The sequence below is a fragment of the Novosphingobium sp. GW821-FHT09E05 genome (genome assembly GCF_059416165.1).
Genome location: NZ_JBWKOQ010000002.1, coordinates 440,218 through 497,230, shown reverse-complemented (window position 1 = coordinate 497,230; position 57,013 = coordinate 440,218). Strand labels below are relative to the sequence as shown.

Sequence of the window (57,013 nt, the reverse complement as noted above, 5' to 3'; positions counted from 1 at the left end):
CCGTCACCGGCTTCATCTGCTACGCGCAAGGCTGGGGCGGCCTCTACATCCGCGCCAACAAGCTGGCATACAAGATGCAGAAGGCCCACCCGGGCCTCGGCATCCGCAACCGCTTCAACGTGCCGGACTGCCCCGAGCGCGTGCACTGGGACGAAGCCTTCGCGCTCGAAGTCGGCGCGCCGGGCGCCTACGACTACGGCCCGGAGCGTTGCTCATGGCTGACCCACCACATGACCGACTGGATCGGCGACGACGGTTTCCTGCACAAGTCGAGCTGCCAGATCCGCCGCCACAATCCCGACGGCGACGCGATGATCCTCACCGGGGAAGTGACGCGCAAGTTCGTCGAGAACGGCAAGAGCTACGTCGAGGTCGCGCAGAAGGCGACCACGCATCGCGGCGAGCTGTCGGCGTTCGGCACCTCGGTCGCGGAACTGCCCACGAGGGGGTGACGTTGCTTTCCCTGCCGTCGAACATAGAGTGTGATTGAAACCTGTCCGTCATTCCCGCGAAGGCGGGAATGACGGGGCAAGGTAGGACGGTCACGCTCTAACTCGGCGACAGCGAATTCCGATGGCCTATGAAGGGCTGCGGCAGGCGGGAGAGAATGCATGGCAGACGGCGCCGACAGCAGGCCGACATTCCAGCCAGACGGGACCGTTTGTGTGCCCGGCTTCGATCTGCCTGTCTCCACCCTCGCCAGCCCGGAAGCCGCGGCGGCGCAGCGCGCGCGCGCCGACATTCCGACCTTCGACGCCGCTGGGCAGGAGCCCGACATCGCCGTGCGGCGCGAGCAGATCAACGCCTACGCGGCCCAGTCCCTACCCCGCCTTCGGACAAGTTTCCCGGTCGACATCGCCTCCACCACCATCGGCGGCGTCGAGGTTCTCGACGTCACTCCGGCGGACGGCAGCCATGACCGGGACCGCGTGCTCATCAACCTGCACGGCGGCGCCTTCACGGTCGGCTGGGACGGCATCGCGCTGATCGAGGCGATCCCGATGGCGGTGCTGGCCGGCTACCGGGTGATCAGCGTCAACTACCGCATGGCCCCCGAGCACCGGCACCCGGCCGGGGTCGAGGACGTCGCCGCCGTCTACAAGGCGCTACTGGCGGACTATGCGCCCGGCCGGATCGGCATCTACGGCGGCTCGGCGGGCGGCGCGCTGACGGCGCAGGCCGCCGCCTGGCTCCCCGCGCACGGACTGCCGCAGGCGGGTGCGGTCGGCGTGTTCGGAGCGGGCGGCGTACCGTTCGGCACGGGCGAATCCGCCTATCTTGCCGGCTACATCGACGCCTCGTTCCCGCCGCCGCCGTCTGACGGCAGCGCAGGCATGGATATCACGCGCGGCTATTTCGACGGGTGCGACGCGAAGGACCCCAGCGCCTGGCCCGCCTACGACCTCGCCGTCATGGCGACCTTCCCGCCGGCGCTGATCATCACCGGCACCCGCTCGATGGACCTCAGCCCTGCGATCTACACCAACTCGCAACTGCTCAAGGCCGGCGTGTCCTCGACGCTGATCGTCGGCGAGGGCATGGGCCACTGCTACTACTACAACCTCGGCCTTCCCGAGGCGCGCGACGCTTACGACCAGATCGTCGCTTTCTTCCGCCGGAATCTGGTATGAAACGATGAGCGAGGCCGCAGCTTCCACCTGGGCGGGGCCGCTCGCAGGGGTCCGCGTGATCGACTTCACGCGCGTCCTGGCCGGGCCGGCCGCCAGCCTTGCGCTGGCCGACATGGGCGCAGAAGTGTTCAAGATCGAGCCGCCGGGCACCGGCGACGAGACCCGGACGTTTCCACCCACGCGCGACGGCGAGAGCCACTATTACCTCGCCGTCAATCGCGGCAAGAAGTCGATCGTCGTCGACCTCAAGAGCGCGGAGGGACTGGCGCTGGTCAAGGACCTCGCCGCGCGCTGCGACGTGCTGGTGGAGAACTACCGCCCCGGCGTGATGGAGCGGCTGGGGCTCGGCTGGGAGGAACTCCACAAGCTCAACCCGCGCCTGATCTACTGCTCGATCTCGGGCTACGGGCAGACCGGGCCGCTCAAGGACCGGCCGAGCTTCGACATCGTGCTCCAGGCCATGTCCGGCGCGCTGTCGATGAACGGCGAGCCGGGCGGGCTGCCGACCAAACTGGGCCTGCCGATCGGTGACCTCGTGGGCGGCATCAACGGCCCGATCGGCATTATCTCCGCGCTTTACGAGCGCGAGCGCACCGGCGTGGGCCGCCACATCGACGTCAGCCTGATGGACGGCATGATGGGCATGCTGGGCTACATCGCGCAGCTCGCCTTCTTCAGCGGCACCGACCCGCAGCGCGTCGGATCGCAGCATCCCAACCTCGTGCCCTACGGCATCTTCCCGGCGCGCGAGGGCTCGATCGTCATCGCCTGCCTGACGCCGGGTTTCTGGAGCCGCGTCTGCCGTTCGATCGGCCGGGGCGAACTGTGCGACGACCCGCGCTACGACACACTGGAAAAGCGCCGCGACGCGCGCGAGGAGGTCAACGCGATCGTCTCGGCCTTCACCTCGCAGCACAGCGTCGACGAACTGGTCGCGATCTTCACCGAGCACGAAGTGCCGCACGCCCCGATCCTCGGCGTGACCGAGGCGCTGGCGCAGCCGCAGGCGGTCGCGCGCGGGATGGTGGTCGAGACGCAGCACGCGGCGCTCGGGCCGATTCCGATCGTCAACCGCCCGATCCGCTTCACCGACGCCGAGCAGCCGGTGCCCGAGGCGCCCCCGGTGCTCGGCCAGCACACCGATGCGATCCTCGCCGAGGTGCTAGATCTATCGCCCGAGCGGATCGCGGCGCTCAGGGCCTCGGGTATCGTTGCCTGAACGCGCGGTGGCGGTAAGGTCGCGCGCATAAGCCAGGCCAGCGGGAGAGCCAGCCATGTCAGACCTTCGTTTCGATGGCCGCGTTGCCGTGATTACCGGCGGCGGGCGGGGCCTCGGCCGCGCCCATGCATTGCTGCTCGCGAGCCGCGGCTGCAGGATCGTCGTAAACGACCCCGGCGTCTCGATGGCGGGCGACGTCACGGCGGAAGGCCCGGCCGAGGCGCTCGCCGCCGAGATCCGCGCCGCCGGGGGCGAGGCCGTCGCCAACACCGACAGCGTCGCCACGCCCGAGGGTGGCAAGGCAATCATCGACGCCGCGATCGGCGCCTTTGGGCGGATCGACATCCTCATCCACTCGGCCGGCAACGTGCGGCGGGGTTCGCTCAGCGAGCTGGCTTACGAGGACTTCACGGCGGTGCTCGATGTGCACCTCAAGGGTGCCTACCACGTCGTGCGCGAGGCGTTCCCGCACATGATGGCGCAGGGTTACGGCCGGATCGTGCTGACCAGCTCGATCAACGGGCTCTACGGCAAGTCGGATAACGTCACCTACTCGATGTGCAAGGCCGGGTTCATGGGCCTGTCGAACACCGCCGCGATCGAGGGCCAGCACCATAACGTGCGCTCGAATTTGATCGTCCCGGCCGCCGTCACCCGCATGTCGGAAGGCATCGACACCAGCAAATTCCCGCCGATGGAGCCTGAGCAAGTCGCGCCGATGGTCGCGTACCTGTGCCACGAGGACTGCGAGGCGACGGGCGAGATGTACGTGGCGATGGGCGGGCGTCTCGCGCGCGCCTGGGTCGCCGAGAATACCGGGCTCTACCGCCCCGAATGGTCACTGGAAGATGTCGCCGCCGAGATCGGTGCCATTCGCGAGGGCGGCGCTGGTCTCGCCTTCCCGCCGGTCCCCGATGGCCAGCTTGAACACCTGCTCCACGGCTTCGGCATGATCCGCGCAGGCGCGCAAGCCTGAGGTCAGACGGCGATTGCGGTAGCCGGCGGGCGGTCGCGCTTGGCCTGGTAGAGCTTGGCGTCGGCGGCACGCAGGAGGGTCTCGAGGTCGGTTCCGCTCTCGTTCGAAAGGACCGTTCCGACACAGGCCGAGATTTCGATGACGTCGCTTCCCAGCTGGAAGGGCTGGGCGATGGCGGCGATGATGCGGCGGGCCAGCAGGTCCGCTTCCTCGTTGCGGTTGAGGCCGAACTGGACGATGCCGAATTCGTCGCCGCCGAGCCGCGCGACGGTGTCGCCGCTGCGCACCGCGCCGCGCAGCCGCTCGGCAACGGCGGCGAGCAGTTCGTCGCCCACCGCGTGGCCGTAGCGGTCGTTCACCGGCTTGAAGCCGTCGAGATCAAGGTAGTGGACCGCCACCACGCTGCCAGCGCCAAGCAGCTGGGCATTTTCGTCGAAGTATTCGCGCAGGGCGAGGCGGTTGGGCAGCGCGGTCAGGCCGTCACGCCGGGCCAGCGAAACCGATGTCAGCCGCTTGCCGATCTCGGTCTTCACCAGCCGGTGCTGCGCGAGAACGGATTGCGATCCGCCCGCGAGGAAGGCCAGCGCGATCAGGGTCATGCCAGCATGGATCGGTTCCAGCTGCAACGCGGAGGCGGTAACGGCGGGGCAGAGCGCCATCACCATGCTGGGAATGGCGACCAGCGGCCTGAGGCCGGTGCCGGTGGCGACGCCCGCGCAATAGCCTACCAATACGCAGATCGTCAGCATCTGCGCCGGTTGGGCACCTTTTGCGAAGACATAGCCACCAAGCACACCCAGCAGCACGGAAAAGAGGTAATAAGGGGCGGCGAAAGTCAGTTCCAGCCGACGGGCAGTCGGGCGGTCGAGCGCGGCGGTCATGGCCTTCCTGCGGACGACCGTGGTGATGCTGACTCGCAGCAGGCATGCGGCGAAAGCGGCGATGCCTATGCCCCAGAGCATTCCGTCGTGCGCGCTGCGGCCGATCAGCACGACATAAAGCCCGGTGATCCCGAGCATGATCTTGGACGGGAGCACGTTCGCATAGAGACTGCGAACCAGCTCGACATAGACTTTTTCTGCAAGGGCGTCGGTCGGTGTCATGTCCTAGGGCGTCTTAGGTAGTAAACCCGCATCAATACACGAATATTCGGCGTGCGCGAGCAGTCGCGGAAGGTATGTCCTGCAATGCTACGATTTTGGGGAAGGAGATGCAGGTCTGCATCACAGAGTTCGCCGGAACTTCATGCGTGATACGCCGTTGTATTGCACGAGAGGTTGCCAAAAGCGACGCAGACAAAAAGGTGCGCCATGCTGAACGCCAGCGAAGTCGTCATCGAAGTGCCCAGGTTCGACGTGCTCCTGATACTCGCGTTCAATGCCGCGTTGTGGGTGCTCGTCATCGGTATGATCTTCGCGGTGATGTGATCCCGGATTTTCGATTTCTAAAGAACCGTCATGCATTTCGGATGGTGGGCGGTGAGGGGCTCGAACCCCCGACCCTCTCGGTGTAAACGAGATGCTCTACCAACTGAGCTAACCGCCCCATCGTGCGACGGCGCTCATGCTGGGTTTTGACCGCCTCGTCAATGGTCGAGGTTCCGCGTGTGATTCGTCTCTCTATTCCCGATCACTTCCTGCAGAATGAGCGCTCGGCTAGCCGCGTCAATTTCCTTGGTGCTACGGCCCCCCTAGAGTGCCGTAGCGGCCCGCCCCTGCGGGGGGCGACAGCGTATCACGGCTGCATCAGCCATGCGAGTTGGCGACTGCACTCTTGAACAGGCTCCCTTCCGCCTCCCAGTCGAGCCGGACGCGGCGGTGGGCGATCAGCCATTCGCCCTCGACCCTGAGGAAGCTGTCGAGATAGTAGCCGGCGTGGTCGGGGCCGATGTCGGTCCAGGCCACCCAGTACGTGCGCCCGCTCGCGGTATCGGGATCAACGAGGTCGATCTTCGAGGTCGAGAGGTGGTGGCGCACGAAAGTGGCGCCGTGGGTGCCGCCGTCACCGGCCAGCCAGCGTTCCTGCCAAGCCCGGATTTCCGCGCGCCCTTCGTAGCGGAACAGCCGTTCGGGTGCGACGCGCTCGCTTTCCATCACCGCGTCGTCGGTGAAGCAGGCGACGAATTCGTCCACGCGCAGCCGGTCGCCGGCGGTGGTGTACCGCGCGATCAGGTCGCGGATCGCCTCGCGGGCAAGCAGGTCTTCGAGGTTCACGACATCACCAGCCCGGCATCGACGTTCACCGACTGCCCGGTGATCGTGCGCGCGTCGTCCGAGGCGAGGAACAGCGCGAGGCGGGCCACGTCCTCGGGCGTGGAGAAGGTCTTGAGCGGAAGGGGCGCGACGATGCCGGCCTCGATCTCCTCCAGCGACTTGCCCTGCTCGGCGGCGACGCGCTTCATGTAGTTCACCATCAGGTCGGTGCCGATCGCGCCGGGGACCACGCAGTTGCAGCGGATGCCGTATGCGCCGACTTCGCGCGCGATGGTCTTGGTGAGGATGCGCAAGGCGCCCTTGGCGGCGGAATAGTGGCTCTTGCGGACCATGCCGTCCCATCCCGCGCTCGACGAGAAGTTGACGATCGATCCCGTGCGCCGGGCCATCATCGAGCGGTTGAGCACCTCGCGCGTGCACAGCATCGCGGCCATGCAGTCGACCTTGTAGGTGTCGAGGAAGTTGTCGACGGTCTGCTCCCAGATGAACCTGTCGACGCCGGGGACGGCGGCGTTGTTCAGCATCACGTCGACCCGGCCCCAGCGGCCCATCGCCGCCTCGACCATGGCGGCGACGTCGGCCTCGTCGGTGACGTCGGCGCGCACGGCGATGGCATTTGCGCCGATGCCTTGGGCGACTTCCTCCACCAGTTCGAGCCGCCGCGCCGCAAGCACGAGGTTGGCGCCTTCGTCCGCCAGCATCCGCGCCATGACCGGGCCGAGCCCGGTCGATGCGCCGGTGATGATCGCGACCTTGCCGGCAAAGCGGCTCATGCGGCGAGCACCTTGCGCATGATCGCGTGGCTGTCCTCGCTGCCGTCGAGCGCGCGGTTTAGGCGCTCGGCGATGCGCCAGCCGTCGGGCGTGCGCTTCAGGGTCCAGTGGTTGACCGCCGCGCGCCAGAGGAACCAGCGCTCCCCTTCGCGCAGGATCACTACCGAGTAGCCCGAGGCTTCGGCCGCGTCGCCGCGCACGGTGATCTTTGGCGTGGCGGTGAGGTGGGCACAGCCGGTGTTCACGAGATCGAGATGGCCGGGCCAGCCGTACATCCCGGCGATCTCGTCCGGTGCCTCGAGCCGCTTGGTGCCACCATCGGGCAGGGTGAAGCTGTAGCCGCCGCCCTCGACCCAGAGCGCCCCTGCCGGCTCGGCGGTGGCACTGTCGACCAGCGGGCCGTACGTCATCAGCAGGTTCTGGATTTCGAGCTGGTCTTCCGCGTCGCGCAGCCGGGTCTCCAGCGCGTCGAGGCGCGCCTCGAGGGTCGTATCAGACATGCCTTCTCCCGCCGATTTTGAACGCATGGTCAGCGTCGATCGGCGGGAGGTCAAGTTCCCCTTTGGGGAGTGGTGCTTACCAGTCGAAGAAGCGGTTACGGCGGCGCGCGACGGGGACCACGTCGCCGTTGACGTCGGTGACCACAGTGCGCGGCTCGTAGGCGGTGCCAGGGGCGACGGTGGTGCCCTGTGCCAGCGCATCGGCGCGGGCTTCGGCCTTGGCGGCGCGCAGTTCGGCGTCGCGCAGACGCTCTTCCGACGTACGGGCGGCAAGCTCACCGCGGCGTTCGCGCGAGATCGCGTAGTAGTGGCTCCACATCTGGCTATGCGCGAAGGCGAGCGCGAGACCGCCGATGATCGCGAGGTTCTTGAGCGCCATGATCCGCTGCATTGGATCGCCGATCTGCGAATGATAGAACAGCACGGTCAGCGCCACGAAGGCGGCGAGCAGTACCGAAACCAGTCGCACCATGAACCCGGCGGCAAGACACAGGCCGGCGAGCAGTTCGAACAGCGCGACGGGAATGGCAAGGCCGGAGGGCAGGCCGGCAGCGACGATTGCCGTCTCGGTCCCGCCGATGTCCATGAGCTTGCCCGCTCCGGAGAAGATGAAGATGAGGGCGATCAGAATGCGCCCTATGATGGCGGCGATCTTCGACACGGCACGTCTCCCGGCGAGGTTATCTCATGCGGGGAGAAGTGGGTGGAGAGCGGGTTTGTTCCCGCGCACAGTAACGTCGTCCCGGACTTGATCCGGGACCGCTGGCCGGGCCGCGGCCAACTTTCGGCGGGGCACGGGCTTGCGGCTGGCTGTCGGAAAGCTATCGCCTCAAGGGTACCTAGCGGTCCCCGCTTGCGCGGGGACGACGGCTGTCAGCGTGGTTACAGCTTCGGCAGCGTCACCCCAAGTTGGCCCATGTACTTGCCGGCGCGGTCGGCATAGCTGACTTCGCAGGGCTCGTTGCCTTGGAGGAACAGGAACTGGCAAGCGCCCTCGTTGGCGTAGATCTTGGCGGGCAGCGGCGTGGTGTTGGAGAATTCCAGCGTGACGTGGCCTTCCCAGCCCGGCTCCAGCGGGGTGACGTTCACGATGATCCCGCAGCGCGCATAGGTGCTCTTGCCCAAGCAGATCACCAGGACGTCCTTGGGCACGCGGAAGTACTCGACCGTGCGGGCCAGCGCGAAGGAGTTGGGCGGGATCACGCAGCAGTCGGTCTTGCGGTCGACGAAGGAGTTGCTGTCGAAGTTCTTGGGGTCGACCACCGCCGAATCGACGTTGGTGAAGATCTTGAACTCGTCCGCCACCCGCGCGTCGTAGCCGTAGGAGGAGAGGCCATAGGAGATGCACCCGTCCCGGCGCTGCGCCTCGACGAACGGCTCGATCATGCCGTTGGTCTGGGCCTGGGTGCGGATCCACTTGTCGCTCTGAATTGCCATGGTGAGTGCTTTGCCCAAGACACGGCATTTGTCCACCGCGCGCCCCAATTTCGTCGTCCCCGCGCAGGCGGGGACCGCTGGCAAGGCCGCGCGAGGTTCTGCAGGGGCGCTTCCCCGCAGTGGCCCACGGCAACCTATGGCCTCAAGAATGCCCAGCGGTCCCCTATCAAGTCGGGGACGACGGCGGTTATTCCTCGCTTAACCACCGCCTGCTATCCCGCCCGCCATGAACAGCCCCGCACGAATCCTCGTCGTCTTCGGCACCCGGCCCGAGGCGATCAAGATGTTTCCCGTCGTCCATGCGCTGAAGGCCGATCCGCGCTTCGAATGCGTGGTCTGCGTCTCGGCGCAGCACCGCCAGATGCTCGACCAGGTGCTCGAGATCGCCGGGATCGTGCCCGACCACGACCTCGACTTGATGCAGCCCGACCAGACGCTCGACGCGCTGACCGCGAACCTGCTCACCGGGCTGGGCAAGGTGATGGACGCGGTGAAGCCGGACCGGGTCATCGTGCAGGGCGACACCGCCACCGCCATGTCCGGCGCGCTGGCGGCCTACTATCGCAAGATCCCGGTCGACCATGTCGAGGCGGGGCTGCGCTCCTACAACATCTACCACCCCTGGCCCGAAGAGGTGAACCGCAAGATCATCGGCGCCATGGCGAGCCTGCACTTCGCGCCGACCACCACCAGCGAGGCGGCGCTGCTGCGCGAGAATGTGGCGCCGGAACGCGTCCACGTCACCGGCAACACCGTGATCGACGCGCTGCACTGGGTCACTGCCGCGATCGAGGCCAACCCCGCGCTCGCCTCGGGCCTCGCCGAACTGGAGGCGCGGTTCGCCGGCAAGCGCATCATCGGCGTCACCAGCCACCGCCGCGAGAACTTCGGTGAGGGCATGGCCGGCATCGCCCAGGCCATCCGCGCGATCGCGCAGCGGCCCGACGTCGCGGTGATCTTCCCGGTCCACCTCAACCCCAATGTCCGCAAGGTGATGAAAGAGGGCCTCGCCGGGCTCGACAACGTAGCGCTGATCGAGCCGCTGGACTATCCGCACTTCGCCCGCCTGCTCGCCATCGCCGAGATCATGCTGACCGACAGCGGCGGCGTGCAGGAGGAGGCGCCCGCGCTCGGCAAGCCGGTGCTCGTCATGCGCGAGACCACCGAGCGGCCCGAAGGCGTCGCGGCGGGGACCGCAAAGCTGGTCGGCACCGACGCTGGCCGGATCGTTACCGAATTATCAACCCTGCTCGACGATAAAACCGCGTACGAGGCCATGGCGCGCGCCCACAACCCGTTCGGGGATGGGCAGACCGCGCGCCGAATCGTGGAGCTGCTCGCGCATGAAATCTGATAACAAGCCCAGCGTCTGTGTCGTCGGCCTCGGCTACATCGGCCTGCCCACCGCCGCCGTGATCGCGCGCGCCGGCTGCAAGGTGCTCGGCCTCGACGTGTCGCAGCGGGTGGTGGACACCATCAACCGTGGCGAGATCCATATCGAGGAAGTCGATCTCGACGGCCTCGTCCAGGGCGTCGTCGCGCGCGGGCTGCTGTCGGCCTCGGTTGAGGTCGCGCCGGCGGACGTCTTCGTCATCGCCGTGCCCACGCCGTTCGAGAAAGACGATGCGGGCGACCACGCGCCCGACATTTCCTACGTGCTCGCCGCCGGGCGCACGATCGCGCCGGTGCTGAAGGCGGGCGACGTGGTGATCCTCGAATCGACCTCGCCGGTCGGCACCACCGAGAAGATGCGCGACATGATCGCGCAGATGCGCCCCGACCTGAAGATCCCCGGCCTGACCCGCGAGACGCCCGACATCTCGATCGCCTACTGCCCCGAGCGCGTGCTGCCCGGCCGCATCCTCGAGGAACTGACCAACAACGATCGCTCGATCGGCGGCATCACCCCGCGCTGCGCGCGCAAGGCGCTGGCCTTCTACAAGCGCTTCGTGCGCGGCGAATGCGTCACCACCGACGCCCGCTCGGCCGAGATGACCAAGCTGGTCGAGAACGCCTACCGCGACGTCAACATCGCCTTCGCCAACGAGTTGTCGATCGTCGCCGACCGCATGGGGCTCGACGTGTGGGAGGTGATCCGCCTCGCCAACCGCCACCCGCGCGTCAACATCCTCTCGCCGGGACCGGGCGTCGGCGGCCACTGCATCGCGGTGGACCCGTGGTTCATCGTCCACTCGGCGCCTGAGGAAACCCCGCTGATCCGCACCGCGCGCGGCGTCAACGACGGCAAGATGCACCACGTCATCGCCAAGGCCGAAGCACTGGTCGAGGCGCACCCCGACGCGCGGATCGCCTGCCTGGGCCTCGCCTTTAAGGCCAACATCGACGACTTCCGCGAGAGCCCGGCACGCTTCGTCGCCAGCCGTCTCGCCCGCAAGTTCGGCAGCCGCATGTCGGTGGTCGAGCCTTATGCCGCCGAGCTGCCGATAGAGTTCACCGACAGCGGCGTCACCCATATCGACATCGACGAGGCGCTGGAGACCTGCGACGTGCTCATTGTTCTAGTGGACCACGACGTGTTCCGCGTCGTCCCGCTGGCCGAGCGCGCCGACAAGCTGGTCTACGACACCCGTGGCATCTGGCCCGACCAGCCGCGCGTGGTGCGCGAGGACGCCGCCAAGCTCGCCCTGGCGGGTTGAGCGGCGGGAACGGCCCTCTCACCTGAACACTTCGTCGCCCCCGCGAAGGCGGGGGCCCCGCTTGCTCCGATCTTCGCGCATCGTTGCGTACAAGAAGCGGGATCCCCGCCTGCGCGGGGATGACGAGGGTAGGAGGCAAGGTCGTCGCACACGAGGTGGACGCGGCCTCGGGGTGATCGTCAAGGCGAGTGCAGAAAGATCCCGTCGTCCCGGACCTGATCCGGGACCGCCGGGTACCCTTGGGGCGATACCGTGCAGTGCGGCGGCTCGCGGCCCGGCCGTGCCTGAAGACGGCCAGCGGTCCCGGATCAGGTCCGGGACGACGTTGCGGATGAAATGCTGTCCGGCGCCAACACCTTGATTCGCAGGGCTATGGGCATTTCCTGCCGATCGTTTACATCGGGCTGCGCCGAAACGTTCCACCGCTGTCCATAGGCCGACGAATTGAGCGATGAACCGTGCGGCGAAGGCGACGGTCGCCCGGCCTGTTCGCTATCGCAGCAATCATTGGTCGCTATAACTCTGGTCCATGAAAATGGTTCCCGTGGTCGCAGCCCTCGCCATCTCCATCGCAGCTTCGCTGGCGACGCCCGCCGTGGCCAAGCCGCTGCAGTGCGTGCCTTATGCGCGGGCGCACTCGGGAATTGACCTCCACGGTAACGCGGCGACCTGGTGGGACCAGGCGGAAGGCACCTATGCCCGCGGCCAGAGCCCGCGCGCCGGATCGGTGCTGGTGTTCAAGGCCAGCGGCGCGATGCGCGTCGGCCATGTTGCGGTGGTCAGCAAGATCGTCGACGAGCGCCATGTCGTCCTCAACCACGCCAACTGGTCGCGCCCCGGCATGATCGAGCCCTCGGCCATGGCCGAGGACGTGTCGGAAAAGGGCGACTGGAGCAACGTGCGCGTCTGGTATTCGCCGACCCAGTCGCTGGGCCTGCGCGCCAGCCCGGCCTTCGGCTTCATCTACGCGCCGGGCACGCAGGCCGCCGAGCCGGCTGCTCCCACGCACACCCGCGAGCGTTTCGAGACGGCCTTCGCGGATATCGCCCCCAAGGGCTGATTTCCGGGGGCATCGGGTCCCGGACCGCCACGGCATCCCATTCCAAACTTCGTCTGAATACAAAACCCCGTCGCCCCCGCGCAGGCGGGGGCCCCGCTGCCTTGCGCGACGTGAGGAGAACAAGCGGGGTCCCCGCCTGCGCGGGGACGACGGGTTTTATGGGATTGAGTGAGCGCTCCAACTCCCGTTCGTGTCGAGCGTAGTCGAGACACCACGCACAGCGCTGCGGTGTCTCGACTACGCTCGACACGAACGGAGAGGGTAGGCCTTACGCCGCCTCCGCGCCCTTCGCGCCCGCCTTGGGCCGACGCTGGTATTCCGCGCCCTTGTAGCCCTCGCCCCGGTCGAGCGTGCCGAACATCCAGTCGTAGAGCAGGGTGATCGTCGCGAAGTTGCCGCCGGTGAAGCGGGCGTGGTGGTTGTGGTGCATCACCGACATGGTGTTGAGGTAGCGGAACGGGAAACGGTCCGATTCCCACAGGTCGTGGTTGTGCAGGTTGATCTGCGAGAATGCGACCCAGGTGACGACCACGGTGACGACCTGGAAGCCGCCCATCAGCAGCGACAGCCCGAAGATGCAGGCGGTGTAGAGCCCGAGGCCCATCGCCACTTCGAGCGGGTGGATGTAGCTGGAATCGTCGCGGCAGGGGTTGTGCTGGCGGTGATGGACGGCGTGGACCCACATCAGCGGGCCGCCGAGCAGGCCGCCGTCGTGGAACAGGAAGCGGTGCATCAGGTAGTAGAAGAAGTCGTAAACCATCAGGATCACAGCGCAGTCCACGACCACGCGCCACCACGGCTGGGCAGCGGACGTGAGGCAGAAGGGCAGGATCAGCGCGAAGATGACAAGCGTGAAGGCCGCGCCCCACTTGCGGTTCATCGACTGGTTGGCCGCGTAGCGCGGGTTTTCCATCTTCTTCGCATAGGCCGAGCCGTTCGCCCGGACGGCGCTGCGCAGCGTCGGCTCGAGCCGTGCCAGCAGTTTGCCGGCCAGCGTCAGCGCGACGATGCCGAACGCCGCATAGAGCGAAAGTTGCCATTGGTAAGCCGCCAGCAGGCTGTCGAGCCACACCTTGTCCATGTTCCTCTCCCGTCGATCTTCCCGCCGACTCACTGTCAGCCGAGAACACTGTTCTCAACGAGATATGAGGCAATCGGGATCATTAGTCCAGATGGAATTTCTGGGAGGCAGCCCGGAGGCCAGCCGGGTTTAGAAGCTGGGTTCGATCCGGGCGAGCTTGCGGGCGGACTTGACGGTCTGCACCACGAAGATTGCGATCAGCACGCAGCCGACGCCGCCGACGAACCAGTCGAACCCGGTCATGGCCTCCATGTCGCGCTGCTTGTCACCGGAAATCAGCATCGCGAAGGTCAGGCTGATAAGGATCAGGCGCAGTTCGGTGGGACCGGCCGACAGGTAGGACAGGCGCATCTCGCCCAGCACGCGCACGGCCAGGAAGGCGTGGATGCACAGCAGCAGGTAGCCGACGAGGGCGATGAGCGAGACTTCGAGCCTGACGTAAGGGCTCACCCCGATGCCGAGCAGGATCAGGAAGGTCGCCAGACCGTCGCAGCTGTGGTCGAGGAAATAGCCGTAGCGCGGGCGCTCGATATGGCGGAAGCGAGCGAGGCTGCCGTCCATCGAATCGCCGAACCAGTGCAGCAGGTAACCGGGCATGCAGAGCCACAGCCAGTCCTCGTCGAGCAGGCTGGTGGCGTATCCGGCGAAGATCAGGACCGCGCCGACCATGCCCAGCGCGGTTAGCTGGTCGGGCTTGACCCAGGCCGGCATGCGGGCACAGAGCCAGTTGAGCAACCTGCGCTCGCCGATCGCCAGGACATTGCGCTGGATACGGGCGGGGGGGCTGATGCGGTTGTCCTGCATGGGGCCTTATTGTGACAAGTCGATTACTTGGCAAGGCAAACCGGCGCCAGCCTCCCCCGTTTCGTCGCTTCGGGATGCCGCATTTTCCTACACGTCGCCGCTGTGCCATCCTCGCCGCGCGCTTCCCGCAGGTGCGCCGCGCCGAACCGGAGCGTTCCTTGAAAAATCCATCAAGTGCCGCCGGCGCATGGGTTTCATCAACTTGCGTTGTGTGCAACCGGCCGTGAGTGGGCCGGAAACCCGCGGCGTTCCTCAGATTCCGGCGTACCAGGCGTAGGCGCCGTTGTCCTCCCAGTACCCGCCCTTGCCGCCGTGGATACCCTCCAGCGACGCCACGGCCTCGATCCGGGCGACGAACTTGGCGTGTTTGTACCCCAGTTGCCGCTCCACCCGCAGCCGAAGCGGCGCACCATGCGCTTCCTCCAGCGGTTTTCCGTTCATCGCCCAGGCCAGGATCGTCTGCGGATGGAAGGCGTCGACGAGGTCGATCGATTCGTAATAGGGCTTGCCGTGGTAAAGGTCGGCGCAGTGGAACACGAGGTAGCGCGCCTCGGGCCGGAGCCGGGCCATGTCGAGCAGGAGGGCAAGGCGCGGGCCCTGCCAGCGGCCGATCGCGCTCCAGCCCTCGACGCAGTCATGGCGGGTGATCTGGGCGCGCTGGGGCAGGTCGCGCACCGCGTGGAGCGGGATGGCGAGCGGAAGCTCGACCAGGCCGTCGACCTTGAGCGACCAGTTGGCGAAGCCCTGCGCGAGGTGCTGGCGGTAGGCGGGGTCAGCCACCTCGCGGCTGCCATTGGCGCGGAACTGAGGTGACATGTCCGCCTCGGGGTACTCGCGCGCCAAGGCATCGCGGCCGAGCGTGCGCTGGGTGGCGCGGTGCAGGTCCTCGGCGCTTTCCAGTGTGCCGCGGAAGGTCTTGTTGTCGAACAGGCGCTCGCAGCCGGGGAGCAGCAGGCCGCCGGCGCTGGCGACACCCGCGCGGATCAGGCGGCGGCGGGAGAGGATCAGGCTCATTCGCCTCTCTCCTTCGGCAGACGGTACCAGCCGGTGACGATCGAGCGTAGCTCGTTCAGCGGACCGGCGAGCACGACCATGAGGATGTGGACGACAAAGAACGCCACCAGCCCGAAGGCGCAGAGAAAATGCACCGAGCGGGCCGACTGGCGGCCGCCGAATACCTCGCCGATCAGCGGCGCCCAGGCGTCGGTTCCCGGCGACATGGCCAGCCCGGTCAGGATCATGCCCGGCAGCAGGCCGAACAGCACGGCGGCATAGGCGAGCTTCTGGAGCACCGAGTAACGCAGCGCCGCGGCGCCGGTGGGGAAGCGCAGGCGAGCATGTTCGCGGATGTCGTGCCACAGGTGGGAGGGGCGCCACTCGGCGGGGCGGATGTGGATGTCGCGCTGCAGGTGGCGGCTGACGAGCGACCACGCGAGGTAGAACAGCAGCCCCAGCGCCAGCACCCAGGCGAAGGCGAGGTGCCAGATTCGCCCGATCGCGAGGCTGTAGTTCGAGGGGATCGTCGCCCAATACGGCACCGCGCGGCGTTGGACCCGGCCGTCCGCGTCGGTCCAGAGGCCGAGCACGCCGGTGGTATCCCAGCGCCGCCCGGCGAGCTCGAGGTAGCCCTGCTCGCCCGCCCCGGTCCGCGCCGAGCCGACCTTGAGCCAGGCGTGGTCGAAGTTGGCGCCGTAATCGCCCCAATAGAGGCGGGGATGGGCGTTGAAGATCATCAGCCCGCTCATCAGCATGACGAGCAGGGTCACCGCATTGATCCAGTGCCAGATGCGCGTCGGCAGGCGGTGGCGCTTCACCATGTCGCCGCCGACGGGAGCGGGGGAGGCGTCTGGCTCGCTCAAGCGTGGACCAGCCCGGGATTGCCGCCCTCGAGCGGGATGCGCAGGCTGTTCTGGACGTAGGCGGTGGCGACGTACTGGCCGACCATCATCGGGAATTCGATCAGCTGCGCCTCGTCCCAGGTTCGGGCGAGGGCGTCCCAGGTCGCGTCGGACAGCGCCTTGTCGTCGATCAGTTCCTCGACGCCGCGCAGGATCGCCGCCTCGTGTTCGTTCCAGCCGGGAGCGGCGGAGCCGATGCGCACGCGGGCGATCTCCTCAGGCCCCAGGCCGACGCGGTAGCCGATGGCGACGTGCTGGCCCCATTCGTAGGGCGCGCGGCACAGCCAGCCGACGCGCAGCACCGCCAGTTCGCGCTCACGCGGCGGGATGCGGCCACGGAACAGCGCCGCGCCCATCTCCATCTGGCAGCGGAAGATGTCGGGATGCTTGACCACGGTGCGCATGTATTCGGGCACCTCGACCATCGGCGGCGCGCCCGCCCCAGCCCTAACCGCGACGATCAGTGCGCGCGAGGCCTCGTCTATCTCCTCGCCGGACACGGCGGCGATGCGCGGGCCGCAGCCGACGACGTGGGCCTCTCGCTCGGCAATGTCGAATTCGTCCATCGTCCCTCTCTTATCCGCTTATTGGCCGATCAGGTGCACCGCGACCTGCCGACGGTGCGGCATGCGCCGGTGCTCGGCAAGGTAAATCCCCTGCCAGGTGCCGAGAGCCATGCGCCCGCCGATGACCGGGATCTGCAGGTTCACGCCGGTCAGCGTGGCCTTGAGGTGTGCGGGCATGTCGTCCGGCCCCTCGTCGTCGTGGGCGTAGTGTGGGCCTTCCGGGGCGAGGCGGTCGAGCCAGGCGGCAAGGTCGCTGCGCACCTCGCGCGCGGCGTTCTCCTGGATCAGCAGCGAGGCCGAGGTGTGGCGGCACAGCAGCGTCAGCAGGCCCTCGTCGATGCCACTCTCGTCCAGCCAGCGGGCCATCGCCGCCGTGATATCCGTGAAGCCGCGGCCGGGCGTATCAAAGGAAAGGATGGTCGATGCTTGTATCATGGCCCCACGATCCTGAAGGCAAGCGCGACCGCTTTCAACAGGGGCGATACGAAGGAGAGAGGAACCCGCCATGGAAACGCAGTTCTGCAAGGTCGCGATCGACGGACCCGTCATGACCGTGACGATCGACCGCCCGGACATGCGCAACGCCCTGCACGGCGAGGCCAACTTCGAACTGGGCGAGGTGTTCGACCGTTTCGAGGCCGACCCCTCGCTCTGGGTCGCGATCCTGACCGGCGCGGGCGAGCGTGCGTTCTCCGCCGGCGCTGATTTGCGCACGCCCTTCGACAAGGAGGACCCGCGTGCGTTCAAGGGCATGCCCGTCCCCGAAACCGGGTTTGCCGGCCTGGTCTGGCGCTTCGACAGGCGTAAGCCGGTGATCGCGGCGGTCAACGGTTTCGCGCTCGGCGGCGGGTTCGAGGCGGCGCTGGCCTGCGACGTGATCGTCGCCGCGACAAGCGCCAGCTTCGGGCTGACCGAGCCCAGGGTCGGTCTTGCGGCGCTGGGCGGCGGCATCCAGCGCATCGTGCAGGAACTCGGGCCCAAGCGCGCCCATGCCATGCTCCTGACCGCACGCAAGGTTCCCGCCGCGCAGGCGCTCGAGTGGGGCATGGTCGCCGAAGTCGTCCCCGATGGTGAACTGCTCGCCTGCGCGCGGCGCTGGGCGGACGAGATCGTCGCCTGCTCGCCCGCCTCGATCATCGCGACCAAGGCGGTGATGCAGTCCTACTATGACCTCGGCATGGAAGCGTCGAACCGCGAGATGTTCGGCCTTCCCGAAGTGCGGGCGATGTTCGCGGGGCCTGACGTGCGCGAAGGCGGCAAGGCCCTGTTCGAGAAGCGGTCGCCGGTCTGGGCCGACCCGCTGTGAGCGCGTCCCGACCGGTGCTGGTGGAACGGCTGGGCGCGATCACGCGCGTGACGCTCAACCGCCCCGGACGGCGCAACGGCGTGACGGTGGCGATGTGCGAGGACCTTCACGCCGCCGTCGACGAGATCGCCGCGAGCGATGCCCGTGTCCTCGTCCTGCGCGGCGCGGGAGACGACTTCTGCGTGGGCGCGGACATCGGCGGATCACCCGAGGAGAACGCCCGCCCGTCGCCGATGGAGCCCACCGCGATGTACCATGCCTCGAGCCTGCTCCACACGATGCCGCAGGTGACCATCGCCGCGATCGACGGCGGCTGCGCGGGCGCGGGCATGGGCTGGGCCATGGCCTGCGACTTGCGCTTCGGGACGGCGCGCGCGCGGTTCTCGACGGCGTTCCTGAACGTGGGCGTATCGGGCGACATGGGGCTGGCCTGGAGCCTCGGGCATATCATCGGCGGCGCAAGGGCGCGTGAACTGCTGTTCTTCCCCGATCGCTTCGGGGGCGAGGAGGCCCACCGGCTCGGCCTCATCACGAGGCTGTTCCCGCCGGAGTCTCTGCAGGAAGAGACCCTGGCCCTAGCGGAAAGCCTCGCCGCTCGCGATCCGCTGGCGCTGCGGCTGATGAAGGCGAACTTCGTCTCGGCCGAAGACCTGCCGATCGGCGCATACATCGAAGTCGAGACGGCGCGGCACCTGCAGACCACGAACCGCCCGGAACTGGCGCGCATGATGGCCGGGAAACGCACGCCGACCTGAAGGATGTGGTCGCGCGGCTCCGTCGAAAACGAGGAACCGCAATTAACTTTAACGCAATACGCCTGTGACAAACGATGATGGGACAGTGCCCTGCCCAAGGAAAGAATCATGCGGCACACTTCATCGACCGTCACTGCGGTGCTTCCGATCCTGTTCCTGGCGGCTCATGCCGGCACCGTGGCGATCGCGCGTGACCGGGCGATGGAAGTCTCCTTTGGATGGTTGATCATGGCGCCGATGGCTGCGGCGGGCGCCTGCCTCTATCGCGGGATGAAGCAGGGCGCCGAGGGGTGGCTCCCGATGGGCGCGGCGATGCTGTGCTGGGCCGGCGGCATGGCGACCACGATGGTCGCCACGCTGTTCCTCGCGATCAGCAGCGAAGACCGGCTGAGCATGCTGCTCTACGTCCTCTACGGCGTGCCGCTGATCTTCGCGCTCGCGAGCCCCGAGGACGAGCGGTGGCCGGTGCGGCTTCTCGATGCGGCCATGGCCGCCGCGCTCGGTTATCTGTTCTACGAATACGTCAACCACCTGAGCACGGCGTCGGGGACGCAGGCGAACAACCTCGCCGCGCTCAAGCTGATGTTCGACATCGAGAACGGCTACATCGCAGTGCTCGCCTGCCTGCGGTTCCTTGCGGACAGCGGCCGGCGGCAGGACTTCTTCCGCGCCGCGATGGGATACGCGCTCGCCTATCTGGCCAGCGCCGCCTACATCAACCACCTTCAGGCGGAGACCCAGTACGGCTATTGGCCCGACCTCGTGATCGACCTGCCGTTCCTGTTCCTTGTCTGGCTCGTGCTCACCGCGAACAGCGCCCAGGCAGGCGCGCCCAGGCTCCGGCATTTCGCCCGGGTGGTGCGGGCGGGAAGCCCCCTGGCGATACCCGCGACCCTGCTGACCGTTTCGGTCCTGCTTGCCTCTTTCGACACCAGGATGGCGATCACGGGCTGCATCGCGGCCTGCCTCGGCTATGGGCTCCGCACGGTGTTGATGCAGTTGCAGAGCTTCGCCGAACATGATGAACTGCAGCAGCTTTCGCATGTCGACGCCTTGACCGGCATCCCCAACCGGCGACGCTTCGACGAAGTGCTCCAGCGCGAGTGGGGCCGCCGCGAGGATGCGCCCGGCCGGCTGGCGCTGCTGATGATCGACATCGACCATTTCAAGCAGTTGAACGACCGGTTCGGTCATTCCGTCGGCGACGAACGGCTGCGCAGCGTCGCGCTTGCGCTGGCCGATTGCGTCCGCCGCGAAACCGACCTCATCGCCCGCCACGGCGGCGAGGAGTTCGCTGCGATCCTGACCGATGTCGATCCGCAGGGCGCCGCGGCGATTGCCGAGCGGATGCGCGCGTCGGTCGAGGCGCTGTCGCTACGCGCGGGCAACGAGGCGGGCGTCGTCACGGTCAGCATAGGTATCGCCTGTGCGCACACGGTCGTCGGCGACCAGCGGGATTTCGCCGCGTTGGCCGATGCTGCGCTCTACGACGCGAAGCGGAACGGGCGGAACCAGGTCGTGCAGAGCGCGCCTTGCCTGCGCGTGGTGAATTCGGCCGCTTCCGCTCGGGACGGCAAGGCGGCCTGACCGGCAGGAGCGGCGCAAACCAGACCGGTGACGCGCAATGGCGCCGGATCGGCGCCGATTTCGCCAGGCTGGATCTTTCTTGAGGGAGAAATGTCCGCGCTTTGGAGTCATGCTTTGAAAGCAGTGCCCAAAGGTGGAAACATGATCCTCACCTCTGAAAATGTCATCCCGATAGACCGCGGCCGGAAACTTCGGCCCGTCAAGCGTCGCACCCAGCTCGCCTGGATCCTGACATTCAACATGTCGGCATGGATGCTGATCCTGACGATCGCCTGGTTCGTCTTTCGATAGTCCAGCTGGAAGCGCGCCCCGGGCCCTTGCGCCAAATGGTCAAGGCAGTGGGCAAGATCGCAAAACACCGCGTTGACGACAGGGCCATCGTCGTGGCACTAGGCCGGCGCCTCAGTGGAAAACACACTGGAAAACGACAAGCCTGACAAGGCTAAGTTGTTGAAATGCGGGTGTAGCTCAATGGCAGAGCAGAAGCTTCCCAAGCTTACGACGAGGGTTCGATTCCCTTCACCCGCTCCATTCGCCCTTCAAAAATCACCCTGAAACTGGTATAAAACCCTCGGAAAACGGGGACTTTCGTGTCCCGGTTCGTCCGGATTTGACCATGCATATCCGCCCACAGCCACGCTGAGTGGGGGCCATTTGGGGACATGGTAACTTTCGGGCAATTCGGGTGGCCCCCATAAGGGGGCCACCCGGCGGGAAAAGGCATTAAGTCATGCCCTTAACGGACGTTGCGATTCGAAATGCGAAGCCTCGGGCCAAGCCCTACAAGATGGGGGATACCCTCGGCCTGTTCCTCCTCGTTCAACCCTCCGGCGGCAAGCTCTGGCGCTTCAAGTACCGGATACACGGCAAGGAGGGTAAACTCGCGATCGGGACCTACCCGAGCGTGGGTCTCGCCGATGCCCGACGAAAGCGGGACGAGGCCCGCGATCTCGTGTCGGCGGGGAAAGATCCTTCGATCGAGAAGCGGCGTGCCAAGGCACACGCCCGCTATCAGGTGGGAGTGACCTTCACTGCCGTCGCCGCCGAGTTCTGTGAAAAGCGGCGCAAAGATGGAGACAGAGCCTGGGCCCCAGCCACGACCACCCGCAGCGAGTACCTGCTGTCGCTGCTCAGGGGGTCAATCGGGAACATGCCCATCACCGACATCGAGCCCATCGACGTCCTTTCCGCCGTTCGGCGGATCGAGAGGCAGGGAAAGCTTGAGAGTGCGCGGCGGACTCTGCAGCTGGCAAGCTCTGTCTTTCGCTTCGCCGTTGCGACGGCCAGGCTCAAATCAGATCCGACACGCGATCTGCGCGGGGCTCTCTTGACGCCGACCGTGACCCACTACGGGGCCATCATCGAGCCGACGCAGGTAGGAAAGCTACTGCGTGCGATCGACGGCTATGATGGCCAACCGCTGACCAAGCTGGCGATGCAGTTGGCACCGCACGTCTTCGTTCGCCCCGGCGAGTTGCGTCATGCCGAATGGAACGAGTTCAACTTTGGTGGGGCACTGTGGACCATCCCGGCTCCGAAGACGAAGATGCGCAAGGATCACCGGGTGCCACTTTCTACCCAGGTCCTTGCCATCTTGGTGGAGGCCCGTGCGCTTACCGGCCCCGACGGATACGTATTTCCCTCGATCAGGGCCCGCTCGCGTCCCATGAGCGACAACACCATCAATGCCGGGCTCAGACGCCTCGGGTACGCCACCGACGAAATGACCGCGCATGGCTTTCGCGCAATGGCCTCCACGCTGCTGAACGAAAGCGGGAAGTGGCATCCGGATGCGATCGAGCGTGCCCTCGCGCATGGTGACGGCGACAAGGTTCGTGCCGCCTATCACCGGGGAGCACACTGGAATGAGCGGGTCGAGATGGCTCAGTGGTGGAGCGATCACCTCGATGCCCTGCGTGCCGGAGCGGACCGCGATGCGAAAAGCGGCGGGTTGAAGATCAAGATGCGGGAGAGAACATAGGTTGAACCTTGCAGCCCCGATTTTTGCGGTTAGGGTCCGCCTCCAGGTTCCATAGGAGATCGTCGGTGAAGGTAGCGGGACTGTTTGCGGGTATCGGAGGCTTCGAGCGAGGGCTCGAACTTTCCGGTCACGAGACGGCGCTGCTTTGCGAAATATGGACGCCCGCGAGGGCCGTGCTCGCCGCCCACATGCCCAACGTTCCCTGCGAAAACGACGTGCGAGACCTCGTCGCCTTGCCGGGCGACGTTGAACTTCTGGTCGGTGGATTTCCCTGCCAAGACCTCAGTCAGGCAGGCCGGACCGCCGGCATCGGCGGCGCTCGGTCGGGGCTCGTCGGCGAAGTGTTCAGACTGCTCGACGATCGCCGCGTGCCGTGGGTCGTGCTGGAGAACGTCTCCTTCATGCTTCAGTTGGATCGCGGAAGAGGCATGGCGACGTTGATCGAGGCGTTCGAAGAGCGGGGCTATCGCTGGGCTTATCGGGTGGTGAACACCATGGCCTTTCTTCCGCAACGCCGCGAGCGAGTGCTCTTCGTCGCCACCACGACCGGCGTCGATCCTGCTTCGGTAGTGCTGGTCGACGAAGTAGAACCCTCCATCCCCGATACCAACTTGGACGCTCGTGCTCACGGCTTCTATTGGACCGAAGGATTGCGAGGACTGGGATGGGCCCCGGATGCAGTTCCCACTCTCAAGAACGGATCGACGGTCGGCATCGCTTCCCCTCCCGCCATCCTGATGCCGGACGGGCACGTCGTGACGCCGGACATACGCGACGCCGAACGGCTTCAAGGCTTTCCCACAGACTGGACCCAGCCTGCCGAAACGGTCGGCCGCGCCTCCTTGCGGTGGTCACTGGTCGGCAATGCCGTTTCCGTGCCGGTCGCCGGCTGGTTGGGCGGGCGACTTGCGCGTCCCGGTGTTTACCAAAGGGCGCGTGACTTCGCGTTGCCTGAGAACGGGCGCTGGCCGAAAGCTGCGCGCTTCGACGGCGACACGCGCCATGCGGTAGCCATCGGCGCCTATCCCACCTGGCAGGAACGCCCGCCGTTGGTCGACTTCCTGAAGCACGGAGGCAAGCCGTTGTCGGCCCGGGCCACACGTGGTTTCCTATCGCGTACGGAGCGCGCTAGTCTGCGCTTCGCCGAAGGGTTTCAGGACCGGCTGCGCGAGCATCTCGCTCGCATGGAGTCTCCGCAAGAGTTTCGCGAACTAGAGTTGGCCGTCGCCGCAGAGTGATTCCCGTCAAGCCAGATCCTGCCGTCTCGAAACGGATGAGCGGCATTCGGCGAACCGGAACCAAAGCGGAGCTTCTGGTCGGCGCGATGCTCAGGGAGATGGGGCTAGCCTACCGGAAGAACGTCAAGGCGCTTCCCGGAAGCCCCGACTTCGCGAACCAGAAGCGGCGCTGGGCGGTCTTCGTCAACGGATGTTTCTGGCATCACCACACGGGTTGTCGTCGCGCGACGGTACCAAAATCGAACGTCGATTTCTGGACCGAAAAGTTTCGAGCCAATAGGAGCCGTGACGCCCGGGCCATCAGAAATCTGCGATCACGAGGCTTCACGGTCGTCGTTCTTTGGGAATGCGATGGCCAACGTGTGCGCCGCAAGCTTCAGAGATGCCTGAACCGCGTCGCATAGATGCTGGCCAACCGAGAAATCATCGTATCGTAGTGATAGATGTCGCCCGGTTGCGGCGCCGGCGGAGTCTGGACCAGACTTACTGGCGAACCGTCGTTCGCCATGTCGATGACGACGATGGACAGCGCATCGTAGCCCACGTCGCCGGTCTTCGATCGCCGGGGAAGCTGCTTGATCTTGTCGACGGCAAGCTGCGCGTCGCGCGGCTGCTTGTGCGTGCTCCATTCCGGATCGTCGGCCCGGTTCTTCTTGTTCAGGTCGGGACTGAGGTATCGTTTGGCTTGGTTTACCATCGTGAAGCCCACCGCGATCGCCTGATCGTCGGAACCATGAACCGTCATGTGGGACGAGTTGAGCTCGTCGTACAGACGAGGGAGCGCGCGTTGGTGCGCGGTCATGCACGCTTTCGCTTCGAGTGCCATCAAGACCGACCCGACGGGCGCGCGCACCAACCGAGGAAGCCTATCGAGTGTCGCCTGCTCGGCCTCCGTCAGTTCGATGCCGTAACCCGAGGCGACGGAAGCCATGGTCTGCCCCGAGGCGGGGCCTCCTGGGGTGCACAACACGAGATCCAGGTCCTTCTTCCGATCGTGGACGAAGTCGCGCATCTCGTGGTTGATGCCGAAGCACACCTTGCCCTCCTCGACGTGGCGTCGAAGGAGCGGCGTGTTGGCCAGCACGTCGAATATGACGCCCCAGCAGGCGACCTTGGAATGATGGTCGCTGCGCGAATGGTACTGCCACCGGTTGCCGAACTTGTCCGTCCGCGTGGGAATGGACAGCGTTCTAACGAGAATTTCGGGACCGTGCATCAGTAACTCGCATCGGAGGAATCGGGAGGCACGTGCGCAATGGGAAGTCACGGCCGCACGCCAGAGCCTTTCAGTCGACCCCGCGGCGCGAGTCAACGACGACCCATCAACTTTTCATTTCTTCGAGGACCGGACACGGCGCGCAGCGGCGTCGTTCAGCACCTTCAGGACTCCGGCCTCTTCAATCCTGCGACAATCCTCCGACGTTGCTGGATACAATGTCATATCTGTTGGAAAACGGTGTGGACACATTCGCCGAAGCCGTTGACCGTCTCTGGGAGATCGAGACAGGCAAGCTAGCTGCATGACTGGAGGGAGCGGCCCTGTTCCGCCCCTTCCATTTCGAGGTTCGGTCGAGCACTGTGGCGGCCCTAGTCTCAAGGCGAGCGTTACCGAATGAATCACCTTGAGAGCCTGGTCAGCGAATATCTCGAATGGCAGGGCTATCTTATCCGGCGAAACACGAAGGTCGGGCGTCTCGCTCATGGCGGGTGGGCGATGGAACTCGATGTCGTCGGCTATAATCCGCACACCAGCCATCTCGTCCATTACGAACCATCTACGGATGCGCATTCATGGGAAAAGCGTGAACTGCGCTTCCGCTCGAAGTTCGAAAACGGTCGAAAATTCATTCTGACCGAGATGTTCAACTGGCTGCCCTCGGACCTTTCCATCGAGCAGGTGGCGATCTGCCCCAATCGACCGAAAGATCGTGATGGACTTGGTGGAGGGCGGCTGCTTTCCATCGATGAATTCATGGCCGAGGTCCGCGCCAAAGTGCTTGGTTGCGGGCCGGCGCGGAGAAATGCGATCAGCGAAAACTATCCGATACTAAGGACACTGCAGCTTCTGCTCTGCGGCTACAACAGGCCGGCCGTCTAGCCGCGCATCGTGCCGCCCATGCAATCGCAGGCCCGTCATCGAGATCACAGGTCAACGGATGGTTGAAGACGAGCGGGGTCGACTGCCAAGCGTCACTCCGATACTGTACACCACATTACTCAAGACGCTTTGACCTGCTTAAGGCGGGCGTTTCGGCTGCAACTCAAGGCTATATATAACCGAGTTGACCAGGCCGAGAGCTACAGCCGCGATGTCACGCCGCACCGGGATGAAGATCCCCGGGAATGATCGAGGCCCGCGGCGAGATAGGCTGAGACGGCTTTCGCCAGATCTAGGGTCAAGGTTCTTCGTCCATGTCTGTTCCCACGTCGGTCATCGTGGCGGGGGCTATGACGAGACCCGGGGTTCGACATCATTCGATCAAGAGCAGGAAGGCGAGGCTGCCCCGCGCCGTTGGCGCGGCCGCGCTCTACCTCCGCCTGCGGCTCCGGCCGAGCCACCTGCGGCCTCTCGTCGGCATAGCCGTCACGATCACTGGCAGAGGCCGGCACGCTGCGCGTTCCGGATGCGGACAGCGCGGCTAGCCGCGCTGGCGTTGCTGATTGGCCTGCCGGCTGGCGGTGTGGGCGTCGCTCACCTCTAGGCCCGCCGCGGCGGCGCGCAACCTGGGCTGCGCCCAGGTCCTCCACTTCGTTCCGGCCCTTCGGGTGCGCCCCGCCTCGATCGGCGGGCCTGCCGGACCGCTCCTGTCGCCCACCCCGCCCTCCGGCCGGTCAATGCGCGCGATAGAAGAGGAGTGAAGGATCATGGAACTCAAGCACATCGACATCACCCGTCTGTCGGTCTCCAGCCTCAACATGCGGGGCACCAAGAAGACCTGCGACATCGCCAACATCCTGCCTTCGGTTCGAGCGCGGGGCGTGCTGGTGCCGCTGATCGTGCGCGCCATCGGCACCGAGATCATCGGTTCGGGCGAGGCCGAGGGAGCGGCGCAGGCCGGGGAGGCTGTGAGCCCAGCCTATGAAATCCTCGCAGGCAAGCGGCGCTATCATGCGGCGCTAGCCGTGGTGGACGAGGGAGGCGGCATCGAGGACCTGCCCTGCGCGGTGATCGAGCCCGGCGACGATGCGGCAGCATTGGAAGCCTCGCTGATCGAGAACATCGCCCGGCTCGATCCCGACGAAATGACCCGCTGCGAAACCTTCACCCGGCTGGTGCGCGAAGGGCGCGACGTGGACGGCATTGCCCTGACCTTCGGGCTGACCGCCTTGCAGGTGAAGCGCACCTTGGCGCTCGGCAATCTGTTGCCCCGGCTGCGCAACCTGTACCGAGTCGACGGCATCGATGCGGTGTCGCTGCGGCATCTGACCATGGCGTCAAAGGCGAAGCAGAAGGAATGGTTGGCGCTCCATGATGACGAGCGGGCGGCGACGCCCACCGGGGCATGGCTCAAGGCATGGCTGTTCGGGGGAGCCTCGATCCCGGTCGGCGCTGCGCTGTTCGATCCGGGCGATCACAAAATTGAAATCATCGCCGATCTGTTCGGAAACGAGGCCTATTTCGCCTGTTCGGACGCGTTTTGGCCGCTTCAGATGGCCGAAGTGGAGAATCGGGCCGAGGCGCTGCGGGACTCGGGATGGAGCGAGGTCGTCGTCATGGCGAGGGGCGAGACGTTCCATGCGTGGGAGCATTCCGCCTGCGCGAAGGCAAAGGGCGGCAGGGTCTATGTCGCCGTCGGTCATCGCGGCGACGTCACTTTCCACGAGGGCTACGTCACCTTGAAGGAAGCCCGGCGGCTCGAGCGGGGCGAGGCGCTGGAGAAGGTGGTGCGGCCTGAGGTATCGAGCACCGTGAACGCTTACATCGACCTGCATCGACATGCCGCCGTGCGCGCGAAGCTGGTGGAGGATACCGGCCTGTCTCTTCGGGTGATGGTCGCCCATGCCATCATGGGTTCAGGCCTGTGGAGCGTACGGGTCGAACCGCAGAAGGCCCCCAACGATGCGGTGGCCGAGAGCGTCGAGGGATGTCTGGCGGAAGCGCTGTTCGATGCGCGGCGCCGTGAAGTGCTGGCCCTGCTCAGGCTGGATGCCGAGGCGCCGACCGTAACCGGCAGCTACCCTGTTGGGGAGGGCATCGGTGGCCTGCTGACCCGGTTGATCGCACTGGACGATACCGATGTGATGCGGGTTCTGGCCGTCGTCATGGGCGAGACGCTGGACGTGGGCACTTGCCTGATCGAACTGCTGGGCCAGCACATGGCCGTGAGCATGGCCGAGGTCTGGCAGGCGGACGATGCCATGCTCGATGCCGTCCGGGACCGCGAGGTCATGGGCCATCTGCTCGCCGAGGTGGCGGGCGAGACGGTTGCAGCTGAGAACGCCAAGGCCACCACCAAGGTGCAGCGCGGCATCATCCGCGACTGCCTGACCGGGACCAACGGGCGGCTCAAGCGCGAGAGTTGGGTGCCGCGCTGGATGACCTTCCTCGCAAGCGCCTACACGGCGCGCGGCGGGGTCGGTAGCGCCGATCGAGCTGCGCGGATCGTGACGATCACGGAGGCCGACACCGCCGTGGAGGAACACCACGCCGAGGGCGACGAAGCCGAAGCGGACCCCGGCATCGACGCCAGCGACGCCTTGTCCAAGGCAGCGTGACTGAGGCAATGGCCGGTTCCGAATGGGACCGGCCAGCCACTTTATACTTGGCAACACAGGCAATAGCGGCGATTCTGGCCCCATGAAAACCGACCTCGATCATCTGCCTGCGAGCAAGCAGCGAGACCTGGACCGCGTGGTCCAGATCCTGTTCGAGGAGTTCGCCGCCGCGCACGAGAACGCGACCGCGCGCCGCCGCCGGGGCCGCATCCTCAAGGTCATCCTCTACGGCAGCCATGCGCGTGGCGGCTGGGTGGACGAGCCGCATACTGCCAAGGGTTACGTCTCCGACTTCGACCTGCTGGTGATCGTCAACCAGAAGGACTTGACCGACCGCGCCGCCCACTGGACTGCCGCCGACCAGCGCCTGATCGAGGAGAAACTGGCCGGGCGGCTGCGCACGCCCGCCAACTTCGTCGTCCATACGTGGCAGCAAGTCGGCGATGGCCTTGCCCATGGCCGCTACTTCTTCATGGACATCGCACGCGACGGCGTCGTGCTCTTCGAGGCCGACGACAGGCCGCTCCCGGAGCCCAAGCCGAAGACGCCCGAGCAGGCGCTCACCATGGCGCAGGAATACTTCGACGAGTGGTTTCCGTCGGCCATGAAGCGGTTCGAGGGGTCGTGCTTCTATGCTGAAAAGGGGTATCTACGAGATGCCGCATTCGATCTGCATCAAGCCGCAGAACGTCTCTATCACTGCGTCCTCTTGGTCTGCACCTTCTACACCCCGCATAACCACAATCTTGCCTTTCTGCGCACGCAGGCCGAGGGCCTCGACATGCGGCTGGTCGATGCATGGCCGCGCAATACCCGGCGCGAGCGGGCGCTGTTCGAGAAGCTGAAGGACGCCTACGTGAAGGCGCGCTACTCCAAGCATTACCGCATCTCGAAAGAGGACCTGAATTGGCTCGCCGAGCGCGTCGAAAAGCTCGGCCAGTTCGTGCAGGAAGTCTGCCAGGAGCGGCTGACACTGCTGGCCTCGGAAGTCCGCGAAGCAGGCTGACGCCCGTTCAACAGGGGGCGCATGGACCTTTGCCGCCCCTCGACTGGCCCAGCGACACCCCTCCAAGCCCAACTCTCAGGCGTCCTCGCGCACCTCGATGTCGAGCGTCAGTTGCAGCACGTCGTCGTCCTGTGCGCTGACTTCCGGCTGCAGCGTCTGCGCACCGCACGCCAGCGTGATCCAGTCGAAATTCCAATCCAGATCGAGCGCGTCACCAAGGCCGTGACGCGTGATCCGGGCCATCGCGGCGCCCTTGCTGGCGATGCCGAAACGGCAGGCATTCCCGCCCGGAATACAGCTGCCCTGGACCAGCGTTCCGTCCGAAAAGGCCAGAGAGAATCCCTCGGCAATCCCCCGCACCGGGAAATCGAGAATCGTCTCGACATCGCCTTTCAGTTGCAGGCGATGTCCCGCCCTGGCTTCGATCCGCACACCCATATGCCCGTCCTTCTTCGCGACTCACGTGATGGGGCACTCATAGAACATATAGCGAACATCATGAAGGGCGATGGTGATGGTGGCAGCGGATCAGGGGGAATTTGGGAGGAGAAGGAGCTATGGCAAGTTAAAGGTCCTGTCTCGCTAGCTTGACTAAGTGGTTGTCTGCACGTCGTTTTCTTTAGAGACAGGCAAGGCCGAAGCCGTGAGCACGCCTCCAGTTGCGAGATAGATCGGCGAGAAATCGTACCGTTACAGGCGCTTGGCACGAGACAGTGGTGGAGGCCCTTGCAGACTTGCGGGCGCGACCCCTGATTGCTGGTTTTGGCAAGGAGGTGGCGGCGATGGACGACGAGTTCGACGTGTGGCTGGGTCACATCGGCAAGGAGCGGCCCATGCGCCACGACCTGGGTCGGGCGGTCAACCAGGCGGGTGGCTCGCGCCTGTCGCGAGGAGCTGGCAAGCCGCGCTTCACCGGTGCTCGGACCGGGCGCGGCGTCGCTGCCGGAAGGATGCTCGGCGATGCATCGCGCCGTGGCAGTGCGGGGGCACGCCGGGTAATCGTGAAAGCCCGCTTCGTGAAGCTGGCCGGCAAGGGCGCCAAGGCGGCGGCCGCGCACTGCGCAGGATGACGGACTACCGGCGGGATGAGATCGTACTGAGGGATCACGCCGCAGGCTTCGGCCTGCCGGTCGGGTTTCTAGACTGGGCTGTTTGGATAGTAATGCGTGTCGCGAACCCCAGAGTGATCAAGGAGAAGGCAGAATGAGCGTCGTCACCCTCGTTTCTGGTGGTCTCGACTCCCTCCTCGTGGCATGCCTAGCCAAGGAAGAGGGGCTGACGCAGTATCCACTCTTCATCGACTACGGTCAGCGCGCCCGCGAACAGGAGTATGCAGCCTGTCTGAAAGGCATGGCGAGGCTGGGTCTTCCTCTACCAGTCACGGCGGGTCTTGGCGGATTCGGCCACCTGATCCGATCCGGTCTCACCGATACGGGCCAACGGGTGTACGAGGACGCCTATACGCCCGGTCGGAACCTTCTATTTTTGCTTACCGCTGCGGCCTATGCCGCGCAGGTCGGCGCGGACGCCGTCTCCATCGGCCTCCTGCATGAGGACACCAGCCTCTTTCCCGATCAGACCGGGAGCTTCCTCAGATCGGCCGAGGCGACACTCGCCATGGCGGTGGCGAGACCCGTCCGTGTACTCGCGCCCCTCGCGGCGTTCCACAAGCGCGACGTGGTGCGGCTGGCCGATGAGAAGGGACTCGCCGGCTCCTATTCGTGTCATCTGGGAGAGGTCGATCCTTGCGGCGTGTGCATTGCCTGTCGCGAGTTTGTTTTCGAGGGAGAAGACTGATGGGCGGCAGCGGCGGGGGCGGCTACAGCCGGCTGGGAGATGTGAAAGGACTGGAGCAGAAAGCGAAGGAGGCGCTGCAGGGCGGGCGCAAGAACGTATTTATCAGTTTTTCGATGAAGGACATAGCCGAAGTCAACCTCGTCCGCGCACATGCCAAGAACGAGAACAGCGACATTGAATTCAATGATCGTTCGGTGCGTGAGCCTTACGACAGCGAACGCGCGGAATACATCCGTTCGCGGCTGAAGGAGCGTATCAACCAATCCTCGACGACAGTGGTCTACGTCTCGGAGAATACCGCGAGTAGCAACTGGGTCGAATGGGAGGTTAAAACTAGCTTAGATCTCGGCAAGCGCGTTATCGCGATGTATAAAGGCGATGCTCCGCCATCGAACGCACCATCTTGGCTAAAGGACTCGAGTATTACGAAGGTCGCTTGGAAGGATCTCGCCGGGAAGCTTTAATAGTCTCGTAGCCGGAACTCGCTGATCTGCGCTTGATGTCCGGCTGACGGGCGTTGCTAATCTCGGATGGACTTGGATCCAAACGGAAGAGACATCTACCACATGTCGTCTACAACCACCGAATCCGCCGAAGAGTCTCTCTTCACATTCGCCTCGCCGGCGGATTTCGCGGGAAGCGGCCTTGATGCGTTTCTCGGTGAGCATGCAGACGCGGACGACCATCTGCTGCAGGATGTGTTGCGGATCGAGGGACGGGCCGCCCATGATGTGGGCAGCGAAGCGCGCGGGAGGGTCTTCGGTCTGATCGCGGGGCTGATGTCTCTCCATATGCGGGTCGAGGATCCGGCCGAGGTGTTCGGCCCCATGCTCGTGATGGGCACGCGACGCTCGATGATACCGTCGGATGTCCGGGGCGCGCAGACCGACGTCCTGGCCGAACAGGTGCCGCTGCTGCCGCATCCATCGGTCCGAGCGCGCGTCGGCGACGTGGCGTTCCTGAACTCCCGTCGACATCACGCTGCCGGACGGGCGGCGATCGACGCCTATTGCGAACTCGCCATGGGCCGGCTCGACGGTTCCTTCCCTTCGTCCATTCCGGGTGTGGAGTTCGACCTCCACAATGTCGTGGCCCCCATCAAGCGAGCGTTCCAGCTTGCCGGCCTCCTTTACAGCCGTGGCGAGGTGCCGGACTGCATCAGGGAAGCCTTCGCCCGGGCCCATGATCGGGTGATCGCAGAGGCGAGGTATGTTCAGTTCGTTGACCTCGCGCATGCAGGCGTGACGTTTGGGTTGTTGACGCGCGAGGATGCCGCGCAGGAAGCGGAAACGCTAGCCGCCGCAGCGCCGGGAGGAATGTATCCCGAAGCCGTGAAGCAGGTCTGGAGCTTCGCGGCGCAGCAGCTCGCACGGCTCGGCGACAAGGAGGGAGAGAAGCGCTGCGCTATCGCGGCGGCGGAGCAAACCCTCAAGATGCGTGATCAGTGCAGCGGAGCCCTTGCCCGCGCGGACTGGACCAAGGACACCATCGGGGAGCTTCGGCAAATTCCCGGGACAGCGGCCCGAGTAAAGGAGCTCATGGAGGAGATGCGCCAGCTGCAGCTCGCGGCGCAGGACGAGATGGCCACATTCGAGGTGCCGATGGATCTGTCAGAGGATCGGGCCGAGGCCATCCGGGTCTTTGGGGAACTGGCACTCCCGCAGGCCTTCATTGAATTCATGTTGCTGGTTGAGCCGCGAAAGGCCGACGAGCTAATGGATGCGGCCCGACAGGACGCGGATGGGTCCATCGTGGAAAGCATGTTCTCGTCCAGCTATCGGGACGACGAGGGCAAGGAAACCGCACGCATCTCCGCACCGGCCGTCGAGGGTGGGCCCAACGGGGACTGGCTGAAGGCGGCATGCGTCCGTCACATGTCCTTCATCCGTCACCAGATCGTGATGGGCTATCTCGAGCCTGGCCGCCGCAGGCTTTGCACTCGCTTCACGATTGAAGAGCGTCATTTCGGGCCGATCATCGCGAGGTCGCCTTTCGTGCCTCGGGGGCATGGCTCCCTGTTCGCCCTCGGCTTCGCCCGTATGTTTCAAGGCGACTTCGTCTCCGCAGCCCACATTCTGTTCCCGCAACTGGAGAACTCGCTGCGCCATCTGCTCGTCCTGTCGAACGCCGAGCCGTCGAAGCTGTCACCCGATCTCCTGCAGGGCGATCGGACCCTCAGCGCTCTTCTCACCGCGAACCGATCGGATCTCGAGGAGATGTGGGGGAAGGATTTTGTGTTCGAGATCGACATCCTGTTCAACTTCCGGCCCGGTCCCGCGCTCCGGAACGACCTGGCCCATGGCAAACTCAGCTGGGGATCGCTGCATTCGGTCGATGTCGTCTACGGGTGCTGGCTGATCTTCAACCTGGCGTGCCGGCCGGTGCTCCACGAATGGAAGGACCTGCTCGCGCCGGAAATCGATGCCACGCTCTGACGATCGGCCGCTTTCAGCGGAACCGGATGTTTACCATTCAACATGGGAACGACTGGCTCTGGTCGGAGCCGCCGCAATAGCAGACCGTCAGCACCTAGGGACAGAAATTTGATCGCTGAGCGGCCGATTAGGGTCGGCCATGATCTCGCGGTCTGCCCGAACTTGAACTCAGGGCGTGGTCGCTACGACCTCGCGGGGAAACCCTGCCGCGAGATGATCGATCAACGCCCGCACGGCTGGCGACAGGCCCCGGCGGGTGGTGAAAACGAGATGTACGATGCCCTGGAGCCCGCGCCAGTGGGGCAGCACGTGGGCCAGCTTGCCGGCGAGCAGCGCCTCGCGGCAAACGTGGTCGGGCAGTATCGCGATGCCGAGGCCGTCGATGGCGGCGTTGCGTACTGCTGCCATGTCGGTGCAGCCGATGCGCGGCGCGGTACGGACGGCATGTTTGCGGCCATCCTCGGTTTCCAGGTGCCATTCGAGATCGTCGGCGGCGTCATCGGTGGCGAGCGTCGGCAGGTTTGCGATCTGCTCCACCTGCTTGATCTGGCCTGCCAGTTCGGGGCAGGCGACGAGGATACGCGTCGATCTGCCTAGCGAGCGCATGGTGAGCGCGGCATCGCTGGTCAGCGCGGCGCGCACGCGCAAGGCAAGATCGATCCGCTCTTCGATCAGGTCCACCGCGCGGTCTGTCGCGACGAGTTGCAGGCGCACCTTGGGATAGCGGGCAAGGAACGTGGATATCAGACTCGAGATCGGCTCGATCATGCCGGTAGGACAACTGAAGCGGATCCGCCCGTGAGGCTCCGCCTGCGCCTGCAGGACCAGAGCTTCGGCCTGCTCGGCCTCGGCCAATATGGCTCGGCACCGCTCGTAGAATGCAAGACCGGTGTCCGTCACGCGGAAGCGCCGGCTCGAGCGCTCGATAAGACGCAGGCCGAGGCGCTCCTCCAGCCCGGCGATGCGGCGGCTCAGCTTGGACTTGGGTTCTCGGAGCGCGCGCCCCGCCGCAGCAAAGCCGCCGTGCGCCACCACTTCGGCAAAATAGGCATAGTCATTCAGGTCGATCCGCATCATCGTTCCTCCAGTGGAACGCTAAGTGCCATATCTGCTGTCTATACGCATCATCGTTCTGAAGGCATCTCGTTCAGGCAACGGCGGTTCGCCGGAACTCGAAGGAGAAAGACGATGACGAAGAAGTTCAATCACAAGGTGGTGGTGGTGACCGGTGGCACCAGCGGGATCGGTCTGGCGACGGCCAAAGCTTTCGCCGATGAGGGCGCATCGGTGTTCATCACCGGGCGGCGGCAGGACACGCTCGATGCTGCGGTGAAGGCGATCGGCGGGCGCGTCACCGGCGTCCAGGGCGACATGGCCAAGCTCGTTGACATCGACCGGCTCTATGACGCGGTCCAGCAGCAGCATGCGCAGATCGACGTGGTCTTCGCCAACGCCGGCGGCGGCGAAATGATGCCGCTCGGCGCGATCACCGAGGAGCACTACCAGAGCACCTTCGACACCAACGTGAAGGGCGTGCTGTTCACCGTCCAGAAGGCACTGCCGCTGCTCAAGGACGGAGCCTCGGTGATCCTCACGAGTTCGACCACGAGCATTTCGGGCACACCTGCCTTCAGCGTGTACTCGGCGACCAAGGCGGCGGTGCGCAACTTCGCGCGCAACTGGATACTCGACCTCAAGGATCGCCGCATCCGTGTCAACGCCGTCAGCCCCGGCGTGACCGAGACCGCCGGGCTCGACCATCTCTTTGGCGGCAGCGAGCAGGCGGCGGGCACCAAGGACTATCTCGCCAGCCTGATCCCCGCGGGCCGGATCGGTCAGCCCGAGGAAATCGCCAGGGCCGTGATGTTCCTCGCCTCCGACGACGCGAGCTTCGTCAACGGCGTCGAACTCTTCGTCGACGGCGGCCAAGTGCAGATCTGATCACCACGCTCGAAGGCCGGATGGCTTGTCACCTCGAGTGTCGAACCATCTGGCCGTCTGGCCTTTGCGGAGAGAAAACCGGACCGGCCGAAAACAGGAAAGCGAAATGGGCGGCTGGACGGCAACAATGGGTCGTCTTCGGCGCGCCAAAGGCATACTCCGGGTGCCAGAGACGATAGCCCCCAAAATCGGACAATAGCGTCCATGCTCGCAGCGGCGAGCAGTGAGCAGTGAGGATGTTTTCCGCGAACATCCTTCAAGTTCCATTTCCGCGATGGCTTTAGGAGGAAACCGCCCGTCGGGCGATTTCCTCCACAGTCATCAGTGAGCCTGCGGGGCGGCGTCAGGTCCTTCGGGCTGGTGCTGCGGCTCGTCGAGGTACCCGTCGAGCGGAACATCCTTGCGGCCGTACCGCGCATAGAGCGTAGGCAGCACGAACAGTGTCAGCAGGGTGGCCGAGATCAGCCCGCCAATGACTACCGTCGCCAAGGGCTTCTGCACTTCGGCGCCTGCACCCGTTCCCAACGCCATGGGCACGAAGCCAAGGCTGGCAACGAGCGCGGTCATCACCACCGGACGCAGACGCTGGATGGCCCCGGTTCGAGCGGCCTCCGCCCGGTCCATACCCTTGCGCATCAGATCCTGGATCGAGGAGACCATGACCAGCCCGTTGAGCACCGCGATGCCCGAAAGCGCGATGAAGCCGACCGCCGCCGCAATGGAGAAGTCCATCCCCCGCGCGAACAGCAGCAGCACACCGCCCACCAGAGCCAGGGGCACGCCGGTGAACACGATCGCCGCATCGCGTACCGATCCCAGCGCGCCGTAGAGCAGCAGAAGGATCAACGCGAAGCACGCGGGGATCACGAGCTGGAGACGCTCGCGTGCAGAAGCGAGGTTCTCGAACTGGCCACCCCATTCCAGATAGCTGCCGGATGGCAGGCGCAACTGGCTGGCAATGGCAGCCTGCGCATCGGCGACGACGCTGCCGACGTCCCGGCCACGCACGTTTGCCTGAACGACGACACGGCGCTTGCCGTTCTCCCGGCTGATCTGGTTGGGCCCATCGATGACGCTGATATCCGCGACGCTGGAGAGCGGCACGAACTGCAGACTGGCCCCGCTGGAGGAAACCGGAACCTGCACCTGCTGGAGCAGCCCGATGTCCGAACGCTGGGCTTCTGACAGACGGATCACCACCGGGAAGCGGCGGTCGCCTTCGAAGATCATGCCGGCCTCGCGTCCACCGAGCGTCGCGGCGACGATGTCCTGCACGTCCTGCGCGGTGACCCCGAGCCGTGACATGGCATCGCGGTTGACGCGAATGTCGAGCATGGGAAGACCCGTGGTCTGCTCCACCTTCACGTCGGCAGCGCCCGGCATGCGGCGAAGCACGCCTGCGATCTTCTCGGCGGTGGCGTTCATCGCGTTGAAGTCCTCGCCGAACACCTTCACCGCCACGTCACCGCGCACGCCGGCGATGAGCTCGTTGAAGCGCATCTGGATCGGCTGCGTGATCTCGTAGGCATTGCCAGGGAACCTGTTCAGTTCCTTTTCCATGCGCGCGATGAGGTCGTCCTTGGTCACGCTTTGATCCGGCCACTGGTCATGGGGCTTCAGGATCACGAACATGTCGGTGGCATTGGGCGGCATCGGGTCCGAGGCTAGTTCGGCTGTACCGGTCTTGGAAAAGACGAACTGCACTTCGGGCTGCTTCGAGACCATCTTCTCGATCGGGACCTGCATGGCCTGGCTCTGCTGGACCGAAGTTGCCGGAATGCGCAGGGCCTGGATCAGCAGATCGCCTTCGTCCAGCTGCGGCAGGAACACCTGGCCCAGTGTCATAAAGGCAGCGATGGCGACGACGAACCCGACGACACCCGAGCCCACGGTGAGCACCGGACGCTTCATGGCCTTGTCCAGACCCGGCTCATAGCGAGCCTTGAGCCAGGACATGATGCGGCCTTCCTTCTCCTCGACCCGGTTGGACAGCCAGATCGCAATCGCCGCCGGCACCGCCGTGAGCGAGAGCACGAAGGCAAAGGCCAGCGCCATGATGACGGTGAGCGCCATCGGCACGAAGGTCTTGCCCTCCACACCGGTCAACGTGAGCAGCGGCACATAGACGAGGATGATGATCGCCTGCCCGTAGACCGAGGGACGGATCATCTCACGCGCTGCGGTAGCGACGGTGGAGAGACGTTCCGATACCCTCAGGAGACGGCCCTTGAGATGCTGCTCCTCGGCGATACGCCGGAGCGCATTCTCGACGATGATGACGGCGCCATCGACGATCAGGCCGAAGTCGAGGGCACCAAGGCTCATGAGATTGGCAGACACCCCGGTGCGCAGCATGCCGAAGCTGGTCAGCAGCATGGTTACCGGAATGACCATCGCGGCAATCAGCGCGGCCCGGAAATTGCCGAGCAGCGCAAACAGCACGACGATGACCAACAGCGCGCCCTCGCTGAGGTTCTTGGCAATCGTCCTGATCGTCGAATTGACGAGTTCGGTACGGTTCAGCACCGGCTGCACGATCACGTCCGGCGGAAGCGAGGCGTTGATCTCCTTCAGGCGATCCGCAACCGCCGTCGACACGACCCGGCTGTTCTCGCCGATGCGCATGATCGCGGTGCCGACGACCACTTCGGTGCCGTTTTCCGACGCCGAGCCCATGCGGATTGCCTGGCCGGTCTTCACCGAAGCGACCTGGTTCAGCATGATCGGCACACCCTCGCGCGTGGCGACGACGACCTTGCCCAGTTCGCTGGCGTTCCTGACCAGCGCATCAGAGCGGACCGCAAGACCTTCACCATTACGGTTGACGAAGCCACCGCCGACACTGGTGTTGTTCTTCTCCAGAGCGGTCGCGAGATCGGTCAGCGTGACGTTAATCGCCGCGAGGCGCTGGATGTCGGGCCCGACCAGGAACTGCTTGGCATAGCCGCCGATGGAATCGACGCCTGCCAGGCCCTTGGTGTTCTTGAGCAGCGGCGAGACGATCCAGTCCTGCGCGGTGCGTAAGTACGTCGCCTTGTCAATGTCGTTGGTCAGGCGATCGCCTTCGGGCGTGATGTAGCTGCCGTCGGGCTGCATTCCGGGCTCGCCGGGAACGTGCTTGTCGTCCTTGCGATGTTCGAGGCGGACGGTCCACATGTAGACCTCGCCCAGACCCGTGGCGATCGGCCCCATCTCGGGGTTCACGCCATCGGGAAGGTTCTCCTTCACGCCGGTCAGACGCTCACCCACCTGCTGGCGGGCGAAGTAGATGTCCGTGCTCTCATCGAAAACCGCGGTGATCTGCGAGAACCCGTTGCGGCTGAGCGAGCGGGTGTAATCGAGGCCGGGAATCCCTGCGAGCGCCGTCTCGATCGGGAAGGAGACCTGCTTCTCGACCAGCTCCGGCGAAAGCGCTGGCGCCCGAACGTTGATCTGGACCTGGTTATTGGTGATGTCAGGCACTGCATCGATCGGCAGGCGGGACAGGGCGGCGGCGCCGATGACGGCGGCGATGGCGGTCAGCAGCAGGACGAGCCAGCGTTTGTGGACCGCCCAGTTGACGATAGGGGCGATCATGGCTCAGTCCTCGTGCGCCGCTTCGCCTTTGCCGAGTTCGGCCTTGAGGGTGAAGCTGTTGGTGGTGGCGATCTGCTCGGTGCCCTTGAGGCCTGAGCGCACGACGACGCTGCCGCCGGCCCCATCACGGGCATTATCGCCGAGGGTAACAGGCACGGCCTGGAAGCCGGTCTTCGTGCGAACGAAGACGACGCTCTTGCCCTCGACGGTCTGAACCGCCGTGCTTGGCACGCGCACGACACCAACGGCGCCGCCGCCTTCGCCCGAAAGCTGGACCGAGGCCGTCACGGCCTCGCCCACCCGCCACTGACCGGCGCGGTTGTCGAGGGTGGCGATGACCGGAACGAGCCGGGTCGCGGTATCGAGCGCGGGCGACACGAACGTCACCTTGGCTTCTGCTGAACGCCCGGCCGCGGTGACCGTCACGGTGTTGCCGGGCCGCACCCGCCCGGCATCTGCCGGTTGCAGACTGAGCGACAGCGAGACGCTCGACAGATTGGCGACGCGGTACAGTTCAGCGTTGGCGTCCACCGTCTGGCCAAGCACTACGCTGCGGGCGATCACCTGACCGGAGATCGGCGCGGTGATGCCAAGGCGGTTGAGGCCACCACCGCCGGCGCCTGCCGCCGATACCTGACCCTGAGCCTGCTGGAAAGCTATCCGTGCCTCTGTGGCGGCGGTGCGTGCGGCGATCAGGTCCTGCTTGGGCGAAACCCGCTGTGCGAACAGGCGCTGCTCGCGCGCGAGGTTTGAGTTGGCGAGAGCCAGTCGGGCGCGACTGGCCTCGACCTCACCTTTGAGCATTGCCGCTTCGCGGCTCTCGATTACGGCGAGCGTATCCCCGCGACCGACCGACTGGCCAAGGTTGCGGTTAAGCGCGACCACGCGCCCACCGATGGCGGCGGAGACGACCTGTGTGCCTTGCGGATCGCCGTCGATCGTCGCTGGCAGCTCGAGCGTTCCCGATCCACCGACCACGGGCCGGCCGATCTGGATACTGGCGGACGTGATCTGCTCCTGCGTCAGCGTGATCTTGCCTTCATCTGCATGAGCAGCTTCGCCCGCACCTTCGGCCTGTTCCTGCTTGGGCGCGGCATCTTCGCTGCCTTCGCCACCACAAGCGGCGAGTGCGAGCGCCAGAGTGAGCGGCAATGCAGCGTAGGCTATCGTGTTCATCTTCATGGTAATCAGTTCCCCCCTTCAGGCGCGACGGCGGGCGCGGTCAGGCGCTCCATCTGCGCGCGGGCATTCTGGTAGGCGGCAAGCGCATCGATCGCGGCGACCCGCGTGTCGGCGAGCGTGCGTTCGGCCTCGAGCAGGTCGAGCTGGCCGAACTTGCCCTCGCGATAACCGATGCGGGCGATCCGGGCAGCTTCCTGCGCGGCGGCCAGCGCAGGGCCGGACGCGGCACGCGCAGCCGTTGCGGCATTATCCGCTTCCGCCTGCGCATTGGTGATCGCCTGTTCGATGTCGAGCGCACTGACCCTGCGCAGGGCCTCGGCCTGGGTGCGTTGGGCACTGGCTTGCGCCAGGGCGGCGCGACCGTTGTTGAAGACCTGCAACGGGATCGAGACAGTGAAGACCGCTGCGATGTCGTTGGTCGCCTCGAGGCGCCGCACCGAAGGGCCGACATCGAGATCCGGCACGCGGTTCGCGTTGGCCAGTCTCACGTTTGCATCGGCCACGGCTAGGTCAGCATCGGCAGCAGCCAGAGCCAGAGTGCCTTGCGGAGTGATGGGAACACTGGGCCCGTAGGCCGCAGAGGGCAGCTGATCGAGCAGGCCCACATCCAGGGCGCCATCGATGCCGCGACCAATACGGCGTTCAAGGTTGATGCGGGCAGCGCGGGCAAGGCGTTCCTGCCGTTCCACATTCACCTCGGCGTTCACTCTCGCAACATCGGCGCGCTGCTGTTCGAGCGGCGATGCGCGGCCTGCCTGCACCCGGATACCGGCTGCTCGCAGCGCATCGCCGGCAATCCGCGACTGGTCCCTGGCCGTCATCAGCCGCCGTTCGGCAGCGACGGCACCGACATAGAGCTGCGAGACCTGCAGCCGCACGTCAGCCGCGATGATCGCCGCTTCCAGTTCGGCGCGGGAAAGCTGAGCAGAGGCAACGGCTACGCGCGCCTGCCGCTTGCCGCCCAGTTCCAGCGTCTGCATGAAGCCGACCGTCGTCTCGTTGCTGCGAAGACCGCGATAGGGGCCAGTGCCCACCACGTTCTCCACCTGCCCCTGAACAACAGGGTTCGGCCTGAGACCGGCAACCTTGCGGCCTGCCTCAGCGGCGGTGATGCCAGCCTGCGCCGCCTCAATGGCAGGCGCGCTGTCTCCGGCGGCCAGGACAGCATCGTTCAGCGTGAACGTTCCGGTTGTCGCTTGCACCGAGGTGGGCGCGGCGATGTCCTGCGCCTGCGCGACGGCAGTGCAAGACGTGGCGGCCAGCAAGGCCGCAATGATCCTGTACATGAAGGAAATCCTGATCGAATGACGACAGGCGTCACGCGCAGGCAAGCCCGCACGGTCCGCCGGTGGAATTCAATCAGGCGATGGGAGGGCGCTGTTCCGGGCCGGAAATCCAGCGGCCAAGAGCAGCCGAACGCGCAGCCGGAACAGGCGCATGCAGCAGCTGGTAAATGTCAGGAACCAGTTCACGCGACGGCAGGGCCGAAATCCCGCCCTGGCAGCCCGCGTGATGATGAGGCACGCCCTTGTCGGCATCGCCCTGAGACTCATCAGAGTCGCCTTCGCTGTGCACGTATCCAGAACATTCGATGGTCACCGGCCCCGCCATCTCGGCAGCGTGCAGCGCGGCGCTCGTCACGAAGGACGACACCAGCATCAGCAGCAGGAGATAGAGGCGCCGAAAGGACATCATTGCCGCGCTATGGGATTGGGGCGGCGGTGTCACCTGAAACTCTCTCCCGTCACATCGCGCGCAGTGCGCCAGGCAGGAACGGCCTCGGCCAGAACCTTCCTTGCCGAGCGCAGGAAGATCAGCGCGATGACGGCGCCAACGGCGATGTCGGGCCAGGCGGTTCCGGTGATACCGACCAGCCCAGCGGCGACAAGAACCCCGACGTTCGATGCCACGTCATTGCGCGAACACTCAAAGGTGCTCGACATGTTGACGTTGGCCTTGCGGAAACGCCACAGCAGCGCGAGGCAGGTCAGGTTGGCTGCCAGCGCCAGCCCTCCGAAACCGAGCATCAGCGATGACGAAGGCGGCACGCCATTGGCGATCTTGCTGGCGATCTCGACGATCACGGCGACGCCGAACGCAAGGATGATCGCGCCCTTGACGATCGCCGCCCCGGCTTCCCAGCGCGCGCCGCGATGTAGCGCGTAGAGACTGAGCGCATAGACGATCGTGTCGCCAAGCATATCGACGGAATCAGCCATGAGCGCTGAAGACCGCGCGACCAGCCCACCGCCGAACTCGGCTACGAACATCGCAAGATTGATGGCCATGACGATGATCAGAACCCGTCGCCGGTCCTTCTTCTCTGCCAGCAGGGCAAGGGTGTCACCCTTCTTCGAGCAGCAGTCGTGCGCCATGATTCGCGTCCGTCAGGTTGAATATGGCGTGGACCTATGCACCCTGAAGTCGCTATAGGGTCAAGCATGAAAATCGGCGATCTGGCGAAACTGACCGATACGCGCGTCGAGACGGTACGTTTCTACGAGAAGGAAGGCTTGATCCCGCCGCCGGCACGCAGCGCGGGAAACTACCGTCTGTATGAGGCCGAGCACCTCACCCGGCTTTCGTTCATCCGACGCTCGCGCGATCTGGGCTTTTCGCTGGCGCAGGTGCGTGCGCTGCTGGCGCTGGCCGATGACACCGATGCTCCCTGCGCCGAAGTCGATGCGATAACGGCAGCGAACATCGCCGAAATCGACCGCAAGCTGGCGGATTTGGCCAAATTGCGCGCAGAACTGGTTCTCAAGCTCGATTGCTGTTCAGGCAACACCATTGGAGATTGCAGGATCGTTGAGGCGCTGGCACCCGAAAAGTGATCTGTCTGTTGAATACAGACACTGAAGGCACCCTCAGCATCGTCAACACCTGCAATCACCGTTGGGTTTTTCTCATAACGAGTGTTGCTGCCCTAACGGGGGCTACGGCCGAACCTGGTCGGCTGCGCTCCGGATAGCGGAACGTCCGTACCTGGGTATCGAAATTTGGGCGTTGAGCGTCGTATAAGGGTCGGTTTCCCCGTGGACGAACGCCGGGTCGTGGGACGATGCTGCCGTTTACGGATGCGACGGCGAATGACAGGTTTCGGAGGAACCCGTCATTCGCAGGATCCAGATATCGACGGAGCATTACAAGGACTTGCGAATTGCCGTCGTAAATCGACCACTTTAGGGCGTTCACCCCTAGGTGCAGTTTGTTAGGTTGGCCTCGCCGACGCTTCGCATATCACTTGCGAAGGCGCTAGAAATACCGAATGATTTAAGTGCAGTTGCCTACTAAATCGGAGTGAACAGTAGTGATGGAGGATGTTGGCAGCCGCAGACCACGGACTTTATTGGTTTGGGTAATCGAGCTGTTCTCGATCGTTACGGCAGGTTCATTCCTGCTCGCAGCACTCGCTCATGCCCTTGTGTTTCGGCTCTGGAACCTCGATTTCTTCTCGTTAGCCAGTCCGTCCGACGTGATCATGAGCGGGCTCGCAATGCTCGGGAGGACACCTCCGCTCCTTGTGATCGGAACGCTCTATTTCAGAGTCGACTGGTTGCGACAGAGGCGGCAATTGCTCTGCGGCACAGGGCTTCTGATACTACTTTACCTAGGGCGGGACGGTCTGAATCGCGAGTACTTTCGGGTGTGGGATTCCGATGCCAGTTGGTATCATTCGACGATCTTCTACCTCAGGCTCTACATGCCAGACGCAATCTATATTGGTGCTCTCGCAGGTGCAGCGGCGGCCGGGTTTTGGCTCCGCCAGCGAGCAAGTGGTAATCCCACTATGATCTCATTAGCGATAACAATTGTAAGTCTGGCCGCTACCTTTTTTCTCTTCACTGCACAGCTTGTGCAACGGGGCTTCGAGCCGGCAGGAATGCGGGTTGTGGGCGGGGTCTTTCATTGTGGGGATCAGCGTCTTCTCTGGTTGGGAGAGCGCTCGCTCATCGCGCGCTGTGCAGGTGAAATCCGCGTCCTTCACCAATTCGAGAATGTGCGGATAGCATCATCTGTGCCGGGGCCGCATATACGTCGGCGCCATCATCCATCCGAAGACTATATCAGGGGTGAACCGTCCTTAGAGAATATAGAAAAATATGAATATCGAAGAGAGCGACGGGACGAAGAGTCGCGTCTTGAACGCCTACGCTGGCGGCGTGCGGAAGAGGCACGCCTAAACAAAGAGACCGGCGTTAACGTCAATATTGCCGACAAGGTCGATGCTGAGCCGCCCTTAGATCGCACATGGGTAGAATGATCGCGCTGAAGATTCTGTAGCGATACCACTGGGCAGCAGCGATGCCACGCTTTGCCGCGCCAGATCAAATATTTAAGTCCGTTTCCACTGAGCGAAAGCTGCGGTCTTAATTGCTTAATCGGCTACTGAAAGAAAGTGCGTAGGTTTTTACCCAGTAGACAGCGGCAAACGGCAGGAATTGAAATGATAGGTCGTTTATCCGCGAATCGAAAAATGTCTTAATGTGGTCGCGACCTGCCGGTTAGCGGACGGACCGCACCTAGGAACGAAAAATGGGTGGCTGAATGGCGACAAGGGGTCGGCCTCTCCTGAAGCGTTCTACCTATGGCCGTTACGGCCACAGGAGATGTGTCATGGGATTGTCAGAGTTTGATCCCGCCGCTCGCGAGCGGGTATCTTGGAACGCTGGGCGTAAGGTTGGAGCAAAGCGAGCGCTCAAGCCCCGTCAGATATGGGCGATCCGCTTCTTTCTCGACCAGCACGGGCGGGTCCGCGACCGGGCCCTCTTTGACTTAGCGATCGACAGCAAGCTTCGCGGATGCGACCTGGTGAAGATCAGGATCAGCGATCTCGTTTGTGATCGGAAAATTCGAACACGGGCTACGGTCGTACAGCAAAAGACCGGCAGACCGGTTCAGTTTGAACTGATGACTGATGCCCGCGCCAGCCTGCTCAAGTGGCTGGAACTGAGAGGTGGATCCTTGGAGGATTTTGCATTTCCTAGCCGTACCGATCACGCGGCCCACATAAGCACTAGGCAATATGCTCGCCTTGTCGACGAATGGGTCACGGGGATCGGACTTCCTGGCGAAGATTATGGCACCCACTCTCTTCGCCGAACCAAGGCGTCGATCATCTACAAGGCGACTGGAAATCTCCGCGCCGTCCAGATTTTGCTTGGGCACACGAAGATCGAAAGCACGGTCAGATACCTCGGCGTGGACGTGGAGGACGCTTTGACCCTCGCAGAGGGCACTGAAATCTGAAACTGCCTTGGGTCCTTGCCGTTGCAAGGACCCAAGGCTTACAGCGTGGCGGCAGCTCTGCGCCCATTGTCGCCGCACAGCGGCTCAATTCCAACGCTCGAAAGCGGTCGTTCGTTCAGATTGGTCCGACGCATCCGATGCGAGAAAAGCTGCTGGTCGTCAGACAAGGCGATGAATGAAGGGCCGGAATCGGGAGCCTGATTTGGGTCCTGAACGTCCGGGATCAGGGCGGTCTCCTCCCAAACCGGATCGTCTAGTTCCCTGCGATCGAATGGAGTTGGCCGTTCCGCTCGCGCACTAGAAGCGGATAATTCGGCCCAAAGGCTACCGGCAGTTCGCGTGCTCTTTCAGGGTAAACCCCAATGGGCCGCTAGTGCGCCGTGGCTGCATGGTCATCGCACACCATGCGAAAGGTAGCACGATGGCAGACCTGCGTCCCGGAACGACCTTGCCGATTCCCGATCAGACATACGCGGGACCGGTTCAGTTCGACGCCAAGGCGGGCGGCAGCGAGGACTTTCCTCCCATCGCGCCGGCAAGGCCGCCCAAGGGCGCACCCAACGTGCTGCTCATCATGCTGGACGATGTCGGCTTCGGCGCATCCAGCGCGTTCGGAGGGCCCTGTGTCACGCCCACCGCCGAACGACTCGCCCGCGATGGGCTGCGCTACAGCCGGTTCCACACCACCGCGCTCTGCTCGCCGACGCGGGCGGCCTTGCTGACCGGGCGGAACCACCATGCCGTCGGCATGGGCCATATCACCGAGACGGCGACGCCTGCGCCCGGCTATCGCTCGCAGCGGCCCAATTCCTGCACGCCGCTTGCCGAAATCCTGCGCCAGAACGGCTACAATACCGGCCAGTTCGGCAAGTGCCACGAAGTGCCGGTATGGGAGGCCGGTCCGACCGGACCGTTCGACCACTGGCCCGCGTTCAGCGGGTTCGAGCGGTTCTACGGCTTCATCGGTGGGGAGACCAACCAGTGGACGCCGGCTCTTGTCGATGGGGTGACCGCGATCGAGCCGCCGGACGATCCCGACTATCACCTGATGCCGGACCTGGCCGACAAGGCCATCGAATACGTCCGCCAACAGAAGAGCCTGACGCCGGACAAGCCCTTCTTCGTTTATTTCGCCCCAGGCGCGACCCATACGCCGCACCACGTGCCGAAGGACTGGATCGCCAAGTACAAGGGTAAGTTCGACCAGGGCTGGGACGCGGTCCGCGAGGCCACCTTCAACAAACAGAAGGAACTCGGCGTGCTCCCTGCCGATGCGGTACTGACCCCGCGCCCCGCCGACATTCCCGGCTGGGCGGAAACCGACGACGAAATGAAGCCGATCCTGGCCCATCAGATGGAAGTCTATGCAGCCTTCCTTAGCTATGCCGATCACCACGTCGGGCGCGTAGTGGATGCGCTGGAGGAACTGGGCATCCTCGAGGAGACGCTGGTCTACTACATCATCGGCGACAACGGGGCTTCGGCCGAAGGCGGACTCAACGGCGCCTTCATGATCACCACCGCCTCCAACGGCGGCGCGGAAATCGAGAACATCGACTTCTGGAAAGCTCATGTGGATGAGATCGGCGGGCCAACCGCCTACAATCATTATGCCGTGGCCTGGGCGCACGCGATGTGCACGCCCTACCAGTGGACCAAGCAGGTGGCGTCGCATTACGGCGGCACCCGGAACGGCACGATCGTCCATTGGCCTTCCGGCATCACCGGCAAGGGCGAGGTGCGCGAGCAGTGGCACCACGTCATCGACGTGGCACCGACGATCCTCGATCTTGCCGGGCTGGCGCAGCCGCACACCGTGAACGGCGTTACCCAGGTGCCCATGCATGGCGTCTCGATGGCCTACAGCTTCAACGAGGCGGGCGCGGCCGAACGGCACAAGACCCAGTATTTCGAGATCATGGGCAATCGCGGGATCTACCATGACGGGTGGACCGCGCAGACCAAGCACCGCACGCCCTGGGTCCTGACCGGCGTGTCGCCCGCGTTCTCAGACGATGCATGGGAGCTCTACGACACGACGGTAGACTGGACCCAGTCGAACAACCTGGCGAAGTCGCAGCCGGAAAAGCTTGCGGAAATGCAGCAGTTGTTCCTGATCGAGGCGGCGCGCCACAATGTCCTGCCGCTGGACGACCGTGCGGCCGAGCGGATGAACCCGGTGCTCGCGCATCGCCCCACGCTGGTGCAGGGCGAGACGCTCCGGCTCTATCCGGGCATGACGAGGCTGAACGAGAACGTGACGATCAGCGTCAAGAACCGCTCCTTCACCGTCTCCGCCGCAATCGTCGCGCCCGATGCGGGCCTCGACGGCGTCATCGTGACGCAAGGCGGGCGTACCGGAGGCTGGGTGGTATTTGTCGAGGATGGCCGGCTCGGCTTCCACTATAACTTCTGCGGCCTGCAGCGGACGACGGTGCTGGTCGACACGCCGCTGGCCCCGGGCGACCATGAGGTTCGTGCAGAGTTTGCATACGAGGGCGGCGGGCTCGCCAAGGGCGGCACGTTGACCCTCTATGTCGACGGCGCGTCTGCCGGGGCAGGTCAAATCCCCCGCACGCATCCGCTCTACTTCTCGTTCGACGAAGGGATGGACCTGGGCGTCGATACCGGAATGCCGGTCTACGAAGGCTACAAGACCCCGCACGGGCGCTTCACTGGCACCATCAAGTGGGCCGAAATCAGCTTGGGGAATGACGATCACAGCCACTTGATCGACCCTGATGAACACCTCGCGGCGGCCATGAAGCATCAGTAATACGCTACCGAATTCGTGTCCGCTTCCACCCTTCAGACGTGAACTTCCGACAGGCGACCGCGCGCAAAGCTGCCCTTCAGCAGCAAATGGTCGCCTCGCAGCGCGATGTCGGGGAAATCACCTACGCCGGCTGGGGGTATTCCTGATGTCGTGACGTCCGTGCCAATCGATAATGTCTCGCCATTGCATCGCATTCCAACTCGGCTTGCCGCTTGCACAAGATCTGGAGCCAATCATGACATCGAACCCCAGCACCGACCATGCTCTGCCCCTGTCGGCACCGGTTTTCGAAGGCGTCATCAGGAAGACCTACAAGGACTCGACGTCGAACTTTCCGCAGCCGATCCGGCCGCCGGAAGGCGCACCCAACATCCTGCTCGTTCTGGTGGACGACCTTGGCTTCGGTGGCACGTCCACCTATGGCGGGCTGATACCGACGCCCAATATCGACCGGCTGGCCGCCGGGGGCCTTCGCTACAACGCCTTCCACAACACGGCGCTATGCTCGCCCACGCGGGCGGCATTCCTGTCGGGGCGCAACCATCATCAATGCGGCATGGGCGGCATCACCGAGGGCGCGACCGGCTTTCCGGGCTACAACAGCATCTGGGGCCAGGACCTCGCCGCGATCCCGGAGGTGCTGCGCTATCACGGCTACAACACGGCGGCGTTCGGCAAGTGGCACGACACGCCCGACTGGCAGACCAGCGCGGCGGGATCGTTCGAGCAGTGGCCGACCGGCAAGGGCTTCAACACGTTCTACGGCTTCCAGGGCGGCGAGACCAACCAGTGGTATCCCCAGCTCTACCGCAACATCGAGCCGGTCGAGCCGCCGAGGACTCCCGACGAGGGCTACCACTTCACCGACGACATTGCCAACGAGGCTGTCGCGTGGATTCACCGCCAGCAATCGATCGCCCCGGACAATCCCTGGTTCGCCTATTGGGCGCCGGGCGCGATGCATGCCCCCCATCACGCCCCCAAGGAATATATCGATCGGTTCCGAGGCCAGTTCGACATGGGCTGGGACCGCCACCGCGCGGCTGTGTACGCCAACCAGAAGAAACTCGGCATCATTCCCCCTGACGCCCTTCTCAGCGAGCGTCCCGAAGGGATACCGGCATGGGATAGCCTCAGTGCGGACGAGCAGCGCCTGTTCGCCCGGCAGATGGAGGTATTCGCCGGGTTCCTCGCGCATCTCGACGAACATCTCGGCCGCGTCATCGATGCGGCAACCAGTGGTCCGAACGGCGACAACACGCTGGTCGTCCTTTCGCTGGGAGACAACGGGTGCAGCGCCGAGGGGGGACTGCACGGCACGATCAACAACATGGCGACCCAGAATGGGTTTCCCGACGATGTGCCGACGATGCTGGCGCATATCGACCAACTCGGCGGCCCGGAGCATGAAAACCACTTCTCGGTCGGATGGGCCTGGTCAGTCGACTGCCCGTTCCAATGGACCAAGCAGGTGGCCAGCCATTTCGGCGGCACACGGACCGGGCTGATCGTTCACTGGCCCGCGAAGATCACCGACCACGGCGGGGTACGCTGCCAGTTTCATCATGTCGTCGACATCGCGCCGACCCTTTACGACGCCGTGGGCATTGCCATGCCGGAAAGCGTGAACGGCGTGGTGCAGGTTCCGCTCGCCGGCGTCAGCATGACCTATACCTTCGGCGACGCGAGCGCTCCGACCCGGCACGAGACGCAATATTTCGAGATCATGGGCAATCGCGCGATCTACCATCAGGGGTGGATCGCCTCGGCCCGCCACGGCGTCCCGTGGGTGCTGATCGGCAAGAAGGGCGACTTCGAGAACGACCACTGGGAGCTCTACGACCTCACCACCGATTTCAGCCAGTCGGTCGACGTGTCAGGCGAGCATCCAGAGAAAGTGGCGGAACTTCAGGCGCTCTTCGATAGCGAAGCGGAGAAGTACGGCGTTTTCCCGCTCGACGATCGGTTCGCCGAGCGCGGCAACGTGCCCGATCGACCGACGGTATCGGCAGGCAGGACCCACTTCACCTACTATCCCGGGACGGTACGTGTGCCCGAGGGAAGCGCCCCGAACCTGAAGGGCAAATCCCACCGCATCACGGCCGAGTTCGATGTGCCCGAAGCCGGGGTGGAAGGGGTGATCGTCTGCTGCGGCGGCGGCTCGGGCGGCTACTCGCTGTTCGTCAAGGATGGCAAGCTGGCCTACGAGAACAACTTCTTCTCGCGCGAGCGGGACCTGATCGTCGCCGGCGATCCTCTGCCGGCCGGCAAGGTCGAGGCAGTGTTCGAATATACCCAGGAGGGCACAGGCTGGGGCGACGGCGGCACCGGGCGTCTATTCGTCAATGGCCAAGCGGTCGGCGAAGCGAAGTTCGCCCATGTCGTGCCGGCCCGCTTCAGCGCCACGGAGACGTTCGATATAGGCGAGGATACGGGGGCGCCGGCATCCAGCCAATACCAGGGACCATTCCGGTTTACCGGTGATCTCAGGCAGGTGGTCATCGAAATCGGGGCTGCCGATGATCTTCACGCGAAGCGCCGCGCTGAAACCGAGCACCAGATCAGGGTCGCGATCGAGTAGCGGCCGGATGTCCGCGGCCCACACTTGAAAGTGGCCCCTCCCTGTTCGAAACCGTCCACCCAGAACTGCGCGTTCGGTTAGCCCGCATCGGCCGATGAATGAACGGCAAGGATTGGGGAGGTGAATTTGCCCTGGGAACGGCCGGAACCAGGGCGGCTCACGCGAGGCGGCCGGTGGGCTTCAGGATGACCGGTCGTTCGCGTCCCGACCGCTGAAGGACTTAAGTTGGTCGTGAGGGCCGGAATAGCGGACCGTCCGCAGCTAGTGATCGTGAGCCAGGCGCTGAAGGTCTTGTATGGGTCGGCAGATGCCTCGGTCTCCAACGCCGTGTGGTGGGACATTCCCGACGTTTCGGCGCGGCAACCCGAGCGTCAGCTGTTGCCGGAACTCGACGTTCGAGCTCGGAATTTTCTGTCATCCTGACCGGGAAAGTCTGGCCGATCGATGGCAGGCAGTTTTCGCGAACTTGACCGGGGATAGCGCGTGCCCTCGGTGGCGGCGCGCTAACGAAGTTGATGTGGCGATTTTCGCTTCCCTTGAATACGCCGTCACGCGTTTCCATCGACAGAACTCAAGTACGAGCGAACAATTCCAGATTGGTGTCTTGAAACCAATCTGGAATTGTTTAATTTGGTGTCGCAACACCAAATTGAGTGAGTTATGGATCGCCCTTACGTTACCACCGCGCGCGCCGCCGAGATCGTCGGGATCGGCTATGAAGGGCTGCGATCGCAGTTGAAGCGCGGTCTGCTAAAGAATGTCGGCACGCTGCCGCCCTTCTACGGCGCGGATGCCCCGGCCGAGGAATATTACGCCAAGCGCTGGCGCTGGTCGAAGTTTGGCATCTCGGACCTCTGCTTGATGCGCGTCGCCAAGATACTGATGGACGCCGGCTGCGCGTTCGAAATGGCGAACGATATCGCCTCAAGCGAGGAACTCTGGCGCTGGTTCAGCCATGCCGATCGTGACAGCGAGCTCTACTTGACGGTGTTGCCCTCCGCGCACAGCTACTGCCTGTACGGCCCTCGCGATTATGACCTGATCACCCAGGATCATGTCGGCTATGATCAGGGTATCCTCCTCCTGAGCCTCGGCGGCATCTATGGTGAGGTGGCGAAAGCGGCGGAGGAATCGGACGCTGTTGCCCAGGACGGCCCCGTGGATCGCGCAACAATCGAAGCGCTGTGCAATTGGCTGACGGCCGATGACGGCGTAGAGATCAGCGAGCTCATCCAGCGGGTCGATGCCCTGTTCGATCGACCGCGCGACGAGCAGATGTCCGCCCTCCTGGCCGAGCGGCGCCCGCCCTGGAAGGTGCTGGCCGACGAGGTCCTGCCGATCCTCGCCTTCCTGCGCGCCAAGAAGCAGACATCGGGCTGGATCCGCTTTCCGCAGGACGATACCGCCTATGATGCCTGGGTCCGGACGGACGGTGATGAGTGGCGGGGAATCGAGGCGACCGGCGCGCTAAGCCGCGCCGAGATCGCGCTCGCCGGCGCGGAGCGGGGCAAGGGGGTGAAGGCCGGATTTCTTGGCCTCCCCGACGATGCCAAGCCGGATCGCTACGCCGCCGCGCTCAAGCGGCCGCGGGTCATGCATTCGCGCCGCGGTGTCGAGATGCAGGTAGAGGCGGGGCTGCAGGCCAGTCTGGCCAAGAAGAACAAGCCCGGCAAATATGACGGCGGTACGCTGCTCATCACCATACCGCTGATGCGGCTGCCCGACGACAATTGGGACGTGATGGCCGAAAAGCTGGGGGCCATCGCTGAAGCGCTGCCATTCGACGAGATCCATGCGATCGACCACCGCAAGATACCGCCCCGGATCCTTACGCTCAAATGATGCTCAATGCCCCAGGTTACGGCATCGCGCAGGTAGGCCTGGCGCAGCGGCTGGGCTCGTATCGGCGCGCCCTCCTGCGATCGACCCATCATATGAGCGCAAGGGGCATCGCGATGCAGGTCTTCCAACGCGCGGACGAGGAGAGGTTTGGCACCTCGTCCGCGATCGCCTCGCGCTATCGGTTCGTTCAACCGAGCGAGCTTCGGGCGGCGCTGGTGCAGTTCTGCCAGGATATCGGCTATCAGGACACGGTCTCGATCCCGGCGATGGAGACCTACAAGGTCTTTCATTCGAGCCTCGCCGAGTTCTGGAGCAAGCGGCAGCAGTTCTTTGCGCCCCATGCCCAGCGCGATGCCGACGGGGAAGCAGCCGCCGCATTCATGGCCGCGCAGGCGCTGGCGATCCTGTTCGACTATAATGCGTCCATCGATGGCGCGCCGATCGCCGTGCCTCTGGTCGACCACGTGATGGGGCACGGAGCACAAGGTCTCTATGGCCTCGCCATCGGGCAGTTCAACATGCTGGCGCAGATCTGCGTCGACCTCACCGACTGGCTGCTCCGATCCGGCCGCAACGAGGTGGTACTGGTCGAGGCACCGCTCGGCAACACGGTGCCCGTCGCCGTCCTCGCCCGCGTAGCGCGCGCGCAAGGCGTGAAGGTCTCGATTGTCGAATGGGGGTGTCCGCGCAACGACCGGACGCTCAATGGTCGGACAGTGGACATGTCGGCCCGGGATCTTGCAGCCTTGCCCGAGGTTGTCGCCGCGCCGTTTGTGCTGTTTCTCGACGATGCGATCACTGGAAGCCGCTTTCTCAAGATGGCGACGGCGCTGCGCCGCGCGGTCGGACCGGAGCGGCTTGGCGCGGTCGCGCTACGGGCACGGTTCGATCCGCGCGCTAGGTACCCGACCGGCCAGATCCGCGACCTACGCAATGTGCGAGCGTGGGCGACGAACCTTGGCATGCCGTTTGGCGAGGTCGCGCTGCCCGATCTTCCCATGTTCCAGATCGACGGCGGCGCCCCCGGCTTGCTCGAAACGGCCCTGGCTTGGGGCGATGCGGGCCACAGCGCGGGCAAGCGCAAGACCAACATCCTCTTCCTGTTTCTCGATCGCTTCGAGGCCATCGCGCGCGACCTCGGGACACCGGGTGACAGCGCTGCCCGGACGATCCTGACGAAACAGGTCTGGGCGCAGGATACCGCAGGGCGCCGATCGATCATTCCGCCCGATATCGCTAAGGCGCTTACTGTCCGGCTGATCGGCGTGTTGCCCACGGACTTTTTCGACCAGATCCGGGCAGCGGCGAAGCAGGCATTTCCGCATGACCATTTCGGCCGGGCGATCGGCGACGAGACGGAATTGCGCCGGCGAACCCGCTGGCTGGAAGGCTGCATCGTCGAGGCGGCGCGGGCGCATATGACGGAGCAGGAAGCCTGGACGCTGAACCGCGCCATCAACGACCTCAGCCAGTCCGGCTTTTCTGCCGGCATCGATGCGCCGCCGCGCGACCATGATTATGGACTCTATTCCGTGCCGATGGCGGCCGGCGAGGACCTCCTCCACCATGAGCTGGTGCGCCTCGTCGTGGCCAATGCCCAGCAGCGCGCGCCACGATGAGAGACGTCGCGATGCCGTCCCATTCCTCACCTGAGCGAATGGCTAGTTCTGGCTTTAGCCGACGGATCGAGCGCTGCATCAGAACGGCGTATTGTGGTCGACTGCCGTCTAAAGCGAACGCCGGATCGTGGGACTTTTCTGCCGTTCCCCAGCGATGTGTCAAATGGCAGGTCTGGCCAGCAGCGGTCATCCGGCGTCTGTCCGCATAGGGCCGCCGACCAAGTGAAATTGGGCGCCGTGCTGTTCGTTCAAACCGGTTGCTCTGACCGATAGCTCAGGCACTTAGTCGACATCTGCCAGGCGTTCACGATCGACGGTGTCAGCGGGGAAGTACCCAAGGCTTGCAATGGCACCCCGTCGATTGCTTAGGAAGGGAATTCAAGCCTTTTCAAGAGCAAGAGAAGCTGTCCCGAGACTATGCCAGTCTGCACGTTGCAATGTGAACTGTATTTCGGTGAGGCTCAGCACTGCCGGCAGCATCCCCTCGCGGAGAGCTGCCGAGAACTTCTCCTGGATCACCCGTTCAAAGCGCATGTCGGGAACCGAGATCAGGATCAGTCCGGGATCGGCAATCTTGATGTAGCTCGCGACGGCCTGGCCCAGATGGGCACCGGCCATTTCGAACACGGCACGTGCATCGGCATCGCCATCGCACGCCCGATCGAGAAGTTCGACGAACAATGCCTCGAACTCGGCCTCGTTGCGCGGGTCGATATGGGAAACCATTGCGCCGAACCCTCTTTGCACGATCCCATAGATCGACGCGTAGGTGGTGGCGCAGCCGCGTGATCCGCAATAGCACGGCTCACCGTCGCCTGGGCCGCTGGTTCGCACATGCGCGAGCTCCGGGCCGAAACCATGGGTGCCGACGCGAGGCAGTCCGTCGCTGTAGGCCGCAGAATCCAGGGAAAGTCCTACGTTGATCAGCGTGAAGGTGTCATGGCCTTGCGCTGCCCCATGCCAATGCTGCGCGCGCGCCTTGTAGGTCGTGCCTTTTTCGATGGTGACGGGCAGGCCGATGTTCTCGGTCACCGTGGCGGTGAAAGGATACGGCGCGTCGTCGAACGTGGCCATGAAATGGACGGTGCCGCGCACACTGTCGACCAGGGCGGGAACGCCGATGCCGACATGCTCGATGCGGTCCCTGGCAAATCCACTTGTGGCAATCGCGGTTTCGATGGTTTCAGAGACACGCTTGGCGAGTTCCGCGATCGATTTCGGCCGGGCGAACGGCAACTCACTCTCGCTGTGGATCGTGCCGTTCAGATCGACGAACGTGATCAGCAGCGTTTCGTGCGTGGAGATGACGGCGCCCAGCACCAGCGGGCCTTCGCCTGCGATCGTGAGATAGACCCGTGGCCGTCCTGACCGCTTCTCCGTCTCTTTCGTTTCGACGACAAAGCCCCGCGCCACGAGTTCTCCCGTAGTCTGCGATATCGTCCCTGCGGCGAGCCCGGTCAATCTCGGCAGATCGCTTCGCGATACCGGGGAATGCACGCGAATAGCCTTGAGAACCTCGAGACGGTTCGCGTGTGGGGTTCGCCTGCGCATCCCGATCCATATACCGCGACGCCCTAGCGATAGAAAGTCGGTCCTTTTTTCAGCCACTGAAATAATGTTTGACACGGACCGGCAGCTTCTCGACACTCAGGCATACGAAAAATAGCGGCCGGAAAATCGACAGGCCGTCGCGCCGAATGGGCGCAGGGAAGAGGGGAGTCTGATGGGGTACCAAGGGAGAATTGCGCGCGCGCGCCGCGTCGGCGCGAGTCCGCGCACACTCGCAGTCGCGGGCTTGGCGGCAATCGGGTTGCTGCCGGTCACGGCGTTGGCTCAGGACGGCGCGCCGCCGGACGTGCCGACCGTCGAAGACGAGATCGTCGTTACCGGCACGCTCCTCCGCGGCGGCTCGTCGGTGGGTTCCAATGCCATAACCCTCGGCGCCGACACCATCCAGAAGACAGCAGCGATCTCATCCAACGAGTTGCTCGCTTCGGTTCCGCAGGTCACCAACTACTTCAACCGGGTGCCGCTGGCCGACCTCGCGATCGCCACCAACCAGATCCAGGTGACCCGCCCCAACATCCGCAACCTGTCGCCAGGCGGAAAGGCGAGCGTGGCGGCAAGCTCGCCCACGCTGGTGCTGGTCGACGGGCACCGCATCGCCTCGGTCGGCGTAAACCAGGCCTCCGTCGATCCCGACATGATTCCGATCGGCGCTATCGAACGGGTCGACGTTGTGACCGAGGGCGGTTCGGCGACTTATGGCGCCGACGCGGTCGCCGGTACGATCAACTTCGTCACCCGGCGGCGCTTCGACGGTCTCAAGGTCGATGCGCACTATGGCTTCGCCGACGATTACTGGCAGTGGGACGCCAGCGCCACGGCGGGCAAGGATTGGGGCAGCGGATCGTTCTACGTCTCGTACAGCTATTCCAAGAGCGACAAGCTCTATGGCCGGGAACGCAGCTTCATCCGCGATCTCGACTATACGGCGCAGCCCTATGTCGGCCGAGATCTGACCTGCGAATCCTCGAACCTGTCGGTGAACACCGTTATCCCGGCGTTCGGCGCCACGGTGGCCTCGATCAACTATGCCGCGCCGGGCTA

The 57,013-nt window shown here is 64.6% G+C and carries 51 protein-coding genes and 2 tRNA genes (2 of these 53 running past the window's edge); 31 read left to right on the top strand and 22 right to left on the bottom strand.

Annotated elements, in window-relative coordinates; genetic code table 11:
- From AC07M9_RS14190 to AC07M9_RS14175, 4 genes are all read left to right on the top strand, one after another.
- Positions 1-452: the 3' end of an FAS1-like dehydratase domain-containing protein gene (locus AC07M9_RS14190; protein WP_494884402.1), read on the top strand. 694 nt of this gene lie to the left of the window's left edge; only the last 452 of its 1,146 coding nucleotides appear in the window; its start codon lies beyond the left edge, outside the window; its stop codon occupies positions 450-452.
- Positions 453-611: 159 nt separating this feature from the next.
- Positions 612-1,631, top strand: a complete 1,020-nt coding sequence (locus AC07M9_RS14185; protein ID WP_494884401.1) for an alpha/beta hydrolase — start codon at positions 612-614, stop codon at positions 1,629-1,631.
- 4 nt (positions 1,632-1,635) lie between these two features.
- On the top strand, positions 1,636-2,850 hold the full coding sequence (locus AC07M9_RS14180; RefSeq protein ID WP_494884400.1) for a CaiB/BaiF CoA transferase family protein: 1,215 nt from the start codon (positions 1,636-1,638) through the stop codon (positions 2,848-2,850).
- A gap of 55 nt (positions 2,851-2,905) precedes the next feature.
- Positions 2,906-3,826 (top strand): SDR family NAD(P)-dependent oxidoreductase, encoded by a 921-nt coding sequence (locus AC07M9_RS14175; protein ID WP_494884399.1) that lies wholly within the window; start codon positions 2,906-2,908, stop codon positions 3,824-3,826.
- Positions 3,827-3,828: 2 nt separating this feature from the next.
- Here the strand turns inward: AC07M9_RS14175 and AC07M9_RS14170 are convergent, their stop codons facing one another.
- The 7 genes from AC07M9_RS14170 to dcd form a co-directional block, all read right to left on the bottom strand.
- Entirely contained in the window at positions 3,829-4,929 is a 1,101-nt protein-coding gene (locus tag AC07M9_RS14170) for a diguanylate cyclase domain-containing protein (RefSeq protein ID WP_494884398.1), read from the bottom strand.
- Between the two features lie 366 nt (positions 4,930-5,295).
- Positions 5,296-5,371 (bottom strand) — tRNA-Val (locus AC07M9_RS14165).
- Positions 5,372-5,571: 200 nt separating this feature from the next.
- Positions 5,572-6,039, bottom strand: coding sequence for a nuclear transport factor 2 family protein (locus AC07M9_RS14160; RefSeq protein ID WP_494884396.1), 468 nt, complete (start codon positions 6,037-6,039; stop codon positions 5,572-5,574).
- Positions 6,036-6,812, bottom strand: coding sequence for an SDR family NAD(P)-dependent oxidoreductase (locus AC07M9_RS14155; RefSeq protein ID WP_494884395.1), 777 nt, complete (start codon positions 6,810-6,812; stop codon positions 6,036-6,038). Before AC07M9_RS14155 ends, AC07M9_RS14160 begins: the two co-directional genes overlap by 4 nt.
- Complete coding sequence (locus tag AC07M9_RS14150; RefSeq protein ID WP_494884394.1) at positions 6,809-7,312, bottom strand: nuclear transport factor 2 family protein; 504 nt, start codon at positions 7,310-7,312, stop codon at positions 6,809-6,811. The genes AC07M9_RS14155 and AC07M9_RS14150 overlap by 4 nt, the downstream gene beginning before the upstream one ends.
- Positions 7,313-7,388: 76 nt before the next feature.
- Entirely contained in the window at positions 7,389-7,973 is a 585-nt protein-coding gene (locus AC07M9_RS14145) for a DoxX family protein (RefSeq protein ID WP_494884393.1), read from the bottom strand.
- A gap of 221 nt (positions 7,974-8,194) precedes the next feature.
- On the bottom strand, positions 8,195-8,749 hold the full coding sequence (gene dcd, locus AC07M9_RS14140) for a dCTP deaminase (RefSeq protein ID WP_494884391.1): 555 nt from the start codon (positions 8,747-8,749) through the stop codon (positions 8,195-8,197).
- Positions 8,750-8,975: 226 nt separating this feature from the next.
- On the opposite strand from dcd, the gene wecB reads away from it, so the two are divergent.
- From wecB to AC07M9_RS14125, 3 genes are all read left to right on the top strand, one after another.
- Positions 8,976-10,103 (top strand): non-hydrolyzing UDP-N-acetylglucosamine 2-epimerase, encoded by a 1,128-nt coding sequence (gene wecB / locus AC07M9_RS14135; protein WP_494884389.1) that lies wholly within the window; start codon positions 8,976-8,978, stop codon positions 10,101-10,103.
- Entirely contained in the window at positions 10,093-11,406 is a 1,314-nt protein-coding gene (gene wecC / locus AC07M9_RS14130) for a UDP-N-acetyl-D-mannosamine dehydrogenase (RefSeq protein ID WP_494884388.1), read from the top strand. Before wecB ends, wecC begins: the two co-directional genes overlap by 11 nt.
- Before the next feature lie 529 nt (positions 11,407-11,935).
- The gene (locus tag AC07M9_RS14125; RefSeq protein WP_494884387.1) at positions 11,936-12,466 is read left to right on the top strand and encodes a CHAP domain-containing protein; all 531 of its coding nucleotides are present in this window, start codon (positions 11,936-11,938) and stop codon (positions 12,464-12,466) included.
- A gap of 268 nt (positions 12,467-12,734) precedes the next feature.
- Here the strand turns inward: AC07M9_RS14125 and AC07M9_RS14120 are convergent, their stop codons facing one another.
- The 6 genes from AC07M9_RS14120 to AC07M9_RS14095 form a co-directional block, all read right to left on the bottom strand.
- Positions 12,735-13,547, bottom strand: coding sequence for a sterol desaturase family protein (locus tag AC07M9_RS14120; protein WP_494884386.1), 813 nt, complete (start codon positions 13,545-13,547; stop codon positions 12,735-12,737).
- Positions 13,548-13,676: 129 nt separating this feature from the next.
- Positions 13,677-14,351: a CDP-alcohol phosphatidyltransferase family protein gene (locus AC07M9_RS14115; protein ID WP_494884385.1), complete on the bottom strand. Its 675-nt coding sequence runs from the start codon at positions 14,349-14,351 to the stop codon at positions 13,677-13,679.
- Between the two features lie 252 nt (positions 14,352-14,603).
- Positions 14,604-15,365, bottom strand: a complete 762-nt coding sequence (locus AC07M9_RS14110) for a molybdopterin-dependent oxidoreductase (RefSeq protein ID WP_494884384.1) — start codon at positions 15,363-15,365, stop codon at positions 14,604-14,606.
- Positions 15,362-16,210 carry a cytochrome b/b6 domain-containing protein gene (locus AC07M9_RS14105; protein WP_494884383.1) on the bottom strand — a complete coding sequence of 283 codons (849 nt, stop codon included), beginning with the start codon at positions 16,208-16,210 and terminating at the stop codon, positions 15,362-15,364. The genes AC07M9_RS14110 and AC07M9_RS14105 overlap by 4 nt, the downstream gene beginning before the upstream one ends.
- Complete coding sequence (locus AC07M9_RS14100) at positions 16,207-16,815, bottom strand: carboxymuconolactone decarboxylase family protein (RefSeq protein WP_494884382.1); 609 nt, start codon at positions 16,813-16,815, stop codon at positions 16,207-16,209. Before AC07M9_RS14100 ends, AC07M9_RS14105 begins: the two co-directional genes overlap by 4 nt.
- 18 nt (positions 16,816-16,833) lie before the next feature.
- Positions 16,834-17,250: a secondary thiamine-phosphate synthase enzyme YjbQ gene (locus AC07M9_RS14095; RefSeq protein WP_494884380.1), complete on the bottom strand. Its 417-nt coding sequence runs from the start codon at positions 17,248-17,250 to the stop codon at positions 16,834-16,836.
- A 70-nt stretch (positions 17,251-17,320) separates the two neighbouring features.
- On the opposite strand from AC07M9_RS14095, the gene AC07M9_RS14090 reads away from it, so the two are divergent.
- The 8 genes from AC07M9_RS14090 to AC07M9_RS14055 all read left to right on the top strand — a co-directional run bounded on the left by AC07M9_RS14090 (position 17,321) and on the right by AC07M9_RS14055 (position 24,086).
- Positions 17,321-18,121, top strand: a complete 801-nt coding sequence (locus tag AC07M9_RS14090; protein WP_494884379.1) for an enoyl-CoA hydratase-related protein — start codon at positions 17,321-17,323, stop codon at positions 18,119-18,121.
- Positions 18,118-18,876 carry an enoyl-CoA hydratase/isomerase family protein gene (locus AC07M9_RS14085; RefSeq protein WP_494884377.1) on the top strand — a complete coding sequence of 253 codons (759 nt, stop codon included), beginning with the start codon at positions 18,118-18,120 and terminating at the stop codon, positions 18,874-18,876. The genes AC07M9_RS14090 and AC07M9_RS14085 overlap by 4 nt, the downstream gene beginning before the upstream one ends.
- A 108-nt stretch (positions 18,877-18,984) precedes the next feature.
- Positions 18,985-20,463: a GGDEF domain-containing protein gene (locus AC07M9_RS14080; RefSeq protein WP_494884375.1), complete on the top strand. Its 1,479-nt coding sequence runs from the start codon at positions 18,985-18,987 to the stop codon at positions 20,461-20,463.
- 27 nt (positions 20,464-20,490) lie between these two features.
- Positions 20,491-20,754, top strand: coding sequence for a hypothetical protein (locus AC07M9_RS14075; RefSeq protein ID WP_494884374.1), 264 nt, complete (start codon positions 20,491-20,493; stop codon positions 20,752-20,754).
- Positions 20,755-20,920: 166 nt separating this feature from the next.
- Positions 20,921-20,994, top strand: a tRNA-Gly gene (locus AC07M9_RS14070).
- Positions 20,995-21,193: 199 nt separating this feature from the next.
- A complete protein-coding gene (locus AC07M9_RS14065) occupies positions 21,194-22,444 on the top strand; it encodes a tyrosine-type recombinase/integrase (protein WP_494884373.1) in 1,251 nt (416 codons plus the stop codon).
- A 65-nt stretch (positions 22,445-22,509) separates the two neighbouring features.
- Positions 22,510-23,682, top strand: a complete 1,173-nt coding sequence (locus tag AC07M9_RS14060) for a DNA cytosine methyltransferase (protein ID WP_494884372.1) — start codon at positions 22,510-22,512, stop codon at positions 23,680-23,682.
- Between the two features lie 35 nt (positions 23,683-23,717).
- On the top strand, positions 23,718-24,086 hold the full coding sequence (locus AC07M9_RS14055; protein WP_494884371.1) for a very short patch repair endonuclease: 369 nt from the start codon (positions 23,718-23,720) through the stop codon (positions 24,084-24,086).
- Here the strand turns inward: AC07M9_RS14055 and AC07M9_RS14050 are convergent.
- A complete protein-coding gene (locus tag AC07M9_RS14050) occupies positions 24,059-24,898 on the bottom strand; it encodes a hypothetical protein (RefSeq protein ID WP_494884370.1) in 840 nt (279 codons plus the stop codon). The genes AC07M9_RS14055 and AC07M9_RS14050 overlap by 28 nt on opposite strands.
- A gap of 396 nt (positions 24,899-25,294) precedes the next feature.
- Here AC07M9_RS14050 and AC07M9_RS14045 point away from each other — a divergent pair, with 396 nt between their 5' ends.
- The 3 genes from AC07M9_RS14045 to AC07M9_RS14035 all read left to right on the top strand — a co-directional run bounded on the left by AC07M9_RS14045 (position 25,295) and on the right by AC07M9_RS14035 (position 29,404).
- The gene (locus AC07M9_RS14045) at positions 25,295-25,780 is read left to right on the top strand and encodes a hypothetical protein (RefSeq protein WP_494884369.1); all 486 of its coding nucleotides are present in this window, start codon (positions 25,295-25,297) and stop codon (positions 25,778-25,780) included.
- A gap of 767 nt (positions 25,781-26,547) precedes the next feature.
- On the top strand, positions 26,548-28,398 hold the full coding sequence (locus AC07M9_RS14040; protein ID WP_494884368.1) for a ParB/RepB/Spo0J family partition protein: 1,851 nt from the start codon (positions 26,548-26,550) through the stop codon (positions 28,396-28,398).
- Between the two features lie 82 nt (positions 28,399-28,480).
- Positions 28,481-29,404 carry a HEPN domain-containing protein gene (locus AC07M9_RS14035; protein ID WP_494884367.1) on the top strand — a complete coding sequence of 308 codons (924 nt, stop codon included), beginning with the start codon at positions 28,481-28,483 and terminating at the stop codon, positions 29,402-29,404.
- A gap of 75 nt (positions 29,405-29,479) precedes the next feature.
- Here AC07M9_RS14035 and AC07M9_RS14030 read toward each other — a convergent pair whose 3' ends face one another.
- On the bottom strand, positions 29,480-29,842 hold the full coding sequence (locus tag AC07M9_RS14030; protein ID WP_494884366.1) for a hypothetical protein: 363 nt from the start codon (positions 29,840-29,842) through the stop codon (positions 29,480-29,482).
- 344 nt (positions 29,843-30,186) lie between these two features.
- On the opposite strand from AC07M9_RS14030, the gene AC07M9_RS14025 reads away from it, so the two are divergent.
- The 4 genes from AC07M9_RS14025 to AC07M9_RS14010 all read left to right on the top strand — a co-directional run bounded on the left by AC07M9_RS14025 (position 30,187) and on the right by AC07M9_RS14010 (position 33,636).
- Complete coding sequence (locus AC07M9_RS14025; RefSeq protein WP_494884365.1) at positions 30,187-30,474, top strand: hypothetical protein; 288 nt, start codon at positions 30,187-30,189, stop codon at positions 30,472-30,474.
- A gap of 133 nt (positions 30,475-30,607) precedes the next feature.
- Positions 30,608-31,201 carry a 7-cyano-7-deazaguanine synthase gene (locus AC07M9_RS14020; RefSeq protein ID WP_494884364.1) on the top strand — a complete coding sequence of 198 codons (594 nt, stop codon included), beginning with the start codon at positions 30,608-30,610 and terminating at the stop codon, positions 31,199-31,201.
- Positions 31,201-31,665, top strand: coding sequence for a TIR domain-containing protein (locus AC07M9_RS14015; RefSeq protein WP_494884363.1), 465 nt, complete (start codon positions 31,201-31,203; stop codon positions 31,663-31,665). Before AC07M9_RS14020 ends, AC07M9_RS14015 begins: the two co-directional genes overlap by 1 nt.
- 102 nt (positions 31,666-31,767) lie before the next feature.
- Positions 31,768-33,636 carry a DUF7380 domain-containing protein gene (locus AC07M9_RS14010; protein WP_494884362.1) on the top strand — a complete coding sequence of 623 codons (1,869 nt, stop codon included), beginning with the start codon at positions 31,768-31,770 and terminating at the stop codon, positions 33,634-33,636.
- Between the two features lie 168 nt (positions 33,637-33,804).
- Here the strand turns inward: AC07M9_RS14010 and AC07M9_RS14005 are convergent, their stop codons facing one another.
- Positions 33,805-34,710: a LysR family transcriptional regulator gene (locus tag AC07M9_RS14005; protein WP_494884361.1), complete on the bottom strand. Its 906-nt coding sequence runs from the start codon at positions 34,708-34,710 to the stop codon at positions 33,805-33,807.
- A 114-nt stretch (positions 34,711-34,824) separates the two neighbouring features.
- On the opposite strand from AC07M9_RS14005, the gene AC07M9_RS14000 reads away from it, so the two are divergent.
- The gene (locus AC07M9_RS14000; RefSeq protein ID WP_494884360.1) at positions 34,825-35,577 is read left to right on the top strand and encodes an SDR family NAD(P)-dependent oxidoreductase; all 753 of its coding nucleotides are present in this window, start codon (positions 34,825-34,827) and stop codon (positions 35,575-35,577) included.
- 321 nt (positions 35,578-35,898) lie between these two features.
- Here AC07M9_RS14000 and AC07M9_RS13995 read toward each other — a convergent pair whose 3' ends face one another.
- The 5 genes from AC07M9_RS13995 to AC07M9_RS13975 all read right to left on the bottom strand — a co-directional run bounded on the left by AC07M9_RS13995 (position 35,899) and on the right by AC07M9_RS13975 (position 42,710).
- The gene (locus tag AC07M9_RS13995) at positions 35,899-39,153 is read right to left on the bottom strand and encodes an efflux RND transporter permease subunit (RefSeq protein ID WP_494884359.1); all 3,255 of its coding nucleotides are present in this window, start codon (positions 39,151-39,153) and stop codon (positions 35,899-35,901) included.
- 3 nt (positions 39,154-39,156) lie between these two features.
- Entirely contained in the window at positions 39,157-40,335 is a 1,179-nt protein-coding gene (locus AC07M9_RS13990; protein WP_494884358.1) for an efflux RND transporter periplasmic adaptor subunit, read from the bottom strand.
- Positions 40,336-40,340: 5 nt separating this feature from the next.
- Complete coding sequence (locus tag AC07M9_RS13985; RefSeq protein WP_494884357.1) at positions 40,341-41,621, bottom strand: TolC family protein; 1,281 nt, start codon at positions 41,619-41,621, stop codon at positions 40,341-40,343.
- A gap of 73 nt (positions 41,622-41,694) precedes the next feature.
- Complete coding sequence (locus AC07M9_RS13980) at positions 41,695-42,063, bottom strand: hypothetical protein (protein WP_494884356.1); 369 nt, start codon at positions 42,061-42,063, stop codon at positions 41,695-41,697.
- Entirely contained in the window at positions 42,060-42,710 is a 651-nt protein-coding gene (locus tag AC07M9_RS13975) for a cation efflux transmembrane domain-containing protein (RefSeq protein ID WP_494884355.1), read from the bottom strand. The genes AC07M9_RS13980 and AC07M9_RS13975 overlap by 4 nt, the downstream gene beginning before the upstream one ends.
- A 66-nt stretch (positions 42,711-42,776) precedes the next feature.
- Between AC07M9_RS13975 and AC07M9_RS13970 the strand changes: the two genes are divergently transcribed.
- From AC07M9_RS13970 to AC07M9_RS13940, 7 genes are all read left to right on the top strand, one after another.
- Positions 42,777-43,169, top strand: a complete 393-nt coding sequence (locus tag AC07M9_RS13970) for a MerR family transcriptional regulator (RefSeq protein WP_494884354.1) — start codon at positions 42,777-42,779, stop codon at positions 43,167-43,169.
- 476 nt (positions 43,170-43,645) lie between these two features.
- On the top strand, positions 43,646-44,599 hold the full coding sequence (locus tag AC07M9_RS13965) for a hypothetical protein (protein WP_494884353.1): 954 nt from the start codon (positions 43,646-43,648) through the stop codon (positions 44,597-44,599).
- A 353-nt stretch (positions 44,600-44,952) separates the two neighbouring features.
- Positions 44,953-45,585, top strand: coding sequence for a tyrosine-type recombinase/integrase (locus tag AC07M9_RS13960; protein WP_494884352.1), 633 nt, complete (start codon positions 44,953-44,955; stop codon positions 45,583-45,585).
- Positions 45,586-46,006: 421 nt separating this feature from the next.
- Positions 46,007-48,361 (top strand): sulfatase-like hydrolase/transferase, encoded by a 2,355-nt coding sequence (locus AC07M9_RS13955; RefSeq protein ID WP_494884351.1) that lies wholly within the window; start codon positions 46,007-46,009, stop codon positions 48,359-48,361.
- 235 nt (positions 48,362-48,596) lie between these two features.
- Positions 48,597-50,942: an arylsulfatase gene (locus AC07M9_RS13950; protein WP_494884350.1), complete on the top strand. Its 2,346-nt coding sequence runs from the start codon at positions 48,597-48,599 to the stop codon at positions 50,940-50,942.
- A 660-nt stretch (positions 50,943-51,602) separates the two neighbouring features.
- Positions 51,603-52,784 (top strand): hypothetical protein, encoded by a 1,182-nt coding sequence (locus AC07M9_RS13945; protein ID WP_494884349.1) that lies wholly within the window; start codon positions 51,603-51,605, stop codon positions 52,782-52,784.
- Positions 52,781-54,403 (top strand): hypothetical protein, encoded by a 1,623-nt coding sequence (locus AC07M9_RS13940; RefSeq protein WP_494884348.1) that lies wholly within the window; start codon positions 52,781-52,783, stop codon positions 54,401-54,403. Before AC07M9_RS13945 ends, AC07M9_RS13940 begins: the two co-directional genes overlap by 4 nt.
- Before the next feature lie 378 nt (positions 54,404-54,781).
- Here AC07M9_RS13940 and AC07M9_RS13935 read toward each other — a convergent pair whose 3' ends face one another.
- On the bottom strand, positions 54,782-55,864 hold the full coding sequence (locus tag AC07M9_RS13935) for an ROK family protein (RefSeq protein ID WP_494884347.1): 1,083 nt from the start codon (positions 55,862-55,864) through the stop codon (positions 54,782-54,784).
- A gap of 334 nt (positions 55,865-56,198) precedes the next feature.
- Here AC07M9_RS13935 and AC07M9_RS13930 point away from each other — a divergent pair, with 334 nt between their 5' ends.
- A protein-coding gene (locus AC07M9_RS13930; RefSeq protein ID WP_494884346.1) for a TonB-dependent receptor domain-containing protein crosses the window boundary here: on the top strand, positions 56,199-57,013 show its 5' portion. The gene runs 1,903 nt beyond the window's last position; 815 of the gene's 2,718 nt are visible here — the first part of the coding sequence; it begins with the start codon at positions 56,199-56,201; its stop codon lies off the right edge, out of view.

What these genes read in the sequence shown, in the direction of transcription:
- AC07M9_RS14010 (WP_494884362.1), top strand. Translation starts at nt 31,768, where the DNA reads ATGTCGTCTACAACCACCGAATCCGCCGAAGAGTCTCTCTTCACATTC.
- AC07M9_RS14035 (WP_494884367.1), top strand. Translation starts at nt 28,481, where the DNA reads ATGAAAACCGACCTCGATCATCTGCCTGCGAGCAAGCAGCGAGACCTG.
- AC07M9_RS14115 (WP_494884385.1), bottom strand. Translation starts at nt 14,351, where the DNA reads ATGCAGGACAACCGCATCAGCCCCCCCGCCCGTATCCAGCGCAATGTC.
- AC07M9_RS14030 (WP_494884366.1), bottom strand. Translation starts at nt 29,842, where the DNA reads ATGGGTGTGCGGATCGAAGCCAGGGCGGGACATCGCCTGCAACTGAAA.
- AC07M9_RS14155 (WP_494884395.1), bottom strand. Translation starts at nt 6,812, where the DNA reads ATGAGCCGCTTTGCCGGCAAGGTCGCGATCATCACCGGCGCATCGACC.
- AC07M9_RS13995 (WP_494884359.1), bottom strand. Translation starts at nt 39,153, where the DNA reads ATGATCGCCCCTATCGTCAACTGGGCGGTCCACAAACGCTGGCTCGTC.
- AC07M9_RS14055 (WP_494884371.1), top strand. Translation starts at nt 23,718, where the DNA reads ATGAGCGGCATTCGGCGAACCGGAACCAAAGCGGAGCTTCTGGTCGGC.
- AC07M9_RS13960 (WP_494884352.1), top strand. Translation starts at nt 44,953, where the DNA reads ATGGGATTGTCAGAGTTTGATCCCGCCGCTCGCGAGCGGGTATCTTGG.
- AC07M9_RS14150 (WP_494884394.1), bottom strand. Translation starts at nt 7,312, where the DNA reads ATGTCTGATACGACCCTCGAGGCGCGCCTCGACGCGCTGGAGACCCGG.
- AC07M9_RS14090 (WP_494884379.1), top strand. Translation starts at nt 17,321, where the DNA reads ATGGAAACGCAGTTCTGCAAGGTCGCGATCGACGGACCCGTCATGACC.
- AC07M9_RS14045 (WP_494884369.1), top strand. Translation starts at nt 25,295, where the DNA reads ATGAATCACCTTGAGAGCCTGGTCAGCGAATATCTCGAATGGCAGGGC.
- AC07M9_RS14005 (WP_494884361.1), bottom strand. Translation starts at nt 34,710, where the DNA reads ATGCGGATCGACCTGAATGACTATGCCTATTTTGCCGAAGTGGTGGCG.
- AC07M9_RS13945 (WP_494884349.1), top strand. Translation starts at nt 51,603, where the DNA reads ATGGATCGCCCTTACGTTACCACCGCGCGCGCCGCCGAGATCGTCGGG.
- wecB (WP_494884389.1), top strand. Translation starts at nt 8,976, where the DNA reads ATGAACAGCCCCGCACGAATCCTCGTCGTCTTCGGCACCCGGCCCGAG.
- AC07M9_RS14000 (WP_494884360.1), top strand. Translation starts at nt 34,825, where the DNA reads ATGACGAAGAAGTTCAATCACAAGGTGGTGGTGGTGACCGGTGGCACC.
- AC07M9_RS14100 (WP_494884382.1), bottom strand. Translation starts at nt 16,815, where the DNA reads ATGGACGAATTCGACATTGCCGAGCGAGAGGCCCACGTCGTCGGCTGC.
- AC07M9_RS14120 (WP_494884386.1), bottom strand. Translation starts at nt 13,547, where the DNA reads ATGGACAAGGTGTGGCTCGACAGCCTGCTGGCGGCTTACCAATGGCAA.
- AC07M9_RS14065 (WP_494884373.1), top strand. Translation starts at nt 21,194, where the DNA reads ATGCCCTTAACGGACGTTGCGATTCGAAATGCGAAGCCTCGGGCCAAG.
- AC07M9_RS13950 (WP_494884350.1), top strand. Translation starts at nt 48,597, where the DNA reads ATGACATCGAACCCCAGCACCGACCATGCTCTGCCCCTGTCGGCACCG.
- AC07M9_RS13975 (WP_494884355.1), bottom strand. Translation starts at nt 42,710, where the DNA reads ATGGCGCACGACTGCTGCTCGAAGAAGGGTGACACCCTTGCCCTGCTG.
- wecC (WP_494884388.1), top strand. Translation starts at nt 10,093, where the DNA reads ATGAAATCTGATAACAAGCCCAGCGTCTGTGTCGTCGGCCTCGGCTAC.
- AC07M9_RS14175 (WP_494884399.1), top strand. Translation starts at nt 2,906, where the DNA reads ATGTCAGACCTTCGTTTCGATGGCCGCGTTGCCGTGATTACCGGCGGC.
- dcd (WP_494884391.1), bottom strand. Translation starts at nt 8,749, where the DNA reads ATGGCAATTCAGAGCGACAAGTGGATCCGCACCCAGGCCCAGACCAAC.
- AC07M9_RS14180 (WP_494884400.1), top strand. Translation starts at nt 1,636, where the DNA reads ATGAGCGAGGCCGCAGCTTCCACCTGGGCGGGGCCGCTCGCAGGGGTC.
- AC07M9_RS14170 (WP_494884398.1), bottom strand. Translation starts at nt 4,929, where the DNA reads ATGACACCGACCGACGCCCTTGCAGAAAAAGTCTATGTCGAGCTGGTT.
- AC07M9_RS14185 (WP_494884401.1), top strand. Translation starts at nt 612, where the DNA reads ATGGCAGACGGCGCCGACAGCAGGCCGACATTCCAGCCAGACGGGACC.
- AC07M9_RS13940 (WP_494884348.1), top strand. Translation starts at nt 52,781, where the DNA reads ATGATGCTCAATGCCCCAGGTTACGGCATCGCGCAGGTAGGCCTGGCG.
- AC07M9_RS14095 (WP_494884380.1), bottom strand. Translation starts at nt 17,250, where the DNA reads ATGATACAAGCATCGACCATCCTTTCCTTTGATACGCCCGGCCGCGGC.
- AC07M9_RS14020 (WP_494884364.1), top strand. Translation starts at nt 30,608, where the DNA reads ATGAGCGTCGTCACCCTCGTTTCTGGTGGTCTCGACTCCCTCCTCGTG.
- AC07M9_RS14015 (WP_494884363.1), top strand. Translation starts at nt 31,201, where the DNA reads ATGGGCGGCAGCGGCGGGGGCGGCTACAGCCGGCTGGGAGATGTGAAA.
- AC07M9_RS13955 (WP_494884351.1), top strand. Translation starts at nt 46,007, where the DNA reads ATGGCAGACCTGCGTCCCGGAACGACCTTGCCGATTCCCGATCAGACA.
- AC07M9_RS14050 (WP_494884370.1), bottom strand. Translation starts at nt 24,898, where the DNA reads ATGCACGGTCCCGAAATTCTCGTTAGAACGCTGTCCATTCCCACGCGG.
- AC07M9_RS14040 (WP_494884368.1), top strand. Translation starts at nt 26,548, where the DNA reads ATGGAACTCAAGCACATCGACATCACCCGTCTGTCGGTCTCCAGCCTC.
- AC07M9_RS13990 (WP_494884358.1), bottom strand. Translation starts at nt 40,335, where the DNA reads ATGAAGATGAACACGATAGCCTACGCTGCATTGCCGCTCACTCTGGCG.
- AC07M9_RS14025 (WP_494884365.1), top strand. Translation starts at nt 30,187, where the DNA reads ATGGACGACGAGTTCGACGTGTGGCTGGGTCACATCGGCAAGGAGCGG.
- AC07M9_RS14125 (WP_494884387.1), top strand. Translation starts at nt 11,936, where the DNA reads ATGAAAATGGTTCCCGTGGTCGCAGCCCTCGCCATCTCCATCGCAGCT.
- AC07M9_RS13970 (WP_494884354.1), top strand. Translation starts at nt 42,777, where the DNA reads ATGAAAATCGGCGATCTGGCGAAACTGACCGATACGCGCGTCGAGACG.
- AC07M9_RS14110 (WP_494884384.1), bottom strand. Translation starts at nt 15,365, where the DNA reads ATGAGCCTGATCCTCTCCCGCCGCCGCCTGATCCGCGCGGGTGTCGCC.
- AC07M9_RS14080 (WP_494884375.1), top strand. Translation starts at nt 18,985, where the DNA reads ATGCGGCACACTTCATCGACCGTCACTGCGGTGCTTCCGATCCTGTTC.
- AC07M9_RS13985 (WP_494884357.1), bottom strand. Translation starts at nt 41,621, where the DNA reads ATGTACAGGATCATTGCGGCCTTGCTGGCCGCCACGTCTTGCACTGCC.